This is a genomic window from Vibrio cyclitrophicus (genome assembly GCA_023206055.1).
In the GTDB taxonomy this organism is placed as follows: Bacteria; Pseudomonadota; Gammaproteobacteria; order Enterobacterales; family Vibrionaceae; genus Vibrio; species Vibrio cyclitrophicus_A.
Window position 1 is genome coordinate 1,730,143 of record CP065366.1, and the last position, 57,671, is coordinate 1,787,813.

Consider the following 57,671-nt stretch of genomic DNA (forward strand, 5'->3'; position numbering starts at 1 on the left):
TGGAATTTGATAGCCATAACGCTGGTGGAATTTGAATAAACGAAGTCGAGCTTCATTGTAATCGGCGTCACTCACTTCGATTTTTGATAACTGTAGTATCGATTTTACGCGGTTTGGGTCATGGTCAATCGCTCTGCTGAAGTAGTATTTTGCTTGGTCGGTATTACCAGCCTTAAATGCACAAAACGCCGCGTTTTCATAACTTGCTGAGACGAGATAGTAGTAGGGTTGGTCGATGGCGCGATTGAAGTACTTATCGGCTTGTTCGTATTCACCCTGTTTACACAAAAATGTACCGTAGTTGTTCAATACATTGCCGTTTCTAGAATCTAGACTCAATGCCTTTCGATAAGTAGATCTTGCTTCGTCTACTTCGCCCACTTGTTCGTAGTAATGCGCCATTGAAAGCCGAGCACGGTAGTAACTAGGTGCGTGTCTAATTGCGAGCTCAAGATTTTCACGCGCTCTGACCATATTGCCTTGTCCCATGTAGCCTAAGCCTAATTCAATTCGAGATTCAGACATCGCGATAGGATCACTTTCAATCTTTGGTGGACCTTCAGTGACAGAGACGCAACCGACTAATGAAAGCGAAGCGAGTAGTACCATACTTGATAACGAAAGGGGACGGGATAGCGAAAAGGGTTTAGATAATAACGGCTTGGCAGGCATGTGAAGCTCCTTATGAACACCAACCCATCATATGAAATCAAACCCATTGAAGTGGTAAATCTATTATGGAATGCGACTCACACACCATAAAAAAACCGCGTTCAATTCGTCATTTTATCAATAACCTATTGAACACGGCTTTATGTGTTTGTGAATCGGAAGTAAGAACCTAATCGTCTTTGGTAAAATTGTCTTCGCTGAAATGATCCAGATCGTAAGGTGTTTGTTGGTAAACGCAGTAGTTTAGCCAGTTAGAGAACAACAAGTGTCCGTGACTACGCCAGCTTGCAACGGGCTTGTTGTCTGGGTTGTTGTTCGGGTAGTAGTTGATTGGAATCACAGGCTCCATGCCTTCACCCAGATCACGAATGTATTCATTGTGAAGTGTATGGGAGTCGTACTCAGGGTGACCTGTTACAAACACGTTTCGCTTATCTTTGGTCGCCGCTAGGTATACGCCCGCAACATCAGACGTCGCAAGAACATCTAGATCTGTATGCTCCGCTAAGTACTCCTGAGAGAAGTCAGCATAGCGAGAGTGCGGTGCCAAGAATGTATCGTCGAAGCCACGTAAAATAGGGTGGTATGGGTTATGTATCTCGTGGTTATAAACACCAGACAACTTCTCTTTGCGAGTGCGTTTTGGTAAATCATACAGTAATTTCAAACCAGCCTGAGCTGCCCAACACACGTATAGAGTTGAAGTAACGTGCTTGTTTGCCCATTCCATGATGGTTTTCAGATGGTCCCAGTAGATTACATCTTCAAATTGAACCAAGCCAAGCGGTGCACCAGTAATGATCAATCCATCAAAGTTTCTGCCTTTGACCATTTCAAATTGGCGGTAGAAGTTATCAAGGTGTTCAGTCGGTGTGTTTTTACTTGGTCGGTCATCAATGCGCAGCAGCTCTACATCCACTTGCAATGGGCTGTTTGATAGTAGGCGTAAAAATTGAGTTTCAGTTTCAATCTTCTTCGGCATTAGGTTGAGGATCAAGACTCGAAGTGGACGAATTTCCTGTGTCGATGCTCTTGATAACGGCATAACGAAGATGTTTTCTTCACGAAGAACATCGGATGCTGGCAATTGGTCTGGAATGCGAATAGGCAAAGCTTTCTCCCTAAGCTAGATATGTAGACGTCTATACATCTAAATCTATAGTAGTTTGATACGCTTGTCGACATGCAAAATGGATAGATGTAAATAATTTGTGTTTTCTATCAGAAGCAAGACAAGGGCTTTGAGGGGAGTCTCATTGTATTCAGTGATTATCGGAGTCGTGTGTGAGGACTTAGTTTTCGTATACTGAGCAAAGGCAGTTATCAGAGAAAATCGTTACTATTTACGATAAACTCATGTTTTCGAATTAGCCTGTAAAGTGACAGATGAAGTTAATACTCATTCGAGGGTTGCCGGGTTCTGGCAAGTCAACAAAAGCAAAAACCTACGATGCATTGCATGTTGAAGCCGATATGTATTATGTGAATGAGCAAGGTGAGTACCATTTTGACCCTAGGCAGCTGCAACAAGCTCATGAGTGGTGTCAAAACACGGCTGAAAACGGCTTAAAGCAAGGGCTTGATGTGGTTGTTTCGAATACCTTTGTTAAGCATTGGGAAATGAAGGCCTACCGCCAACTTGCACGTAAATATAAAGCCGATTTGATCATTGAGGTTTGCCGAGAGCAATATGGCAGCATTCACGACATCGAACCGTCGGTGATTAAGCGTATGGCAAAAGACTGGCAAGAATAGCCTCGTGCTTATCCAGCTTGGCTGAATGGCAAATAGAATTAAATTAATAGAACAACTCCAAGGTAACGATTGAAATGGCAAAGCGCTCTGTTGTGGTCGACATGACTTCTTATGGTATCTATTCCACGTGGGATTCCAAATCTAAGGATCTTCCAAAAATCCAAGAGTTCACTACCACCGTTGATGCTGAAATCGACGTAGAATTTGGCTATATCTTGAATATCAAAAAAGCCAAAGGTGAGAAGATCCGTTATTGCATTTATCACCCGGACATCACTACAGACAAAGGTGAAGTGCTCGAACCGTTCGACGGCGAAGAGTATGTCGGTAACAATGATTGGGATTTCTACTTAGGTGACACTATCTGGGCGCCTGTCTCGAACAAGCTGGGCAAATGGCGCATGACGGTCGAGCTAAAAGGCAACATCATCGCCGACAAGACATTCGACCTAGTAGCAAAAGACGAAAGCCAGTTTTGGAAGCGTAGAGGTTTTTAGGCTTGAATCTCTGGCTAAATTCAGGCACAAAAAAGCCGAGTCACATGTGAACTCGGCTTTTTGATATTGGCTAAATGGCTTTCACCACCTAGTTACCAACTAAGATTATTGTGTTACGTAAGCCACTACAAACTCAGTGATTGCGACCATGTCTTTCACTGCAATGTATTCTTCAGTGGTGTGAACTTTCGCCATACCAGTAGAAAGGTTAACCGTTGTTAGGCCTTTCGCGTTGAAGTTGTTTGCATCGCTACCACCACCAGTGCGTTTAGTGTTCGCGGTTACGCCAAGCTTCTCAAACGCTGATTTGATAGAAAGAATATGCGGGTGATCGTCTGCAATCACGAATGCATCGTAAGCACGAGTAGATTCGATTTCTACTTCAGCGCCGAACTGCTTCGCACTCTCTTGGAATGTAGAGATCATGTGCTCAACTTGAGCCGTTAGCTTTTCGCCGTTTAGAGAACGCGCTTCAGCTACGACTTTAAGCTCTGGCATTACGATGTTAGTCGCTTGACCGCCTTCAACAATACCGACGTTTGCTGTCGTTTCTTCATCGATACGAAGTAGGTTCATCTTAGTGATTGCGTCTGCTGCCACTTGAATTGCGCTGATGCCTTCTTCTGGCGCTAAACCAGCGTGAGCAGGGCGACCTTTGATCTTCGCAACAATCTTCTGCTGGCCAGGTGCTGCATTTACGATGGTACCAATCGGGCCGCCTGTATCAAGTACGATAGCGTGCGCAGATTGGATGTAAGACATATCGAAGTTCAAAGAGCCGAATAGACCGCCTTCTTCGAATACAGTAAATGCAATCTCAATAGTTTTGTGTTCTTTGCCTTCCGCTTTAATTACGCGAACCGCTTCCATGATAGCTGCGATACCAGACTTGTCGTCACCGCCTAGAATCGTGTTGCCTTTTGAACGGATGATGCCGTCTTCGATGATTGGCTCAATGCCGATACCTGGTGTTACTGTATCCATGTGGCAGCTGAATACCGTGCTACCTGAAAGAGTGCCATCTAAACGTGCATAAATGTTGAAACCGTTTGACACTTCTTCTGGAACAGCCAGTTTATGTACGTCAAAGCCTAATTCGCCTAGCTGCTCAGCCAGCGCTTCAGCAATGGCTTTTTCGTTACGTGATTCACTATCGATTTTCACAAGATCGCAGAAATGGTCGACAAGGCGTTGTTCATTAATTTGGGTCATTGTTCATTCTCATTATGTTTCCGTTCTTTCCTTAGAAGTCACGGCTATAGGAACAGGAAAATCACTATAACGCCTTTTTGTAGGATGATTGTCTGAGTTAAATCAAGAAAGTCGCCTGATTATTCCAAATAATAAGAAAAACCTTACTCAGATCCACCAGTAAGCAGGATTTTAATCTGTATATCTGTCGGGTATAATGTTTAACCGCTTTTAAAAAATCTCGATGAAATTGGAATGCAATCAATAATGGCACTGATAAATGAATAGAAACAATGTGTTAGGTTCATTTCTTTTAGTCGTGCTGATGAGTGTTGTGCTTGGGCTGTATTTGCTTTATCCAACTTATGACGATGATTTAAAGCATATTCGCCCTGAAAACCCGAGTGTTTATAGTCCAGAGAAAGAGTTATTACTCTCTCAATATGGAACTGCGTTGATTGGTATTCTCGATGTATCCCGTGGTGACCCTAATTTAGCCTCTCATCAACTCGCCACTCTCCACGCCAATTTCCCAGACCAAGATAAAGCCATCTACCGTGCTTACGAATTGATGATTTTGTCGAACCTCGCACAACACAAGCTAGATACCGAAGCCGTTTCAGAATACGTCAGACAGATTAAAGCGCTCGCACAACACGAACATATGGCGTGGCTAAAAGCTCAATCTCTCGTTGAATTAGCAATTGAACATATCAGTAAGGGTGAGTTGGCGGAGTCTGAAATCCAAATCAGAGCCGCGATAGATATCGCAGAATCGCTCCACTATGAAGAGTTGTTGATTAAGGCTTATAACACGGCGGGTGTCATCAATAATATCCGTAATGACTTTCCGGAAGCTCAATACTTTTTCCATAAAGGCTTAGACCTTGGCAAGAAGTACCCTCAACACATCTACAACAGTAAGTTAGTGTCAAACATGGCACTGCTTTATATCTATTTAGAAGACTGGCCAAAAGCGCTCAAGCTGATTAAAAGAGCAAAAAAACTCTATTACAAGAGTGGGCTACTCGAAGCGTCTACCATCGGCGTGCTGCATGTGAATGAGTCTTTTGCTTATCTGCGCAGTGGTGATTTAGTCAAGGGTCGAGAGGCGTATCAAAGTGCGGCTAAGCTCAATGGCGACAACGTGAGTGAGCGATACAAAATCATCCTGTTAAAAGCAGAGAGTGATGTGTTGTTGGCGGAAAAGAGCTTTGAGTCAGCACGACAAATCGCAAACTTGTGTCTTAGGTACCCTGGCGTGGACAAATACACACTTCAGCTAGGTCAGTGTTATTTAAACAGAGCCTTAGCGAACATTGGTTTGAACCGAGATAATTTCGTCTTTGCTGATCTAAAGCGATCGTCTGCAATGTTCGATGTTGTGGGGACTCGAAGTTGGAAAGTCCTCGGTTTAAGAACACTTGCTGAATATTATGACTCGAGAGGCGACAGCGAGAACGCACTTCGCTACTTCAAGCTTTATTACAAAGGAAATAAAGCGCTGCTATTTGATAAGCGCCAGAGCGATATCTTTTTACTCGAGCAAGATTTCGCTACGGCATCATTAGCTCAAGAAAACGAACTGCTTAACGCAGAAAAAGAGTTGGGTGAGCTGACATTAGTTAAACAGCAGCTACGGAATCGAATCGTTGTCGCCTTGGGTATCATGGTGATGTTCAGCGCAGCGTTACTTTTAATTCGGTTACGTTCGATCCAGAAGACCAATAAAGAGTTACTTAAGCAATCAACAAGATGCGAACTCACAGGCTTACACAATAGACGTTACTTGGAGCAATTGTTAACTCAGCCGATGCCACATCATTTGTCATCGTTTGGATATACACTCGCTATTTTAGATTTAGACCGCTTCAAACAAGTTAATGACACTTATGGGCATGATGTCGGTGACCAAGTGCTGGTGGAGGTCGCTAAGCGTTTAGAGCAAACCTTATCAAAAAACGATGTAGTGGCAAGATGGGGTGGAGAAGAGTTCGTTTTATTGCTGGCTGGGAATCAAGATCCTAATAGAGAGCTTGAGCTGATAAGACAAGCGATCGCTGACCGACCGATTGAAACGCATTCTGGGCCATTAGAATTAACCACATCGATTGGTGCGACGACTCATCTAACGGAACAACAATTGAATAGCAGTACTTATAAGAAATACTTGAAATCAGCAGACGATGCTTTGTATCAAGCTAAGCAGTCAGGGCGCAATAAAGTGCTTATCGCTTGAACCCTCAAACATGCTAGATCCCCTGTAATCAAGAAACCTGAACTTCAATAACTAAGCGAATAAGAGTGCTTATCTTAACTAGTACAGCTATCTACTCTTATTCGTTTAATTCATATTTTGATTTGGCTTGGTGAACTATTTAGCGACACCTTGAAGCATTTCAACCAATTCGCCTTCCGTTGCTGGTTCGTTAGCGAGTTCAACCACCGCTGAAGCGCCGCCTTTTAACATGTAGGCTTGGGTACCGCAGTGGTCATAGTGGAACCATTTACCATCTACACATACGTCGGTATAACATCTTGGGTCTTGTTTAAGTTCCATATCAACTTCCTTATTAACATTTGCCTAACGTTTTTCAGACTAGTTGATCACAAGTCTGGGTAAATTGATCTAAATCAATCTAGAGTGTAATTGATGATTTGATCATCAAAATAGGAGAAGTGTGTCTATCGAAGGAGTGATCTCTCGCTGATTACAGCGACCAAAGGTCGTGATTCTAGTTGGTAACTCTTGCTCTTTTGCTTGCCAGGTGAAGCTTTTCTACATACGCTAGCCACTCTCTTAATCCCTATACAGACTTGATTGTGTTCGAAAATGACTAATATCTTTATCGTTGTAATTGTTCTGGTTGTGTTCTTTTACTTTATTCAAAAGTATGTGGTGAAACACGATGACACCAAAGACCATGCTTATCAGAAGAAAGGGGCGTTGATGTCAGCGCAACAGGCGACATTCTATAACGCGCTTAAATCCGCGGTGGGCAACCATGGGGAAGTGTTTGCCAAAGTCAGCATGTCGAACGTGCTGGTTCCTGCTAAGACGAACAACAAGAAGAATTGGTTTATCGCCAACAACAAGATCTCACGTAGCTATTTCGACTTTGTTGTTTGTGACCCGAGAACGTTAGAGCCCCGCGTAATCATCGAACTGGATAACGGTAAAGAACTCAATAAAGGGAAAGTCGACCGCGAAAAGCTACTGATTCACGTGTGTAAATCAGCAGGTTTACCATTGATTGGAGCTTCAATTAAGCACAGTTATCAAGTAAGCCGTTTGAAGAGGTTGTTGGCAGCGCACATCGATTTAATCGAACCATCCAAAGAAGTTCGATTTTGTAAGAATTGTGGTAGCCCGATGATCATCAAACTGGCAAGCCAAGGAGATTACAAAGGCCGACGCTTCTTCACATGTAGCCGCCAGCCTAACTGTACGTATACAGAGAACTACAACGTTGTATTCGATGTGGATGAAGATTCTAACTAATATCTTGAGTTAAAATGCTTTATCAAAGGGGTAAGACGCAAAACAGGCAGATGTATATAGCTGTTGAACTAGAGGCGAAATGTGATCTACTTCAAGCCATTGATCTGCTTTGTGTTTAAAATTTATTCTGATTGTTGTTTTTAAAAGCAAACGATCAGTTTTGTGCAAATTTATCCTTGCACGCTACCCATTCACTCGCTATTATCCATCTCGTTCTGAAGCGTTAGCCACTTAGTAAAGCGGTTAGTTATGTTTCAAAGCATTTGCCCGCTTAGCTCAGTTGGTTAGAGTACTTGCATGACATGCAAGGTGTCACTGGTTCGAGTCCAGTAGCGGGCACCAAATTATACGAAAGAGCCCACCTAGTGTGGGCTTTTTTGTGTCTGTAATTCCTCGTTTTATCAGACTCTTAGCTATTTCTTGGTCCCAAGAGGTCCCAAGAGGTGTTGCCTAACTATCGCCGATTGAGCTTAAGTACTTGGAGATGAGACGCATATCTTGGTCAGAATAATGCTCCATCGCGACCTCCATTGGAACAAACAGGCCATTCTTACGTTTCTTGTGTTTGTAATCACGCATTTGGTTGAACAAATACATCTCTGTCTGACCGCCGATCTTTGGATACATAGGCATAACGGGCTCATTGCCAGTTTCGCCATGACAAGTTGCACAGCCACCTTTCCCCGGTGCGATGTATAATTCTTTACCAAGCTCAATATCTGTTTTTGCGAAACAATTCAGAGAAATTGAAACCGTTAACAATATAAATAGGCGTTTCATCGTTAGTCCTCGTGATTGACTTTTGAAAGGCAGGTTAGCCACTCAGTAATTTCATTGACATCGTTGCGAATGTAGCCGACATATCCAAACTTCACTTGGCCGTCTGTCACAATCATAGTGGCAGGTAAACCTTGGAATCCCCAGTCATGCAAAAGGTTAAAGCTTGGTTCAATAGTTTTCGGTAAGTGTTCAATTCCAAGTTTGGCAAACTGTTGCTCAATAGCATCTGGGTTATGTCCAATATGAATTGTCTCAATCGCAAAACCTGGTTGGGTCGCAATGCTGTCGAGCATTGGTAATTCTTTTAGACAAGGTGGACACCATACCGCCCATAGGTTGACCAAAGTGATGGGTTCAGACGTTGGACGCGACCAAGTTAGACTCTCTTTGGCTTCTGTAAAGCCCTCGGGAGTAGGGCATTCATTCGCTTGCGTACTGGTAGCAAAGAAGAGTATTGAACAGAGCAAAGCGATGGACTTATTCATTGAGGTAACCCTTTAAACTCTCGCTGATCTTAAAGCCCCCTTCGCCATAACCAAATACATCAATCAATTCACGATCTGGGCCGTAAAAATAGAGGTAAGTCGAATGGAAAACCTCATACTGTTTTGGCAGAGGCGGGTAGATAGGTTTGCCTTCTAAGCTGTAACCGTAAGTTGCTTTCAGATTCTTCGCTGCGATTTTGATTTGTTCTTGAGTGCCCGTTAACCCTACCACTTTAGGATCAAAGTATTTCACGTAGAGATCCATGTTCTCCACGGTGTCACGATTGGGGTCAACTGAGACAAAGATCGGTACGACTTGCTCTGCTTGCTCGCCTAAATCATTAACGGCGGTGGCTAGATCGATCACAGTGGTAGGACATATATCAGGGCAACTGGTGTAGCCAATGCCAATTAATAGATGCTTACCTGGCCAGTTTTCAGCTGTGACTTTGCCAAGATTATATTCTTGGAGGTCAAATTGAAGTGGTTTAGCGGCGGCGCTAAAACTGAGCAGTGTGAGCGTTAAAGAAGCACTGCCTAGACATGAAATAAGTCGTTTCATCCTGAATTCCTATGATTAGTGACATACTGTGTTTGTGATGCCCATTGAAAGTAGCTTCGGCGCTGCTAGCTTGGTATCGATTTCGTTGAGAAGCTTCTTACTGCGAATGTCATAAACAAACAGCTTCGATGAGCCTTTCTGCGTAGCGAACAGGGTTTTTGAGTCTGAAACAACGACAACTTCCCCCAGTTCATAGTTCAGTGGTACTGAAGTGATAGGTTCGTCGGCCGCTAATTCAAAGATGTCTAGTGCCTCAGGTGATTCAATGATACCCATCTGCTCAATCCAACCTGTACGTATTGATTGAGGGGCCCCGTTGAGCTTAAATTCCTTAACGACTTCACCGCCCCAAGACTCAATGACTTTTGCTGTGCCGTTTTCACTGGCTAGAACAATATGTTCAGAGTCTGAGCTGACATAAGGACGCAACGGTGCAGAGTCAAACTGATAGCTCCCCATCTCTGCATCCATCATCAGATCCCAAACTACGACTGAGTTATCTTGATATTGGGAGGCTAATGCGAGTCGAGCGTTAGGGGATAGGGTAAGCTCCGAGACTCCCCCTTTTCCTACTGAAATGAACGATTTGTTTCCGTCGTGGTTGCGATAAATTAAAGTCTTACCTGTCATGCTCTCAGTGATGTATAAGTTGTAGCCACCATTGTCAAAATTCATGCTAAATGGAGATTGGATACCATCGATGGTTGTGACATGTTCACGAGTGAAGGGTTTGATAATCTCGATGCTATCTTTCATCGCAACGGCAAGCTGAGCTTCGTCAGAGTGAAAGGAAATCTCATTAGGGATGTCTTTAACTGCCATAATCCAGTGAGTCTTTTTCACTAAATCATAGACATAGACCTGCGGTGTTCTACCATCGATATACACCAATACATCTTGAACGTCGGACACCTCCAAGCGAGTGGGTGTTGCTTTGAGTTTAATTTCGTCTGCATAGGAAAAATTAAAGGTATCAACGACCGCGACCTTAGATGAGGTTTGGTCTGAAATAAAGGCCCATCGTGCACCATCATCATAGCGAGAGGTTTCACTGGCCGAAAGATTCGTGGAGGCAAGGAGGGCAAGGGTAGCAAAAAGTCGTTTTTTCATGGTCGTTCTCTAGAAAGAGGTGGGCAAGCTTGGCCGTAAATAGGCAAAAAACTGCCAAGCTCACCGCAACTGTTTTGTAAGCCATCAAGAGGTTGGTCAACAACCGTTACGATTTGGCTTACAGTCTATCTTTGTGCTGAAAAGACTAAGGGTTACGAATACAGCGTGTGTACATTTCGCGGTTTTCGTTTAGGCCATAGCCCGCACCTGTTGAGTAACCAACAGCCCAGCGTAATGAGCCCCCCGCTTTACCACGTAGGTCATACATGTTTGGATCTTGGTCATCTTTACGTGGTGGAAGAGGGCGGAAGTTCTGCTTCTCTGTTCCCACTTTGGCTGTGCTTGACCAGAACAAGTACTTGACTGGAGTATTAGGAAAGTACTCTTCATCAATCGACGGGTTAAATTTGTTGAAATCACCAATTGAGATCATCTCTTTGAAGTTTGGTAAGCGCCAATCTTTGTAGCCTGCATAATTAAGGTTTTCACAGTATTGCAGCGAGTCTTCCCACTTACGGCGGTTGTAGTCGATGTTTTGCTGCCACATACGCTGGGTTACGTTCTCGGTCACCGTACCGTCATTGTTATCGACCAGATCAAGGTTGTGGTATGCCGCATTGTTGTCTGCACGCACACAACGTACTAGCTTGGTTGAAGCTGTATGTTGACCCATAGTATGACCATCTGGGAAGCCGATATGCCATGCGTGATCTGGGTGGTTCGAGACAGGGAAAGTCCAAATACCTGAGCTTTGACGTGGCATGTTCAAGAATGCATGAGTATTGATTGCAGGGCGGAACTCGCCAAAGTCAGCAATGGTGTGCAGCTCTTTAATGAGCGGGTAGCGCCAGTCGGTTTTTCCATCTAGCTCCAGGTTTGCGCAGTATTCTTTACCTTCCCCTGCAGTCATCCAGATACGAGACGAATCACGTTCCCATGTTAGCTTGGTGTTTTCATCAAAAGTCGTTAAGCCAGACTCTGAAACTGTAAATCGAGGTTGAACACCTGGGTAATCGGAGTCTTCACCTTTTACATCGGTAAAGTTTTGGATCTGACCTGTATCGGGTAGGACAAAGCCTTCCGGTGCTGGCATGCCAATTCCAGTAATAAACTCCATACGTTCAATCTGTTTCAGCTCTTGCCCTGTCACGTAAGCGATGATGTCTTTGTAATCATCTTCAGAGAGCATTTTTGCGAAAGGTTGCATGATAGGCGCATCGCGGTTAGTACGGTTGCCGTCTCGGTACTCTTTCAACTGCTCGAAGATATAAGCTGGCATTTGCCCCTTGAACGATGGGTAGCGTTCGTTAGTGCTTACGGCTTGCTCTCCGTGACACATCTTACACGTCTTGTCGTAGGTCTCTTTGCCACGAGTCCAAGATTCGCCCCGAACGACTTCAGCGTTAGGGCTATATTTCATTTCACGTTCGCTCAGTACGATTGCCACATCCGCCATCACTTTAGGTGGAAGTAGATAAACGAATTCTTTCATCTGCACCGATAAGCCAGAACGACGCACGTCATCCATATCGGCCCATTGGTTGTAGATATATTGCGCAGGAAGCCCCGCCAATTTCGGACTCAGTGTCTCTGGCACTTCTTCTTTTGCAGGGCGGTGACAACCCATGTAACAACCAATCGTTGCACGGTTGGCTTGCTGGATTTCTTTTGGAGAGAGGTCGTCAATGGTGCGATTGATGGTGTAATCGGCTAGGCCATTGTCGACGTCTTTGTTGTTTGGTTGTGCACTTTTTTCAGCAACTGCGTGACCAGATAAAACAGCCGCACCGATCATCAGTGAAAGGGTAGAAATTGTCGTTTTCATTACAAGCCCTCTTGAGCAAGTAGGCGCAATTTGTCAGCTGCGCGCACACGCATGTTTTCTTTTAGGTTTGGATGTGCAATGTCGTAGTGACAACTTGAACACTTCCATTGTGGGTCGTTGTCTTTATTGGCAAACGCAAGGTTGTGTGTCCAGTCTGAGATCTTTCCGTCTTCGGTTGCAGCTGAAGCTCGGCGTTCTAAATCACGGTGACAGTTCACACAGCCAGAATCGTAGACATAATCAGTACGTTTTGGGTGAAGTGCTTCGTAGTCAAGCTCTTCCATACCCAGTACATATTCACCCCATAGGTGACGCATGCCAGAAGTGCCTTTTACGTAGAGCTCTTCAACAACATTAGATTTTGGCAGATGACAATCGACACACTCAGCCACAAATCCGTGAGAGTTGTTACCTCCGTGTATTGAGTTAGCAAAGGTTTCGACCATTGGTTCCATGGTGTGGCATGACGCGCAGAACTCATTTGAGCTAAGGCTATGGAGAACCTCGGTAGCAGGAAGCGCTGTCAGTAAGCCAATTCCTGTACCAATGACAAGTAGTGCCCCAATGACTTTGCGTTTAATGCCTTTTAAAAAATTCATCGTATGTCCTTAGTGCTTATGCTGCATTGACATGTTGGTTCGCTTCACCACTTTGGCCATACAAGAAGGCTCATCAGTATAGGTAGACCAAAGCGTGAGTTTGTACTCTTCACCGGCAACTGGACGCTTTTCGAAGTCACGGATCATCAGGTGTAAGCCGCCACGTTCAAACTTGATGGTGGTGTTCGGTTTCTTGATCTTGTATTGGGTCAACTGCTTCATTTTCATGATGCCATCAACCATCACAGTTTCATGTATTTCCGCTGTGGCTGATAGACCATCGATACTGGCGCCTTGGATGGACTCTGGACCAGGAATACGGAGTGCTTTGATTTCTTCAGTGATGTTGAATCGAATATCGAAGAAGATACCCGTAACGTTTGAGCCTGGTGCAGGCTCTGAGATAACACAGTTAGTTAGATCAAGTGCGGCTTGGCTGCTAAATGAAGTCATTAGACCTAGAGTGAGAAGAATCTTTTTCATCAGTTACTCCTAAGAATTAAAATTGAGCTGTGTGTACAGCCCAATTAGGATTAAAACTTAAATACCGCACCCAGTGCGACGTTATCGTTTTGAGTGTTTTCAGAGAAATCAGCGTATTCGGCATAAACACGTAAGTTTTTGCTTAGATTGAATGACACGTTCGCGAGGTACAGTGAGTCATCTAGCCATTTACCAACTTGATTATCGAATTCTGAGTTTTGGTAGCCTAACTTGAACGTTAGGGCGTCTGTTGCATGGTAAGTCCCTGCGACACCGTATAGGTGGCCATCACCAAACATGAAATGGTCGCTCGCGAATTCATAGGTCACGGCAATTGCAAATGTGTCGTTATGGTATTCCGCCATACCGATGTAGCGTTCAAACTCATGATCGCCACCTGGATCGTTCGGTGTGTTTGGGTCGCCTGGTTTCATTGCATCGGAGTCATTGCCGTTGGCATCAGAGCGTTGGAATTTAATCGAATAGTTTTCTGCGTTGTACATCAAGCGCAATGCAAAGTTATCTGCTTCTTTGTCGTTTTCGTCAAAAGCAGAGACCACGCCTGCTGTTGCTGTAAAGCCACCTAGGAAAGTAGGGGTTGTATAAGATAGGGTGTTAGTACCCAGTTGGCTTTGGTTAACAAATAGTGTTGATCCGCTTGAACGGTGTTGGTTGTTGGCATCAAATATATCAACTGGCTTGAACATGTGTACGTAAGCACCTTTATAGCCGTTACCTAACACTAGCTTGCCGTACTGTTTGTTCACAAACCAAAGGTTAGCTTGAGATACATAGATGTCTTGTGCGTTGTCTTGCTTCTCGTTATCCGCGTATTCAACGGCTAAGTTAACCAATGCATTACCGTATTCGGTTTCATGAATGCCAGTCATACCGACGCTAGCAAGTTGAATTTGAGTTTGGTAATCGTGATCATCAACCTTAAGCACATTGCCATTCACGCTGCCATAAACCTTTAGTTTTTTGAATACATCTTCAGGAATAACGTCTGCTGAAAATGCCGGGCTTGCCATAAATGCTGCTGAAGTAACCACTGCTAATTTGTTTAGTTCCACGAGGGACCTCTATTCTTATTGGTATTTTCTGGGGGATCATTGACTCAGATCTTGCACCGATATCACTACCCAAAAATGGGTAACTGTCTCTTCGCAGAAAATTATAACGAGTGGATTTGATTCGAATATCAGGGGCGCTGAATGGCTCTCATTCAAAAAATGAATACATATGTATGAGATCAATAAATGATTCGATTATGTGTAAATGAGGTGACAATTTTTTCATTATTAGATATTTACGCACTTAGCTTTTCATAATACGTAAGACAGTTAGAGTTGGGAGACGTTATGGATATCGAAGCAGTGAAGATGTTTGTCCTGTTAGCCGATAAGTTAAACTTCACAGAAACTTCGAGATTGTTGCAAGTAAGCCAGCCAACCTTGAGTCGAAAGATCAAAATGTTGGAAGAAAGCTTATCTGTTACGTTAGTCCACCGTCGTGGTGGGCATATTAGTTTAACTCCTCAAGGTGAAACTTTTCTCGTTCAAGCGAGGATGTTACTTGAACACATCGATAAAACAGTTGAACTAGTGCAGAGTGAACAGCAAGACGAATCTGGCGTCATTCGTATTGGCTGTTTGCATCCGATGGCAAAATTTATAACGGACAATCTTATTGTCGATTTTAGTAAAAAATACCCACATATTTCCCTGCAATTTAAAACCATGATCCCAAGAACGTTAGGCTCATTTGAAGAAGTGGATATTATGATCGCGCCGTTCTGGCCTGACGATGATTCCGTTGTGGCGAAAAAGCTTCCACCTAACCGCCGTTATTGTTTTGCATCGCCCAAATACCTAGCAGAATTTGGTACTCCGCAAGATATTAACGAGCTCTCTAATCACCAATGTGTCACTCAAACGAATATGGTTGTAAATCAAAAGTTTTGGGTGCTACAGAATGGACTTGGCCAACGAAAAGAAGTGATGGTTTCCGGCAGCATGGCTGCGGACTCTGCTGACATTACCATTGACTTGATAAAGAAAGATTTTGGTATCGGATTGATTGGAAAATATAAAGCAAAAGAAGGGATTGAAACAGGTGAGCTCGTACCCTTGTTCAATGAGGAGTGGTTCATCGAGGGCAATATGTACGTGATGTACAAGCAGAACCCTCATATTCCTCGCCGTTTTAAGATCTTTATTGAAGAGTTTATTGAAATCTATACGTCTATTGTAAGTAAGTTCGAAGGAACGCTTCCTCTCAATTAACGCCTAGATGTCATTAGTCTTATTAATTGCGTTCTTTATGAATAACCCAAAGCCCACTAAATGTGGGCTTTGATGTAGATGTTGTACCGTCTTCTAAACTAAGCTCGAATGATCATTTGCTCGCGCTCAGGTCCTACCGATACCATTACAATTGGTACGCCCATCAGCTCTTCGATACGAGTTACGTAATCTTGTGCGGCTTGAGGAAGGCTCTCAAACGTGCGGCAGCCAGTGATGTCTTCGTCCCAGCCCGCCATATCTTCATATACAGGTTTTAGCTCAGCCGTTTGTGGCCAAATCGGGTTCTCAGTATGTTCACCTGAGTAAGCCGTGCAGATTTTAAGTTCAGACAAGCCAGACAGGCAATCAATCTTAGTCAGTGCGATTTCAGTCGCGGCTTGCAGGTCAACACCGTTGCGAGTTGCCACCGCGTCGAAGTAACCCATATCACGTGGGCGACCGGTTGTTGCACCGTATTCGTTAGAGCTTTCTCGGAAGCTGTCTTGCTCTTCCATTGCAGTTACTAGCGTGCCGGTACCAACAGACGAGCTGAAAGATTTAGCAACTGCAATTACACGCTCAGGACGAAGGGCAGGTAGACCACTACCAATACCTGCGTAAGCGGCAGTAACATTGGAAGACGTCGTCCAAGGGTATTCACCGTAGACAAGGTCACGGCCTGCACCTAATTGAGCTTCAAACAGTAGGTTTGCGTCTTGTGATTGCAGTGCTTTAAGTGGCTCAGTCACGTTGCAGATGAATGGGCGCCACGCTTTAGTTACTTCAAGTAGCCATTCTGTCATTTCAGAAGCGGTCTGAGAGAAGTCACATTGAGGGTATAGCGCTTTGAGCTGAGGCATTTTCCAATCAAGCAGGAATTGAATACGCTGCTCTAAAATCTCAGGCTGATTTAACCAACCCACAAGAATGCCTTTCTTCATCACACGATCGCCGTACGCTGGCGCAATGCCTTGACGTGTCGAACCATAAGCGCCATCGCCTAAACGCTCTTCTTCAAGCGTATCTTCAAGAGCGTGCAGAGGCAGACACAGTGTCGCACGATCTGAAATCGCCATTTTCACTTTGATGTCAGCCGCTTGTACTTCTGCAATCTCTTCAGTTAGCGCAGCAGGGCTGATCACCATGCCAGGGCCTAGAACCGCAGTACAATCAGGATTAAAAATACCACTAGGTAGTTGGTGCAGTTTGAATGTACCGAAGTCATTTACCACAGTATGACCTGCATTGTTTCCGCCTTGGAAACGAATGCTAGCAGAAGCTTGGTCTGCTAAAAAATCGACGATGCGGCCTTTGCCTTCATCACCCCAGTTTGCGCCCACAACAACGATAGATGGCATAATTTTTCTCCTAACTGATTGAGAAATTATGTTAGGCCTACAAGGTGGATAAGAGAAATTAATTATCTTTATGATCTTGATAAGGATCCCATATTTTTTTTAAAGTCTTACCCCACAAGCGAGATTCCCTATCACGTTCGTCCCTCACCGTAGGGAATGACGCGGAACGGTTATTCCTTACAGGAGGAATTACGGTGTGGGGTCATCCCTCACTTTGGGGAGTAACGATAACTAGGATAGAAACTTTAGAATAGCCGTCATTCCAGAACCGAGGAACGAGGTATCAGGAATCTCAAATCATAAGCGAGATTCCCTATCACGTTCGTCCCTCACTGTAGGGAATGACGCGGAACGGTTATTCCTTACAGGAGGAATTACGGTGTGGGGTCATCCCTCACTTTGGGGAGTAACGATAACTAGGATAGAAACTTTAGAATAGCCGTCATTCCAGAACCGAGGAACGAGGTATCAGGAATCTCAAATCATAAGCGAGATTCCCTATCACGTTCGTCCCTCACTGTAGGGAATGACGCGGAACCGTCGTTCCTTACTGGAGAAATAACGGGGTGGGATCATCCCTCACTTTGTGGAGTAACGATAACTAGGATAGAAATTTTAGAATAGTCGTCATTCCAGAACCGAGGAACGAGGTATCAGGAATCTCAAATCATAAGCAAGATTCGCTATCACGTTCGTCCCTCACTGTAGGGAATGACGCGGAGCGGTCTTCCTTACTGGAGGAATGCCAGGGTGGGGCCATCCCTCACTTTGGGGAGTAACGATAACTAGGATAGAAACTTTAGAATAGCCGTCATTCCAGAACCGAGGAACGAGGTATCAGGAATCTCAAATCATAAGCAAGATTCCCTATCACGTTCGTACCTCACTGTAGGGAATGACGCGGAGCGGTCGTTCCTTACTGGAGGAATGCCAGGGTGGGGTCATCCCTCACTTTGGGGAGTAACGATAACTAGGATAGAAATTTTAGAATAGCCGTCATTCCAGAACCGAGGAACGAGGTATCAGGAATCTCAAATCATAAGCAAGATTCCCTATCACGTTCGTACCTCACTGTAAGGAATGACGGGGTGGGGTCGTCCTTCACTGTAGGGAGTGATGAGATCACTTCATTGCAAAACAAATAAATTCCATCATTGAGTTTGTTTCAACTAGCCCACCTCACGTGGGCTTTTTTGTGCCTGCAAAGCCTAGATTTTACTGCATGAATAAGATCTGAAACGACCTAGCGCTGACCATCAACTATTAGTTCCGCAAATCAGTGGTTCAAAATTCGTCATTGACAAAGTTTGATAATCAAACTAAATTTCAATTAATTACTTTGATTATCAAATTACTTGTAAATCAAAGGGCTTTTATTAACAACGATCATCTAACCACAAACACCAGTTAAGGACGCTATTTTGAGTTTTCCAACACGTCATCAACACAACTTTTCCTCACATAACAGCCAAGGTGAGAAACGCACGTTCTATGTTTTGTTATTGACCGTCGTTACCATGGTTGTCGAAATCGTTGCGGGTACTATTTATGGCTCCATGGCGTTGCTTGCTGATGGTTGGCACATGGGGACGCACGCTGCGGCGTTTGGCATCACCCTATTTGCATACCGTTATGCGAAGAAGCATTCCGAGAGCGAACGCTTCTCTTTTGGTACTGGTAAAGTCAGTGTGTTAGGGGGCTACACCAGCGCGATTGCATTGGGGATTGTGGCATTATTGATGCTGGTGGAATCGGTTCATCGTTTGTTTAACCCACAAGCAATTCAGTTCAACGAAGCGATCATCGTTGCCTGTATTGGTTTAACCGTGAATGTGGTGAGCATGTTTTTACTCGGCGATCACCATCATGATCACGGACACGAGCATGGCCACAATCATAGTAAGAATCACGGTCATTCACATAGTCATGATCACGACAACGACCATGGTCATACACATGTTGAGCACCACGGGCATCATCATGACCACAACTTACGTGCAGCCTACATGCATGTGTTGGCGGATACTCTAACTTCGCTGCTTGCGATCGTCGCACTGCTATTTGGTAAGTTTTACGGTTGGAACTGGTTAGATGCAGCAATGGGAATGGTTGGCGCATTCGTGATTGCTAAGTGGACGATGAACCTTATGAAACAGACAAGTCCAATCTTGCTGGATGAGAATATCGACCAACATTATCGCGACTCAGTGACTGAAACCTTAACGCCTTATGCGTCGGTCACGGATTTCCATATGTGGAAGGTGAGTGGGCATCACTATTCAGCAGCGATTACTCTTGAATCAAACAGTGATAAAACCGTCTCTGAATATAAACAAATGCTCGCCAAGTTTGATAAGATTAATCATCTTACTCTTGAAGTGCATTCAAACGACCATGCGAAATATAGAACAGCTTAACCAAATACTGACCGAGTTCTACGATAAAATGTCTTCGTGGGAGCAGTCTGTTGTCAAAGAAACAGGTTACTCTTTGGCTCAAGTACACACCATTGAAGTACTTGGTATGCATGGCGCGTTAAGAATGAAAGAGCTCGCTGAAAAGTTGGGTATCACCACGGGTACGCTTACCGTTCAAATCGAAAAGTTGGTTAAAGCTGAATTGATTGAGCGCCATGAACACCCAACGGACCGTCGTGCAATTGTGGTGGCATTGACTGATGAAGGTCAGAAGATCCACGTTCACCATAACCAACTCCACTTGAATTTGGTTAATGAGCTGACGCAAGACATCGAAGAAGACGAAAGAGCGGTGTTGTTGAAGTGCCTAACCAAGATGGTGAAAGCGTTTTAGTCAGCCTTAAGTTCAAACACTCGCTTATTCGCTATAAAGCGATTGACTAGAAATCTAAAAATGGACCTGACTCGAATTGAGTAGGTCCATTTTTATTGCCGCTTACGCTCGACTGTACAATCACCACTCGATGGGTTCACCGTTTGAAAATCAAGTCGAAATCTCCAATATTGCTCTTCGCTCGTGCTCCTCTGATGAGCCAAAAAAGTGTCACCTATAACTGGCAGGTCAATAATTGACCAAGGCGTTTTAATTCAGAGCCTTACATAGCAGTGCATTCAGGCCTTCACACTCCGTCAAATAGCTGTCTCTCACTTTTATCATTCAACTAATGTATATGTAACTAATTTGTGTTATTGATAAATTTAACTTTAGTGGGTAGTCTCATTCGTTGTTTAAATGCAATTGAGAACGTTATAGCTAGTGGGCTCAGAAGCCACAATTTTAGACGCTCATTATCGGTAAAAGCCATAACAATAATCAATTCGCACGAGTTGGATATCCATTCTTCGATGCGATTCATTTAGATACTCATAGTTAATTTAGTAAAGACGAGCCACGTATATGAACATAAAGAAAAAGCTCTATTCGCTGGGGGTGTTCTCCATCTTCGGCATGATTTCATTGCTGTTTACCACATCGCAATTTGCAGACACCACCGCTCAAATGAGTGAAGCCAAACAAATCACCAAAGAACTCGAAGTGCGATTGCTCAACCTTCGCCGTAACGAGAAAGACTTCTTACTGCGTAACGATATGAAATACCTAGACAAGTTCGACGTAAACTACAACAAATTCTTAGCGTCTGAATCTGAGCTAGATGCAGTGCTCAGTGATCTAGGTTTAGCCAACAGCACACATCTACGTGAAGACATCGAAACTTACCACACCAGTTTTGTTAACTTAGTTAAAGCGAGCGAAGTCTATGGGCTAGCGCGTGACAAAGGCTTGCTAGGCGAGTTTCATGTTTTGCTCGATAACATCAGTGCGACGGCCAGCGCTGAACAAAAAATCGAGCTTTACTTGTTTAATGACCTGATTGAAAAGGGCACATTCGACCCGAGTGTGCTTTCTATTACCTCGAGTGCGAGCAGTTCAAGTGCGCTTTTAGATGCTGCAAAGCAAGTCGTCGCGCAGAAACGTGTGATTGGCATGAAGCATAATGAAGGCCTGTTAGGGCAAGCTCGCTCAGGTTCTCATGCGATTGAAACTCAATTCAAAGAGTTCTCAGCCGTGCTAGAGCGAGAAACCCAACAAGAGATGGACAAACTGTCGCTGATCAACAACATCCTTTGCGTCACGTTACTTGTGTCGATCATTCTGTTCAGCTGGTTAATTGTCCGTTCTATTATCGGCAAGATAGAGTCGTTACTCTCGGTGATCCGCAATATCGTTGATTCAAACGATGTGTCTATTCGCTCACACCTCGATGGTAAAGACGAACTCAGCACGCTAGGTCAATATTTCAATCAATTGCTTGACCAACTGGAAGGGCTTATCGCAGCATCTCAGTCTAAATCACTGCAACTGACACAAAGCACATCGAACATGCATGACGAGTTAGAATCAGTAATCAAACAGTTTGAAGTGCAAGCTAACCATACCTCTACCATGACAACCTCAGTGCAAGAAATGGTACTCACGATTGGCGAGATTTCAGAAAGCACATCGGTTGCGGCTGAAGGTGTACATCAAGCGAAAGTGAATGCCGATAAAGGCCGTGAAGTGGTTGTCGACACCATCAGCAATATTACTCAGTTGTCTGAACGCCTTTCAAGCAGCCAAGATTCGATCAGCTCGTTAAACCATCATGTTGACCAAATTGGCGATGCCGTCAACATCATCCAAGGCATTGCGGAACAAACCAACTTATTGGCATTGAACGCAGCCATTGAAGCAGCGCGTGCGGGTGAACAAGGTCGTGGTTTTGCCGTTGTTGCCGATGAAGTAAGAGCACTGGCTAGCAGAACGCACCAATCAACCACTGAAATCACCAGCGTTGTGACAGCAATACAGAGTCAAATGAACGCTTCGATGACCGAGATTGGAGAATGTAACCAACAAGGCCAACTGACTCTGAAAGATTCTGAAGAGCTCGATGCGAGCTTGCAACTTATCTTGAGTGATATGGAAAGCATCCAAGGTAACTCAGAGCGTATCGCATCTGCGATTGAAGAGCAGGGTGCAGTAATGGCGCAAGTGAGCGACTCAATCACCGAGCTGAATACCATTTCAAACGACAACAATGTTTCGGCGCAGCACTGTTTGATTGAAGTGGATAAAGTCGCAGAACAAGCGAACGACATGGACCAAGCGGTCGCACAGTTTAAGACTTCGTAAACATTCAGAGCAAACTAAACCAAAGGCGTGGATCATCTGCGCCTTTTTTGTGGCTGAGATTCAACTAGTTAAATGACGAGAATAAAAAACGGCCCGATCTGGGGGAAGATCTGGGCCGTGATATTACACCTTAATAAGGATAATTACTTATTTCGGCCTTCCAGCACATCCAGTGCCAGTTCAACCGCTTTATCAATATTATCGCATCCCGCTAACTTACCTGAGCTGATAGGACCAAGCACATTAGCGTATAACGAGAGCTGCTTGTTAAATGGCAGGCTCAACTGCTCATATAAACGCTGGCGAATCTCGGCATGTTGCTCAGGAGCATGAGCAGCAAGGCTTTTCAAAGTGTCATAAACAAGAGTGGTGGTAGTGTTCATTGGTCTCTTTATCATTAAGTGGGATGCGCTTATTTTATAATCTTTTCATGTTCTTTTACTGTGATATATGTCATACAATATTATTAATGTTTTTATCTTTTGAATCTAATGAGAATAAGGCATTCCAAAATAGACTTAAGTATCTGTGAAATATAACTAAAATAATGACAGACTATCGAATAGACGAACGTATTGGCGCGTTTCTGGCAAACGGTTAAAGCTATAGGAAGAGGAACAACATGCACTACGACGTATTCAACGGAGACGCAGATGGCATAATCGCGTTGTTACAGCTGCGATTAAGTGAGCCAAAAGAGAGCGTGCTCATTACTGGCGTAAAGCGTGATATTAAGTTGATCTCTCAAGTTGTGACTCAAATTATGGAGCCGGGCACGCAAGGTGACGTTTCTTCAGTTACCGTTTTAGATGTGTCGATGGAGAAAAATCTAACAGCATTGCATTCACTGCTAGACGCCAACATCCATGTATTTTATTGCGATCATCACCGCACGGGAGATATTCCTCAATCTAAGTACCTTGATGCGCTGATTAACACAACTCCGGAATGTTGCACCAGTTTATTAATCAACCAAAAGCTAAAGGGTGAGTATGTTGCATGGGCAATTGTGGCGGCATTTGGTGATAACTTAAAAGCGGTAGCGACACGACTAGCAACAGCTAGTGACTTTGACCAATCCCAAACTGACTTTTTAGAAGAACTGGGTACGCTCATTAATTATAATGGCTATGGCTCGTCGTTGAGTGATTTACATTTCACGCCAACTGAGCTTTACCAAGATCTTTATCAATATTCGAACCCGTTTGATCTCTTGGATGATAAAGATTCCGTATTTTTTCAACTTCGTGCCGCTTATGAAACTGACAACCAACAATTATCAAACCTAACCCCAATCTACGAGAGTGACGTCGCACGAGTGTTTGAACTACCAGGGGAAACTTGGGCAAGGCGTATTAGTGGCGTTTTCGGAAATGAAATCGTTAATCAAGATCCAGGTCGAGCGCAAGCCGTATTAACCAAAAACCAAGATGGCGAATCTTATACTGTGAGTTTGCGAGCACCGCTATCCAATAGGACGGGCGCAGACGAAATTTGCTCAAGCTTTGCAACTGGCGGAGGAAGAAAAGCAGCGGCTGGAATTAATCAACTTAATGAACTTGATAAGGTGAATTTTATTTCACGATTGGATGCATATTATTCATCTGATGCTGAGGGTTAACTGAAAAAATTCCGAGGTATACATCCAAAATCCCACAAATTCTTACTCCTATATTCCGTTATGCGTGTGTATCGCTAGCACATGTGTGATGGCTATATCTAGGTGACTTTAGTGACATCACTCGCAATGATATCTGATCTCAGGTCAGTAATTATGGTGTGTTTAGGGTGATTTTCCCCGATTTAAAGTTCGATTTTCCCTATTGGTTGTTTTTTATAATTCTCGTTAATTATCAAAGTGAATTAAGTGTGCTTAATTCATTGTTTTAGTGAATGTTATGGGCGTGATTTACAGGTTTTTAGCATTTCAATTTGAATAAAAAGTCAAAATCATATTGATTCGGATATTCAATCCGTGACTTAAAATCACAAGTTAAATCAAAGGTCATCTTTTCCTATAAATTCCATTACTTATCTATAAATATTCATGATTACAATGAATTGGTTCGGTTGTGATTGGCACAGCTGTTAAGTAAGGAAGTGGGACTAATGTTGAAACGTAAAGCTCTACAATTAGCAGTATCGGTCGGCATGGCGGCTATGTCTGGCGCTGTTTATGCGAATGGTTCAGATATGACGAATCCAGACTCTGGCGTCGTGGTTGGTTATTGGCATAACTGGTGTGATGGAGCGGGCTATCAAGGTGGTAATGCGCCCTGTGTGACGCTGGATGAAGTGAACCCAATGTATAACATCGTGAATGTGTCATTCATGAAGGTTTACGATGTGGCTGATGGTCGAATCCCAACTTTTAAACTGGACCCAACCATTGGGCTTTCAGAAGAACAATTTATTGACCAAATTTCTGAACTTAACAAGCAAGGTCGCTCTGTACTCATAGCGCTGGGTGGTGCTGATGCACACGTAGAACTAGAAACCGGTGATGAAAGAGCCTTTGCTGATGAGATCATTCGCCTTACTGAGCGCTACGGTTTTGATGGTCTAGATATCGACCTTGAACAAGCCGCAGTGACAGCAGCCAACAACCAAACCGTGATTCCAGATGCGCTTAAGCTTGTCAAAGAGCACTATCGCGCAGAAGGTAAAAACTTCCTTATTACTATGGCGCCTGAATTCCCGTATCTAACGACAGGCGGCAAGTACGTTCCTTACATCGATAACTTGGAAGGTTATTACGACTGGATTAACCCACAATTCTACAACCAAGGTGGCGATGGAATCTGGGTGGAAGGTGTGGGTTGGATTGCTCAAAATAACGATGCGCTAAAAGAAGAATTCATCTACTACATATCTGATTCGCTTATCAACGGAACGCGTGGCTTCCACAAGATCCCACATGACAAGCTCGTATTTGGTATTCCTTCAAGTATTGATGCTGCAGCGACGGGCTTCGTGCAAGATCCTCAAGATTTATACGATGCGTTCGAAACTTTAACGACTCAAGGCCAACCTCTGCGCGGCGTGATGACATGGTCTATCAACTGGGATATGGGTACTAACAAAAACGGTCAACAATACAACGAGCAGTTTATTAAAGATTACGGCCCGTTTGTCCACGGTCAAGTGACGCCACCACCAGTAGAGGGTGAGCCAGTTCTTAAAGGTGTCGAAAATGCCCGTGTTCTTCACGGCACAACGTTTGACCCAATGGAAGGTGTTACTGCAACAGACAAAGAAGACGGCGATCTAACATCTTCTGTCGATGTTGAAGGCTACGTGGAAACCAGTGTGATTGGCACTTACGTTCTCACTTACCGAGTGAAAGACAGCGATAACAACGAAACCACTAAAGCGAGAACCGTAGAGGTTTACAGCCAGAAGCCAGTATTTAGTGGTGTGTCTGACACAACTGTTGTGTTGGGAACTGCATTTGATGCTATGTCAGGCGTAACGGCGAATGATGCTGAAGATGGCGACCTAACAAGTACCATCACACACACTGGCAGTGTTGATGTGAACGAAATCGGCAACTACACGCTTGTGTATAGCGTAACAGACAGCGCGAACCAAACTGTAACCGCGGACCGTAAAGTGTCTGTGACTGATGGTTCTAACTGTGCTGCAGCATGGGATACCGATACTGTTTATGTTGAAGGCGACCAAGTGTCTCATGACGGTTCAACGTGGGGAGCGGGTTGGTACACTCGTGGCGAAGAGCCAGGAACGACAGGTGAGTGGGGCGTTTGGAGAAAAGTTTCAGATTCTTCTTGTGGTGGTAACCCAGATCCGGGCGATGACTTAGAGCTTTCTGTTTCAGGCCTTCAGTCAGAATATGCACTAGACAACGGTAATGTGCGTTTAGATTTGACGCTAACATCAAATGAAGCGTTAGACGTTACCGCTATGGTGATCAACAGTGCAGGTACTGTAGTTGAGCAAACTAAGGTTAACCTAACGGACAGTCGTGCTATTACCATCGACTTGTACGATGTAGCGGAAGGTCAATATGCACTTGAAGTTGTTGGTAAAGCAACTGACGGTGAAATGGTGATGGTCAACGATTCGTTCACGGTGAAAGACGGTGGCGGTACAACACCTCCTCCAGGTGATTACCCTCCATATGAAGCGGGCAAAAACTACGCAGCAGGTGACATCGTAGTCGGCAGCGATAACGGCCTATACGAATGTAAACCTTGGCCATACACAGCATGGTGTGCAAGCCCAGCTTATGCGCCAGCCGATAGCCAATACTGGCAAGACGCTTGGACAAAGCTTTAAGCTTGTACGCCTTAGGTGATAGAAACAAGTTAAGCTAAAACTGTAGGCGATTAAAGAGAGGTTATTTGGCCTCTCTTTTTTTATGTTCAAAGCTTTCTCACTTAGACCTTCTAAATCGGGTTAACCTGAAATTCTGCTCTGCATGTTGCGATAGATCAAAACAAGAGTGATTATCAATTGTATTCCTTGTTAGGAAGTAGCACTATGCGCACATTGAATTTTATATACAATTAATATTTGCATAATGAATCTTGCTCAAGTCGACCTCAATCTACTCGTTATTCTTAAACACCTGCTTGAAGAGAAGCACGTTTCCAACACAGCATTGGCGCTGGATATGAGCCAACCTACGGTGAGCCGATCTCTGCAAAAACTACGTACCGTTTTCAATGATGATCTATTGGTGCGAGCGGCTTATGGCTATGAGTTAACGCCAAAAGCGGAGGCCATTAAACAAGACCTCAACTCGGTTCTTACACGTTTAGAAAAGTTGGTACACGGTGATGTATTCGAACCGCAAAGCAGTGGCAGTACGGTTCGCTTCTTTGGCTTAGTGCCTAATGTCGCGCACTTGCTACCGAAGGTAGTTGCGGAGATACGCCAACAAGCGCCGAACATGACTGTTGATATCGACTCGATCCCTAAACGCCACTTTGAGCCTCTGTTATCCGGTGATGCGCACTTTGTGTTGTCGACCCATGAGCCATTGAGCTCTGAGCAAAACTTGTATCGAATGTTCGTGATTAGCCGCGATTATCGCTTGTTGATGAGTAAAACCCATCCTCTGGCGGACAAAGAGATCACCGTTGATGATTTGTTGAATAGCCAACTTGGCCAAATCTCATTGCAAGGGGATAAGAAGCTCTCGATCGAAAGTCGATTTAAAGATCTTGGCTTAATTGATAAGCAGCGCCAGTTGTCCATTCCAATTCAGCTTTCTAATTTTAACGTTGCACCGGATATGGCTGAAGCAACCGACATCATTTTTCATTTACCAACCCCTTTTGCTCAACAAGCCGCTAAGCAGCGAGATCTTGTTTGTAAACGCGTGCCTAAAGCATTACGCCACCCATCTGAAGACGTCTACCTATACTGGCACAAGCGCTTTCATAACGACCCTATGTGTCGCTGGGTTCGCAATATATTCAAAGAGCTCTATACATAATTCATCTGCAAGGTGAATGAGATTTGCGAACGTCCAATGAAATGAATATAGATCTCTTTTGTTATTTGAATGGTGAATAGCGAGAATCGATTTTTGGTATGAAACTTTAATTGATAAGAATTGTAGTGGGTTGTTTAATGCAAACTATTATCATTACTAATCACATATAAGAATGAATATCATGTCTGAGAGATCTCTTTTGATTCGCAAACCCCTTTCGATCGCAGTCGCTGTTATTTGTACGTCACTTTCAGCTAATGTACTAGCGCAAGAAGAAGCGCAAGCAACAGACGAGCAAATGGTTGTGACAGCTACTCGTACCGAGATGGCGCTAAAACAAGCGCCAGCTTCAATGTCGGTTATCACCGCTCAAGATATCGAAGACAGCCCAGGTATTACCTTGGCTGACATCGTTGCAGAATCAACGAGTGTTGAGTCTGATTTTGATAGCACACGTGCTGGCCGTCAGATGATCTCTATTCGTGGTATGGATTCAGATTACACACTTATCATGGTGAATGGCCGTCGTTTAAGCTCGGCGAGTGCCATCATCCGTGGTAATGACTTCGACCTATCAACTATTCCTGCTGATTCAATTGAACGTGTTGAAATCATCCGTGGCCCAATGTCTGCACTTTACGGTTCAGATGGTATGGGCGGTACAATCAACATCATCACCAAAGCACCTGAGAACGATTGGAGTTCTACAGTGAGCATGGACAATTCTTCACCGATGGATGGCAACGGTGGTCAAGAGTATTCAGTCGGATTAACGACATCAGGTGCGTTGATTGAAGACGAATTGTTTGCTCGTGTATCGGTTAACCAAACGAGTCGTAACGCATGGCAACCATACTCTGGTACGCATAGCTCTGGTTATGACCGTGAAGATGTAACGGCACTTGAAAACCGTGACACACTTAGCCTATTAGCTAGCTTGTCTTGGCATGCAACAGACAACCAAACCATCGACTTTGATTTTGGTTACAGTGATGATGAACGTTCGTCAGCAGCTGAGAGCTCAAGTTCAGTGATTGAATCTGATACGCAGGTTGTTCGTCATAGTCAAGCTATCACACACAGCGGCTTCTGGAACTGGGGTGATACTCAGGTACGTTATTCTCGTGAGAATGTGACGGACAATGATGCAGCCGATCTAGGAAATAATTTCAGTAGCGACATCGAAGAGTTGACTCAAATTGTTGAAGCGTCTGCAACTACTTATCTTGGTGAAAGTCATACGCTGACATTTGGTATGGATTACCAACTGAGCGAGCTGACGAACAAAGAGAACCTAGTGAGTGGTTCATCTGAAGCCTATCAAGGTGCATTGTTTGTACAAGACCAATGGTTAATGACGGATCAACTAACGGCAACCATTGGTGGTCGTTTAGATAAGCATGAACAGTACGGTGAAGAGTTTAGTCCACGTGTGTATTTGGTTCACCAAACAACGAATGACCTGATCATCAAGGGTGGTGTGGGTAAAGCTTTCAAAGCGCCGACATTGACTCAGAACCAACCTGACTACCAAGTTTCAAGCTGTAAAGGCGGATGTGCTTTGGTGGGCAATGAAGACTTGAAACCTGAAACAAGCTTAAACTATGAGTTGGCAGCCGTTTACACACAACCACGTTGGAATGTAGAAGCTGCAATATTCCGCAACGAAATCAATGATCTTATCGATAGAACGGAAGGTTACTGCCCAGAAGGTGGTGATTGGAACGAAAGTGCTCGTCAGTGTGAAGACTCTAATGGTTCCCCTACAGGTCAACTAGGCGCTAAAACATACGAAAACGTAGCAGAAGCCGTCATTCAAGGTGTTGAATTTGCTGGTCAGTTCCAAATTTCTGACGATTGGGGCGTCTCAGGTAACTATACTTACTTAGACACTGAAGACAAGTCGACAGGTGAAGAGCTACTTGAGCGCTATAAGCATTCTGGTTTCGTTAAGCTAAGCTGGAATCCGACTTACGACTTAAGTACATTCCTAAGTGCGCGTTACCGTGGTGAGCGTCAGATCGAAAGCGACCTAACTCAAGACGCATACACAACATTGAACATCGGCACAGTGTACAACGTGAATGATTCAGTACGACTGCGTGCAGGTATTTCGAACCTAACGGACGAGTCAGTATCTGACGAGCTAGAATATTTAGGTTATGTTGAAGAGCCACGTACTTACTACGTAGGCATGACGGCGGACTTCTAATCTAGAGTTCGGTCACCGATGGTTCAGCAACCGATAGTTCAGCAACAGATAACTTGATACAAAAGAACCCACACTGGCTGATGCTCTAAAAGGAGAACGGCGAGTGTGGGTTCTTTTTTGATCTATAGCGTTGGCTTAACTTGCTATGTATTTATCTTACCTATTTAACTAGATTTTCACACACGTGATCAGCGCATTGCCGGACTGAGTATCCCAAGGAATCAGCTTGTCATAATCGTGCTCAAAGATATTCACCTCAAAGTAGGGCTTTAATATCTCGATTAACTCTTTAAACGTGAAGGCAACCATCGGGTGTTCATCATTCCACACTTGAGTTTCACCAGCGGTCGTCTTTTCGATACTCAGCTTTAGTGCTTGCTTATCGCCCTGGCCTGAGTAGTACCAACCAGATCGGAATGTGAAATCGTCTTTGTCTTGGTTTGTTGTATGTCTCACAAAAAGGTCGTTGTTGATCTTGTCTTTATCAACCACGTTAAAACAGAAAATACCTTCGGGCTTTAACGCGCGATGCACACTTTCGATACACTCTTTAAGCTTCTCAAGGCCATCGTTGTAATGGATGGAATACAAGAAACAAGTGATAAGATCGAGTGGTTCAGTAACCTCAAAGTTACTCATATTTTGTACTGAGAACTTGGCTTCTGGGCAGCGAACTTCTGCGATGTCTAACATCGGTTTGTTAAGATCTAGGCCACCACTTTGGTAACCGAAATCAATAAAATGACGAACGTGTGGGCCGGTGCCACAAGCTAAGTCGAGGTGTGTTTTTCCTTCATTTCCAAAGATTTGATGGAGTCTACGTACGCAGTTACTTTGCGCTTGGTAGTCAATATCTACACACATTAAATCATAGTAACCGGATAGGTCGGTATAGAGTGCGTTGGCGGACATATTTGCCTGCAGCATAAGCTGAAAAATTAGGGTGGCGCATCATATACCGAAATTTGGAAATCGCAATCAAATATTCGATCAATATAGACGCTTTAATTCTTGGTCGCTGTACTTTCATTATCTGTTGGCGGGCTTCAATTCGTGAGGTAACCGACTTATTTAACGCATGTTTGAATTACCTCAGGATCACGAAAGAGACTAGGGAGCTGTAGTTAAGCAGTTGCTTCGTGGCACACCACATCATCATTGATAGAGACTTGATTTTTCCCACTTGTTTTTGAACGATAAAGAGCATCATCCGTCACCCGAATTAGCGTGTTAATATTGTTGGGTGAGTGACACATGCATCGGTTGGTGATGCCAATACTGACGCTCGATGTAAATTGACGGCGATTGAACCCAACAAAAGTATGTTGATTAAAAGTACGGCAGATACGTTCGCCTATGACTTGGGTATGCTCAGGTTTCGCGTTGGGAATGAACACAATAAATTCCTCTCCGCCCCAACGTCCAACCACGCCATTGAGTAATTCAACGTGAGTTTTAATGGAATCGGCTAAGTGTTTAATGACAGCATCACCAACAGTATGACCAAATTGATCGTTTATTAATTTAAAGTCATCAATATCAATCAGCATACAAGACATTTCTATTTGCTGATTCACAGGCTTCTTCATCCAATCATAAATGGCGCGGCGATTGAGTACCTGCGTTAAGTCATCATGCATAGCGCGGTGCAGCAACTCTTTTTCCAACAAGACCTTGTCTGTGACTTCTTCAAGAATCACTTGAATGGCGTCTTCACCTTCCCAGTTGATTACATTGTCATAAATATTGAAGTATTTATAGCTGCCATCAAAGCAATGGTTGGATACTACAGAGCTGAAGTTGGGTGTATTGCCATTGAGAATGCTCTCGCATCGCTTGATGGCATTTGAATGCTGTTCTTCTGGAATGATTGAAATGATCGAGTCCATTGCAAGTACTTGCTCGATAGATTCGGCACCTTGTTGTTCAACCCAAGCTTGATTAACCATCAAAGGTTTGAAGTTTCGGTGGATCAAAATACCTTGTTTCGATGTACTGAGTAATTTTCGATACATGCGATCTGTTTCGTCGCGTTTGCGCTGAGCTTCGACTACGGGTGTGATATCGATGATAGTGACTTGGAGGGCGGGTTTACTATTGAGTTCAATAATGTGTGATAGGCAGAAGATAGATATGTTACGGCCATTGGCTGGAATATCGGTGTACAACTTTCCTTTTTTAAGTTTGCCTTTTATGGCCTCTAAGTAACGTTTCTTGGCTAGATTTTGGTAACTGCTAGGAACTAACGCATAAACCAATTCAACGTTCAATAACAGCTCTTCACGGGTTCGGTAACCAAAGATCTGAGCTATCTCGTTGTCGACATCAATAATTCGGTGATTTTGCAATGTCATGCGCCCTTGCGCGGAATCGAAATTCTGGCAGGGTGTCGTGGTGGTTAAATCTAATTGGATGCTCATATCGACCTGGCTACTTATTCGTTAAATTGAAACAGGTGTTGTTCCTCGGCGTAGTGACAACACAGGCATTGTGGAACACTTTTGTGACGAGACTAGATAGGAAAAATATGGTATCTAGGTAAACCAAGTGTGACATTTATCATTTTATGATTAATCGGTAATTTTACTGATTCAAACCGAGTTCTTGAAAAGGAAACCATTCAAGAGAGTAGGTCAGTAATTAAAGCCAAATAAGCGAGCTAAACAAGGAAAGTTAAGACAATGGAACCAGCACCAAACGTAAAGAACTCTATGGAAACCAGTACTTCAATAGAAATCAAGCTTGATGATTTATCGGGTGGGGAAGTTATTGAATTGCTTGAAGAGCACCTCGCTGATATGTACGCAACTTCGCCAGCCGAAAGCGTTCATGCTTTGGATCTCGATGGATTAAAGTCAGCAGAGATTACCTTTTTCAGCGCTTGGAAAGACAGCCAACTGCTTGGGTGTGTCGCCATTAAAGAGCTAAATACCCAACACGCTGAACTCAAATCAATGAGAACCTCGCAGTTTGCACGAAAGTCAGGTGTTGCTAGCCAACTTTTACAACATGTTTTAGATACCGCAGCCGTCCGTCAGTATAAAACCATCAGTTTAGAGACGGGCTCAGAAGACTACTTTAAGGCCGCGCGTAACCTGTATGAAAAGTTTGGCTTCGGATACTGCGATCCCTTTGCTGATTATGTGTTGGACCCACACAGCCAGTTCATGACTATTGAGTTGCGTTAAGGGGCTAGCCTTAGATGACGACTTACTTCGCAGGTTTCTCCCTTGGCCTTTCGCTGATTCTTGCGATTGGCTCTCAAAATGCGTTTGTTTTAAAGCAAGGGCTTAAGAACCAACACGTATTGGCAGTTTGCGCTGTGTGTGCCATTTCTGATGCCTTACTCATTAGTTTTGGCGTGACAGGCTTTGGCGCAATCGTTAAGCAGTTCCCACAAATTGAACAGTTCGCCCGTTATGGTGGGGCTATCTTTTTGGGTGTCTATTCATTCTTAAGCTTCCGTTCAGCATTTACTGAAAACCACGCATTAGAAGCCACTGCAGAAACTAAAGACTCGCTAACTAAAGCGATTGCGATGTGTTTGGCGTTTACTTGGCTTAATCCACATGTGTATTTGGATACAGTGGTATTGTTGGGTTCTATCTCAACTCAATATCAACCTAACCAAATGTTGTTTGGCGCTGGTGCCGTATCGGCGTCGTTCGTATTCTTCTTTTCACTTGGATATGGCGCTCGCTTCTTAGCTCCGATGTTTAAGAACCCGAAAGCGTGGAAGGTGTTGGAATTTGTCGTTGGCGTGATCATGGCATCCATTGCATTATCTTTGATCCTTTAGTCGCTCGTAGGGCAGAAAAGACAACAATACCTTCGAAAAAACTGTTCCTGCGAACTTTATTGAGAAGTTCAGCAGCTTCTATTTAACGAATAACTACTTAGCTAGCCTTTCTGAATCTCATTAATAATATGGATTAAATTGAAATATATTTTAATAGCAGGCCGTTCTAAATAAACGCCCTCCAAAAATAAAACTCATTCTTCTCTTTATATCTTTTATTGGAAAAAGAGATAAACAGGATGAGTTTTATATTTATGAGTGAAAATTCAGGTTGTTTTTGATAGTGGGTAAAAATTTAACTAGCACGCTAACAAATTGATTATCAAGATTTTAATCTTGATGATGCTCCGGTTTACTATCAACTTTATACGTATTTTATTACTCGTTACGCTGCAGAAAATACCTGTGTCTCATAAATAAGACTGGATTAAATATCTATGATTGTTCGTTTGATGACCTAAAAATCTTATGGTACTTTCTCATTCGCTCCGTAAATGAACAGTGTTTTATTATTCATTTAGAGCTGATTATTTAATTTATTTTAAACAGTAACGCAACAGCTAAAATAGTGTCGGAAACTATTGGCTGTTGGTCAACATTGCTGTAGGACAGACAAAAAAGGGTATTTTCATGCTTAAATCAACATTTCTATTAGGCCTAGTTGGCTTGGTTTCACTTCCTACATTTGCTGCTGGTATCGAGGGTGGTCCATACATTGGCGCAGGCCTTGGTGTGTATCAAGACTCAGACACTGACGGCGCAGGCAGTTTAGATGCTGAAAGCGTGGGGTACAGCCTTTATGGTGGTTATCAGTTTAACCGTATCGTAGGTATCGAGCTCGGTTACACAGACTATGCTGACTATGAATCATTTGGAACTAAGGTGCTTTCACCAACATCGCTTTCTGTTGCTGCAAACCTAGGTTACACGTTCGATAATTCTATTCGTCCTTTTGTACTGGCGGGCTTGAGCTATGTTGATCTCAACTCTAAGGGTTCTAGCATTGATGACGATTCTGGTGCTGGTTTCCATTTTGGTGTTGGTGTTGAATACACGCCAGTAGAAAACCTAACATTACGTTTAATCTCACAAGCAGACGCAGTAAATATCGAATTCTTCGGCGCTAATGGCAATAGACTGGCAAGCCGTGATGTCGCGTTTAGCTCGGTAACTCTGGGTGCTTCGTACAATTTCTAATGGCTTCTGTTGAATAACTCCAAGCTAAACCTATGGATACCTATAACCGCTCTAACGTTGAGCGGTTTTTTTATGTCAAAAATAACGATTGGTCACGCTATCGGCAGAGTTGGTCCAAAGCCTGAAATTAGTTGGTTTTCACAAGCTTATAAAAGGGAATTATGTCGACTATTTTGGTAGATTAAAGGTATTACAGACTTCCAGTGAGCAGCAATGAAGATTCTTCACACGTCCGATTGGCACCTTGGCCAAAACTTCTACAATAAAAGCCGTAAGAATGAACATGAACGGTTTTTACAATGGTTACTTGAGCAAGTTACTGAGCACAATATCGACGCGGTCATTGTTGCTGGCGACATTTTCGATACCAGCACACCGCCGAGTTACGCTCGAGAGATGTATAACAAGTTTGTGGTCGATTCGAACAAGATCGGCTGCCAATTGGTGCTGTTAGGTGGAAATCACGACTCAGTCTCTGTGCTTAAAGAGACACAGCAGCTGCTTAAATACATGGGGGCAGACGTGATTCCTAATACCAACGAAGATCATGCGACTCAGGTTGTTGAACTCAAAGGCAAGAACGGCGATGTAGAAGCGCTGGTTTGTGCCATTCCTTTTATTCGCCCTCGCGATGTGTTGACAAGTCAGGCGGGTGTCACAGGCGTTGAACGTCAGAAGCAACTCGGCGATGCAATCAAACAGCACTACCAAAGTGTTTATGATGCGGCGGTTGCTAAACGTGCGACGTTTGAAAACAGCGAACATATGCCAATTATCGCTACGGGTCATTTAACGGCGATGGGTGTTCAACAATCGGATTCGGTGCGTGATATCTATGTCGGCAATCTTGATGGTTTCGCCGCTGATGGCTTCCCAGACGCAGACTATATTGCTCTTGGTCATATTCACCGTCCACAAGTGGTGGCAAAGCGTGAATACATTCGTTACTGCGGATCACCAATCCCATTAAGCTTTGATGAACTTAAGTCTCAGAAACAAGTGTGTGTGGTTGAGTTTGTTGAGGGCGTACGCACCATTTCTCAATTGTCAGTTCCAATGTTCCAACCGCTTGCCGAAATCAAAGGCGACCTGAGCGAGATCGAATCTCAACTGAATCAATACATAGGTTTAGATAGCGAACAAAGCGTATGGTTATCGATAGAAGTGCAAGCGCAAGATTACTTATCTGATTTGCAAGAGCGTATGCGTTCATTGACTGACGGTTTGAATGTGGAAGTACTTCAACTGCGCCGAGCAAGAGAGCGTCGTAATCAAGCATTAGAGCAAGAGTCGGCAGAAACCTTATCTGAACTGAGCCCGATGGATGTGTTTAACAAGCGTATTGCCTTAGAAGAGTTTGAAACTGATTCTGAAAAAGCGCGTTTAGAGCGCATGACGGTCAAGTTTAAACAAGTGATGGTCGAAGTGTCTGAAAGCGCTCAAGCGCCAAACAAAGTAGAAGAGTAACCAGTATGAAGATTTTAAGCCTAGAATTTGAAAACCTGAACTCTTTGAAAGGACGTTGGAAGCTCGATTTTACCCAATCGCCGTTTGCAGAAAATGGTCTGTTTGCTATTACAGGCCCAACTGGGGCGGGTAAAACCACCATTCTTGATGCGATTTGTTTGGCATTGTTCCACCGCACGCCGCGCTTAAAGAGCATTGCTAAAGGCAATAATGAATTAATGACGCGTGGCACGGGTGAGTGTTTCGCTGAGCTGGAGTTTGAAGTACAGGGCAAAACGTACCGCTCTAATTTCCATCAAAAGCGAGCGCGTGGAAAACACGATGGCGCATTACAAACGCCAACCTGTGAATTTGCCGATGCTGACACCGACAAAGTCTTAGAAACCATGCTGACCAAGAAGACCAAGTTGGTCGAGCAGGTAACTGGGCTCGATTTCTCTCGTTTCACCAAATCCATCATGTTGTCTCAGGGTGAGTTTGCGGCGTTCTTAAATGCCAATGCGAACGACCGCGCAGAGCTACTTGAAGAGCTGACGGGAACAGAAGTTTATAGCCTGATTTCAGAGCGTATCTACGATCATTTCAAGTCGAGTGAAGAGTCGCTTAATCACCTTAAAGCGAAAGCCGAAGGGGTGAGTTTACTGTCTGAAGAGCAAATCCAAGCGCTGACCGCAGAGCGTGAAACGTTAGAAGCCGATCAGAAGCGTTTAGCGGAGCAATTAAAAGAGTGGCAAGCGCACCTAAGCTGGTGGAAAGACGTGACTAAAGCTGAGCAAACTATTGCGACCAGTGAGCACGATCTTAAAACCACTCAGGATGAACTAGACCGCAACCAACCTTCACTAGAGCGTTTGGCAAACAGTGATCCGGCTGAGAAACTGCGCCCAATGCACAAAGATTTAAAGCGTTGCGAACAAGAGGTAAACACCACTCAAGCTAACTTAGATAACAGCACCAAGTTACTTGCCGTTCGTGATGTAGAGAAGCAAGACGCGCAAACTAAACTGACTCAAAGCAGTGATGCTGTTCAGAAGATAAAAACCGAACAACAAGATCAAGAGAAGATCATTGAACAGGTTCGCCCTCTAGATAACCAAATTTCCGTACTCAAAGATAAGCAAACTGCGGCCTGTAATGCAGCGAATACACTAAACGAGCTACATACGCAGCAGCGCAATCAACAGGTCGTTTTGGTCCAAAAAATAGATGCACTAAAGCAACAAGATCAACTGAGCGCTGAGTACCTAAATACGCATCAAGCTGATCAGCATCTGGAAAAACACCTAGGTCAATGGCAAGCAAAGGTCGAGCAAGTTCGTACCCTAGAGCGCCAGCATTCAGAACAACTAAACTCAGCGAAGCAAGCTTTGTCTGCGGTTGATGCACAGCAAACGATCATCAAATCTGCGCAAGAAGCTAAAGCCACGCAAGATAAAACTTTAGCTGAATTGGTTGTGCTAGAGAGTAGTGCAAAGCAACAGTGGGAAGCATTGCAAGGCAACACCAGCGAACAAGTATTGAATGCGCAAAAAGATCTGTTGGAGTTCTGGAATCGCAATACGCATTCATTACTTGAGATCAATCGTGGTTTTCTAAATGCTCAACAGCAGCTGCACGTTAAAACACAAACGCATCAAAGTAACACTCAGTTGGTCGACAAGCTTTCGAAAGAACGTGAAGTGTTAGTTGAGCGATATAAAGAGAAAGAGACTTCGCTTGAGCGATTAACGCGTTTGATTGATCAAGAAGGCGAATTGGCGAAATACCGAGCAGCTTTAGAATCTGGATCTGAGTGCCCATTGTGTGGTTCAACTGACCATTCGATTGAACAGTCGCAAGACATTGCAAACTTGGTTGCTCAACAAGAGCGTGAAAAGCATGAGTTAGCGATCATCAAGAAAGACGGTCAAGAGCATCGTCAGCAGTTGGATTCTCTTGCTCCAATGATTACTGCACTCAACGATGATATTCAACGTGCACATGCCGATACTCAACAAGCTCAATTGAATTGGCAAGGCATTGTTGGCAAGCTTCAACAGGGCTTATCGGATTTCGTTGGTACGACTCCTGAACTGGCTCTACTTACGATTAACGATTTAGGTAATGAAGTTACGGTGACGACCTTTGTTCAGCAGTGTGAGCTTCAACTAAGTCAGAGATCGCAGCAACTCAAAGCGTTGGCTGATGCTAAAGCGCATTACGCCGAAGCTGAGAAACAACGCCTGTCTGTAAGTGTTATGGCTGACAAAGCGCAATCTAACCTTGATCTGGCCGAGCAACGCTTAGCGGATTTGAACAAGCAAAACCAAGTCACAAACGAACAAGTGACTCAGATAACTCAAGCGAAAGATCAACAATGGAGCTCTTTAAAAGAGAGCATTGTTCAAACGGCTATTGAAGCGCCTGAACTTGAGCATATTGATGATTGGTTTACTGCGAAATCGCAAGCATCAAGCACATGGCAGCAAACTAAACAGCAACAGGCCGACATTGAGAAGCAACTGATTACTCAAAATGCCGAATTGAAAACCTTAGATGACAAGCTAAGTAGCGCAGAGAAAGAGCTCGCGACACTGACGCAAGAGAGTGAGTCTCTAGTGTTAGAACTGACTCGTGTAACTGCTGAAAGAACAGAGTTATTTGGTGACAAAGACATTCAAGCCACCAGCAATGCGATGAAGCAAAAAGTCACTGAAGCGGTAAATGCATTTGATGCCGCGCAGTTAGTGCTTAACCGTTGCGAACTTGAATATCGAACCGAGCAAACCAAACACACTGGTTTCTCGGACGAGTTAGCCAGCAAGCAGTCAAGCCTCACACAAGCGACAAATGCTTGGCTAGAAGCGCTTAAAACTAGCCCATTCGAAGATGAGGCTAATTTTGAAGCAGCGTTGTTAGACGAAGAGGTTAGAACTCAACTGCAAAGCCTGAAGAAGTCTTTAGACGAAGCGATTGTCAGTGCGCAAGTAAGGTTGAGTACCGCCAAAGCGACGCAAGTGGAGCTACAAAACCACGCAAATGCTGAAACATGGCAAGAGCAAAATCAACAGCAAGTTGAAGAAGCGACTACTGAGTGTCAAAACGCACAACAAAGCCATGCGACAAAGATCGGCGCGATTTCTGCCAATCTAGAAACTGATAGCCAGAACCGCAGTAATCAGCAAGATCTGTTCAAACAGATCGACGAGCAGCAGGTCGAGTTTGATGATATATCACGTCTGAACTCACTTATCGGTTCTAAGAACGGCGATAAATTCCGTAAGTTTGCTCAAGGTCTCACACTGGAAAACTTAGTGTATTTGGCAAACAAGCAGCTACAGCGTTTACATGGGCGTTATGAGCTAAAACGTAAAGCTGATGATGGCCTGGAACTGCAAGTGCTCGACACATGGCAGGGCGATGTTATGCGTGACACTAAGACTTTGTCCGGTGGCGAAAGCTTCTTAGTGAGCTTGGCGTTGGCATTAGCGCTTTCTGATCTTGTTAGCTACAAAACCAGTATTGATTCTTTGTTCTTGGATGAAGGTTTCGGCACGTTAGATAGCGACACATTGGACATTGCACTTAACGCGCTCGATAACCTGAATGCGTCTGGCAAGATGATCGGTGTCATTAGTCACGTTGAAGCACTTAAAGAGCGAGTACCCGTTCAGCTTAAAGTGACGAAACACTCCGGACTTGGCGTGAGTGAAATGGAGAAGCAGTACAAGGTTGTTGCTTAGCTTTTAGTCGTATTCATTAGCGCAGAAATAGAGGCAGAGCTAGACCAAGCAGATCCCCGATTCAGTCGTCCCTCCTTCTCGGGGATGACGGATTCGGGAGCTGTCATAAGTCACTTCGCCGTCACTCCTTAAAGTCAGGAACGAACGTCATAGATAACTAGGCTTTGTTCGTATTGCCTTTGTCATTCCCTAAAGAGAGGAACGAGCGCAATAGGGAATCTCTAGTAAACGCAGGAAGTGGACTCTTCAAGAAGGAAACGGCCATGCACAAGAAACCCCATTTACCGACCAAGACATGTCCCGTTTGCCAAAAGCCTTTCGCATGGCGTAAAAAGTGGCAGCGCTGTTGGGACGACGTTATTTATTGTTCTGAACGTTGTCGTCGAAATAAATCTTAGTCGCCATACTCTTGAATAGATCAGGTCATTCGTCATGATTTAACTCCGCTAACTCTCAAATTTCCCTCCTTTGTCATCATTTTGATGATCCTTTAATCGTTTCGTCATTCATTTCTAAAGTTAATATTTCTATCTGTAAGATAAGTGATGTATAAAGACGGCATGAAGATACCTAAAAGAATACAGCCTTTAGTTGACGATGGTTTAGTCGACGAGGTGACAAGCCAACTCATGAGTGGCAAAGAAGCATCGGTGTACATTGTGCGCTGCGGCGATACGATCCGTTGTGCCAAGGTATATAAGGAAATTAGCCAACGCAGCTTCAAAAAAGCGACGGCGTATCGTGAAGGCCGAAAAGTCCGAAACAGCCGCCGTGCTAGAGCTATGGAAAAAGGCTCTGGATTTGGTCGTGAGCAACAAGAAAAGGTTTGGCAGAGTGCTGAAGTGGATGCCTTATATAAACTGGCAGAAGCGGGCGTTCGTGTGCCTGTCCCTTATGGTTGCTTTGATGGCGTATTGCTTATGGAGCTGGTTACAGACGATGATGGTTATGTTGCACCACGTTTGAACGATGTCGTGATGTCAGCTGAGCAAGCGATCGAAGATCACGCCGTAATGATGACTTACGTAGTTAAGATGCTGTGTGTTGGTTTGATCCATGGTGACTTGTCTGAGTTCAACGTATTGGTGGATGAGTACGGCCCAGTAATTATCGATTTACCGCAAGCAGTTGACGCTTCGGCGAACAACAACGCTGAGTGGATGTTGGCTCGTGATATTAATAACATCCGTGACTACTACGCTCAGTTTGCTCCTGAATTGGCGAAAACTGAGTATGCCAAGGAAATGTGGGCGCTGTATGAGAAAGGCGACTTAAAGCCAGACAGCAAGCTGACGGGTGAGTTTACTGAAACGGACGACTTGGCTGATATCGAAGCCATAATGCAAGAGATAGACGCTGCGCGAGTTGAAGAACAACACCGACGCGAGAGAGCTAAAGAAGAGAAAGAAGGTGTCGACGATAGCAAGTTCAATTGGGCTGAGTAATCGTGATGATCAGTTTTGATCTTTAGTTAAATGTCAGTCACAACGCCTTAAAAAATTGATGCGTCCTTTTAAAAACAACAACCCAATAGAGCCTCGGCTCTGTTGGGTTTTTTCTTTCCTGATACAGGTATTAACTACCAACTAAGTTGCTCACCATCATAAGCGTAGAAGTCCCCACTTTTGTCCGGGGTCGCAGTGCGAATGATATCGACTAATTGATGGGCGACATAGCTAGATTCAAATAACTTACCTTCAGGGACATTGGTCTGAAAAGGCTTCGACAGAGCTGTGTCTGTTGTGCCTGGGTGCAGCGCTAACACGGTGCCTTTCTTAAGAGTACGCTGCCATTCAATCGACATGGTTTTGATGAACATGTTAAGGGCTGCTTTCGAAGCACGATAGCTATACCAGCCGCCCAATCTGTTGTCTGAAATACTTCCTACCTTTGCAGATACCACTGCAAATTTTGGATTGTCGCTTGCTTTAAGAATCGGCGTGAAGTGTTTTGCCAGCAATAAGCTGGGCAGGGTATTCACAGATATGTTTTTGAGGAAAAATTCAGGGTCAATGGAAGACAAGTTTTTCTCTGGACCAAGTTCCGGTGTATGAAGTATACCCACGCAGTTGATCAACCAATCAAGTTGGTCAAACTCAGAACTCAAGCGTTTGATGTCCGATTCATTGGTTGCGTCGACTTTGTGCCAGTTTAAGCGGCTGTTTTCTAGTTCCGGTTGTTGAGAGTGGTAAGTCGCGTTTACATGCACATCCAGAAAATCGAACCGAGAGAGCTCAGATAATAGGTGTTTAACCACAGCGAAACCAATACCGCCACTTCCACCGACCACCAATATATGTAATCTGAGTTGCTCCACCATTATAAGTTCTCCAAGTTTGTGATTCGTTGTTCAGCGGTATCGAGAATCGCTTGTTGTGATTGCTCATCCATGTTGTCCCAAGTGCGATATAACATGCCCATGCGTGGGTTGCGGTTTAACGCATCGCGGTGCTGGTTCATAAAGCGCCAATACAAGCTATTGAAAGGGCAAGATTGCTCACCGCTGCGTTCTTTTATCTTGTAGTGACAGCCTTTGCAGTAGTCACTCATGCGGTTGATATAGGAACCGCTGGCAGAGTATGGTTTGGTTCCGACGATCCCGCCATCCGCAAACAGTGCCATACCTCGCGTATTTGGCATTTCAACCCACTCAATCGCGTCGACGTAAATACCAAGGTACCAACTATCGACTTGGTCAGGGTCTATGCCTGTGATTAAACAGAAGTTGCCAGTGATCATTAATCTTTGGATGTGGTGCGCGTAAGCAAACTCAAGAGACTGGTCAATCGCATGCTTCATGCAGTTCATCTTGGTTTGTCCGTCCCAAAAGTAATGGGGTAGGTTGTTGTTTGCGGAATAATGGTTTTTGTTGGCGTATGCAGGCATATTCGCCCAATAAACGGCGCGGATGTATTCTCTCCACCCCAGTATTTGGCGTACAAACCCCTCAACTTGTGCAATGTCGATACTTGGTTTATCTGGAGAACTGTCTCGATGAATGGAAGCTTGGTATGCCGACAGTGCTGCATCAATTACTTCTTTAGGGCTCAACAGTTTGCTGTTCAGCGAGAACGAAATGCGACTGTGATACAAGCTCCATTTCGAGTCGTGCTCTGTAGTCATCGCATCCTGAAACTGCCCAAATAACGGTAAACAAACTTGGCAGAAATGAGCGAGCAGAGACAAGCTTTGTGCGCGGTTAACTGGCCACAATAACTGGTTACCGACTTGACCAGTGGTTTGTACTTGGTGGCGTTCGATACGCTGCAAAATGTCTGTTATGTCATTGGTAAACATTAACGGTTGAGGCAGCTTTTCAATGTCTTGCTTCTTGAGTTTCTTTCGATTGCTCGCGTCGTAATTCCATTTGCCGCCAACTGGTTTTCCGTCTTCTAGCAAAATGTCGAAACGCTTTCTCATTCGGCGATAGAAGTGTTCCATCATGATGTGTTTGTCTTTCGGAAACTGTTGTTCGATCTCCTCGAACGGAAAGAGGAAGTGTTCTGTATCACTACAACCTTTGGTGGCATTGGTGAGTTTGAGCTTGTTCAGTTGTTCTAATAGGCGATATTCATCTGGCCTTTGATATTCGAATTTCTCTACACCGAATTCGTGTACATAGTGCTTTAGAAGTGCATCTAGGTTTTCAAATTGCCTGGTATCGTCCAAGGTCAAATGAAGGACTTGGTGGCCTTGCTGTTTCAATTCTTCAGCGAAGTAACCCATCGCGCAGAAAAACGAGGCAACCTTTTGAATATGAGATGCAACATAATCCGTTTCTTGTTTGAGCTCAGCGATGATGTAAATAACATCATCGTCAACCTGTCGAAACCATGAATGCTGAATGTTGAGTTGGTCACCTAATACAAGTCGTACCGTTTTAAAGTTCATAATGCGTCCTGGTTTGTGAGGCTTTTTGTGTCTGAGTGACCGCCTGCCCATTGATCGATGAAAGCATGGTTTGGGTCGTACATTTCAGTCTGCTTAGCTAAATCAAAATGGCGTGATTTAAGTTGCGTTTGATTGGCACTGTCTTGCTTATTGGCCTGACTTTTTGCTTGAGAGTTGAGCGCCCCGGCAATATACGCCCAGTTACCCCAGTTAGATGCCACGTCATAGTCGACAAGTTGGCTTTCGAAATAGGCTGCGCCCTGTCTCCAGTCGACTCCCAACTCGTAAATCAAACAACTTGCGGCTAACTGCCTTCCACGATTGGACATGTAGCCTGTCGCGTTTAATTGACGCATACAGGCATCGACAATCGGATAGTTGGTGTTACCACTCTTCCATTTGGCAAAATTAAGGCTTCCAGATTGAGTGTTATTTACTGCAGTCACGGGGTTTGTGGATGATCTTGTAAACAGCGATGACTTCAGCGACATGCTTTTCCAATAAAAATACTCACGCCACAACAGCTCGAAATAGATCCAATATGTAGAGTCATTTGTCCCATGTTCAGATTCAAAGTGTTTGAGGTGTCGGCAGATTGTTTTCGGTGAAACACAGCCTAACGCTAACCACGGTGAAAATTTGGTCGAGTTCTCAATGCCATCCAATGCATTTCTTGTCTGTTTATAGTGGCCCGCGTAATCGTGTGAAAAGTAGTGTTCGAGATGGGCTAATCCCGAGCTTTCACCGCCTTTGAAGGTTTGCTCGTTCGCCAAATTTCTAATCTTAAAAAGGTCACCATTTGAGTGATAGTGTGACACTGTTGTGAGGTCTGGTACTGCTACTGGTGTTGGTGCTAACGTCGTTATGGTCAAACTTTGTGTATCGACAGCCAAGTGTTCAATGAGTTTTCTGAATTGGGTAAACGAGCGGGGTAACTTGTCTAACGTAAAAGGGAAGTCATCGAGCTGAAACAGTGTCGAGTTATGAGATTGAATCGCAGTTATGTTCGGGCAGTCAGTCAGCGTTGATTGCACTAGTTGTTGCTCGTCGTAGCCACAATGATCATTTGCAAAAAAGTGAGTGACGTTAAGAGCAGAGATAATTTCTTTGAGCGAGTTTTTAACGCCATCGCCTTTATATTGGTCTTGTGTAAGGACGATGAGTGGTTGTTCTAGGTCGCGCAGGCTAGCCTTAAGGTCGCTAATCGATTGTGAAATGAAAGCTATGCGGTGAGCGCCATAATTCTGTTCTTGAGCGAACAGTGAAGAGTAGTGAGATAGATTCGGTTCGACAACGACACAAACGAGCTCATCGACGAATTGGCTTGCTTGATAAAGTAGCGTGTTGTCGTTGATTCTTAAGTCGTTTGTAAAAAGATAGAGACCAATCTTTTTCATTACCTACACTCGGCGATTTGTTAATTATTAGACGCTTACGAGTTGATAAGCTGACAAGATCACAAATGACTACTCTGAATGGGTAAAAGCAGATTTCGGTCAGGATGAAGATGTTGAAGAGGGTATCAAGCCAACCAATAATAGCGATAGAGGTTGGCACGACAGAATGTTTCTAGGAGTTTCGTTAAAGCCTCTACTCCATAGGAACGACCAGAATATCGATAGGAGAGATGTCGATGATCTGTTTCGAATGGGAAATAAGCTTATGCCAAAAATCATGGTGATGCCCGCAGAGTAATAGGTCAACGCCATTTGCTTCGATGACATTTTTGAGCTTATCGCTTAAATCGCCCGTTCCCACGAAAATGTGCTTGATAGTGTGCTTGGCATAGGTCTCAAACTCTTTCAGGTGGTTAATTGTATCTTCGTTGATGGGTAAATTACCTTCATTCCCTTGAATATCAAAGATTTCCGGGTAAATTTCTCCATGCGTACCGTCGATATAAACAAACGAAATACCCGCATCGAGTTTTTCGGCGAAGAAAGCCGCTCTATCAATCAGTACTTTGGTGTCGTCAGACAGTTCGACGGCGACTAGAATATGTCGGTATTCCATAATTTAAGCCTTTTGTTGTGGGTTCTATATCAAGCATAGTTTTTGTTGGCGCAAATGATATCGAAGAGGTCTCATATTGCGTAAAATCGTCATTCAATGTTCTTCTAAGCACTATCGTATTTATATCGCTTTGATTGATAAGAAATTTACAAAAGGTTGATATAGTGGTTGAAGCGCTCGCTTATGCTATTGGATAGGCTTGACAGTTCAATGCGCCAATAACTAAGAGGCATCAATGACAGCACTACTAACCATTCCCACTCGAACACTAGGATTCGACTACGATATTGAGATCCGAGATTGGTCGCAAAAGCTCGTGGGCTTTCATGTGTTTGAAGATGGCAGACGCCCGCTCGATGGTGGTATTGGGTTAAGTCTCAATCTTGTTGAACAGTTTGATGTTAATGGTCTTTGGTTAGAATCGTTGCCTGCTCGTTATCGTGAAATCACCGATGACTTTCCAGAATATCAATATCAAATGCTATGGCTTGCAGCGAACACTTATGAAGCGGCGCAACTGCTTGAATTAAGGCCCGTTATCTTGGCGTTGATTTGCATGAAATACAGTGTCGATAATCAGAAAGCATTGGAACTAAGTCGCTTAGGGCAAAAGAAGATTCTTGCCAAACTCGGCTTAGACAGCAGTAAAGCGACACTAAAATTCATCGACAAGTTAGAATTACATTACAACGTTGGCGATGAGCTGGACCACATTGTTCGTATTCTCGAGCCATTACAAAGACGCGTTCTTAAGTTTAAGCACTACTCAAAAGTCGGATACACAGCGCTGCGTTTGGACCAAGTTCATCCATTTTTAACTGGTAGCCGACTCGGGATTGCGATGGTGGAAGAGGGGAGGCTTAATGCACCGTCTAAGATGGCGATGTTCCAAGATGCGATATTACTAGGGCAAGATTTGGAGATGGATGATCCGTTGCGCGCTATTACCAGTCAGAACTCATTCGTGATGTTTGAGCAACTGCATGACCGTTGGACGGAGCAACGCCAATTGCGTCGTTTAGAGGGTAATCGCCCAATGGATAAAGACATCCCTTATCCAGTTCCTTTGCTTGGCAATGACGACATTCATCCTCTTACTGATTATTACGATCTTGAACACGAAGGCATAGAGCAGAAGCATTGCATTGGCGTGTATCACAACCGAATTATGAGCGATCGTTATGTGGTGTTTCGCATGCTCAAACCTCAGCGTTTAACCATAGGTTTACGCCGTGTTCCGAGCAAAGCATTTCCGTTTGAGATCGACCAAATCTGTGGAAAACGAAATGCACCGCCATCAGAATCTGCTCGGCGAGTGATTCACGACTGGTTAGAAGCGAGTAAGCAAAAGTATCCTAAGCAATAGCCATGAAGGAAAGGGGATTACTCATATGTATCAACAAGGTGATTTATGTCCGCATTGTGGTTTGATTATTGTCATGCCTACGGAGCTACAAGGTGAATGCCTAGGATGTGGCGAAGAAATTAATCAAGACCCAGCAGACGACTACGACGAAGAAGAGTAGCTTTATCTACACTTAGATTAAGTAAGACTAGGATGGTCGAACGACTCCCTTTCAAAGGACGGAAAAATGCAGAAAGTAATCTTTAGAAATTGCGATGAAAGCTCACCTTATTTGAATGAGTTAGAAGGCTTATTTCAAAGCGAATGGTCTGATTTCAAGTTTAAGTTGGCCTATCCAGAACAATCAAACCGAGACAATATTCAATTACCACCGGTACTCGTAGTGCTTCGTGATAATGTTGTGATTGGCGGTTTGGCGTATTCCTATTTTCAAGAACCTCATCAAGTAAGAGATGTGGTTTGGATCAATGCCGTTTATGTGGATTCCCAGTGGCGTGGTCAAGGTATTGCGAGTGAATTGATCAAGCGTGCAGTCGCGCAAATGCCAGATTATTATCGGTCTCAATCTCAACCCTCGAAGGATTCGACGTCTAATCTTTACGCTTACACCAACATTCCAGCTTTGTACCTTTCTCTCGGTTGGTCAATCGTCGATATAGAAACTGACCCCGATCATCATGTGATGAGTATTTCTATTTAAGTGAATTATTGAGAATAACCGCTAGTTATCGAGTTGGTAATAACACACGGTTAAGTACGATTGCTTTTGTTCTAAGTACTTGTATTGGCAGGTTACTGTCCTCAAATAACTTCCTGTCACACTGTCACGTATGGTGTCGTGATTTTGCAAAATGACTTGTGGTGATATCTCAAACTTAACAGTGTCTTTATCTATCGCATTCAGTGTCGCTGAGCCAAAATCCAAACCGTTAATCACAAATCGAGCCAATGCTTTATAGATGGCTTCCTTAGCCGAGAATAGCAATGTCACAGCTTCTGAACGAGTCATTCCAAACATCTCCACAAGCTCTATCTCATTAACGTTCGCCACCATGTCTTTGATATCACGGCAAACGTCATTCGTTATTAAGTGTTGAATATCAACCCCAATGCTTTCTCTGTTTGAATTAGGAGAGGGCAAAACGGCAATACAAGCCAAGTCTTGACTGTGGGAGATCGAACCTATAACGCCTGAAGGCAACCTTGGGCTTCGATCTATGTTTGGCTCAAGCATTTGATGTGCAAAGCCCAGTTGTTGTAACTGCCTTGCGACCAAATAACGACCGGCAAAGTATTCGGCTTTCCTTTTGTTGACCGAGTGAGTGATCGCAATAGGGCAATGCACGTTAGTAACACCAAATAGCTTGTCGTTGAAGTGCCGCTTATCAAACTGCGCGATAGGGATATCAACCTCTTTACCTTTGAAGTCCAAGTCTGTTTTAAAACTGAATTCATCGATCACAAACGGATGATCTAGTGGTAGTGGGTGAAAGTTACTGTTCTTCATTACCTTAACCATTTTGCAACAAGGTGAATAATCAACAATAAGCATCCATTATTCATAGTGTGGTCTCTAACCCTCTAAAAAATAGGGAAAAAGGTCGTATGGCATATAGTTTAATCTAAATGAAAATCGTTTGCATTTGAATTTTTGCAAGTGTATAAAAGCGTGTCTGTTAATGATTTTATGAATATGTTCGTATTTCATTAATTTTTTAGTGAATGATGTGTTTTAAGGTTGAAGATATGCTCGAAGCAAAGGGACTCGGTTTTAGCGTAGGAGATAAGCAATTGCTCAAGACATTCGATGTGTCGTTCGAGCAAGGGAAAATCTACGCTTTGGTTGGGCATAACGGCTCGGGGAAATCGACCTTATTAAAGTTGTTAGCGAAACAGCAACGCGCTACGTCAGGCGATATTTTCCTGAAAGATAAAGCGGTCGCTAAATGGTCTGATAAGGACTTCGCACAGCAAATTGCTTACTTACCTCAACATTTACCGGCAACCGACAGTTTATCCGGCAAAGATCTCGTGAGCTTTGGTCGCTACCCTTGGCACGGCTTATTAGGTCGGCTTTCAAGTAAAGATAAGCAATACGTTGAAGAGGCGATGCAACTGACCGACACAATGCAATACGCTGATCGTCTGGTGGATACTTTATCGGGTGGTGAACGCCAGCGTGTGTGGCTTGCGATGTTGTTAGCTCAACGCACCAAATACCTTTTGCTTGATGAACCGTTAGCAGCGCTTGATATCGGCCATCAGATTGAAATGCTGACATTGATTAAGCGACTGAGTGAAACATTGGAAATTGGGGTGATCATTGTCATTCACGACATCAACATGGCTGCGCGTTTCTGCGACCATATCATTGCCCTGCATAGTGGGGAGCTATTAGTCGAAGGTGAGGTTGATGAGGTGTTCAAAGAGTCGATATTGAAGGATATCTATGGTGTGCCTATGCACATTACTCAACATTCTGCGGGTTACCCAGTCGCGATGCCTGGTGATTTGGAGCCAGCATGATGCTTAGCCGTTATCTTCAACCTAGCTTTCGTCGTATGAATATCGGGCACTCTGTTATTTCTAGTCTTGTTTGTGCGAGCTTATTGGCAGTTACTCCTGTTTCCGCTGCTCAAAAGGACATGCTTGATGTTAGTGCTGATCCAAGTCCGCGCTTAGTCTCGATTGATTGGACTCATACTGAAACGCTTTTGGCACTAGGTGTAAAGCCAGTCGCCGTCGCTCAAATACCCGATTATAACTCGTGGGTAAGGTCTCCTCAAATCCCCCCAACTGTTGCTGATGTTGGCTTACGAACGCAACCAAACCTTGAACGTATTCATGAGCTCAAACCCGACAAAATATTACTCTCTCCAATGTTTTCAACGTTGGAGACTCAACTTAGCAAAATTGCGCCTGTCACGACCATTGGTTTGTACCGAAGTGGTGATGTCGATTGGTCAGCGTTAGAAACGGTTACTCGAAAGCTAGCAGAGGTCTCTGAGAAACAACCTCAAGCTGAAGTTTTGATTGAGGAAGCGAATGCTGAAATGGATCGTTTAGGATCTCAGCTACCCAAAAATGCGCCTGCAATGTTGATGGTGCAATTCATGGACACCAATCACGTTCGTGTCTTTGGGGATAACAGCCTATACAAAGCTTCAGTAAACAAGATTGGCCTTGAGTCCGCATGGAAAGGGCAAACCAACGCTTGGGGTTACAGTTTGGTTGGTGTCGATCAGCTTATTGGCGTTAAAGGGCAAATCGTGATTATTTCTCCAATGCCAGCGGGGACTGAAGAGAGCCTTAAAGCAAATCAGTTTTGGCAATACATTGTGAAAGAGTCGGGCTATCCCGCGCTACAAGTTCCAGCGGTGTGGAGCTTCGGTGCGATACCTTCTGCAACACGCTTTGCAAGATTCATTGTTTCTGAATTGAACCAAGGAGACCTGCTATGAGAGCTCTCTCGTTTGGTGTTTTAACACTATTAATGGTTTCTACATTGGCGCTAATTGGCCAACACTTATCTGTGTCTCAGTTCGGGCTGAGCCGACTTTCTAGTTTGTGGAGCGTTGATTTTACTTCTCCAGATACAGTGAAGCTGCATTTGGCTTGGTGGCCGAGGTTATTCACCACACTGTTATCTGGCGCAGCGCTCGCAGTGGCGGGAGTTTTGATGCAACAGGTGCTAAGAAACCCTTTAGCTTCGCCGTCTACCTTAGGTGTTGCGAGTGGTTCGAGCTTTGCACTTATGTTAGCGACGCTTTACGCCCCTTGGCTTTTAGAGTGGTCTTATTCGTTGGTGGCACTTGTTGGTGGCGTCACTACGATTGGTTTGGTATTCGTATTGTCTTGGCGACGTGCGTTGTCTCCAACCGTCGTGATTGTGTCTGGCTTGGTTGTGAACCTCTATTTTGGCGCTGTGAGTACTGTCTTGTTAATGATGAATCAAGACAAACTGAATGGTCTAATGATTTGGGGCGCAGGTTCATTGGTTCAAACCGGATGGGAAGATGTTCAGTACTTGGCTCCACGCTTAGCGATCGCGACTCTGATGGCGTTTCTGTTCGTAAAACCACTGAGTTTGCTTCAATTATCAGAGCAGGGCGCTAAGAGTTTAGGTGTTTCATTACCTAAGTTAAGAGTCGCTTGCCTCGGATTAGCAGTATTGCTAACGGCTTGGGTTGTTAGTGCTGTGGGTGTTATCGGGTTTGTCGGTTTAGCCGCGCCAGCGCTAGCGCGTTTAATGGGTGTACACCGTTTAGTACCTAAGTTATTGGTTTCGATGGTACTTGGTGGTCTGTTATTGAGCCTTACTGACCTTCTTATACAACAACTGCCGGGCATTATGTCGATGTTTATCCCAACAGGTGCGGCAACCGCAGCCTTGGGCGCGCCATTGTTGTTGTGGTTATTGCCAAAGTTATCAATGAAAAGCCAATCACAAACCCAGACCGTCCTAACGCGCCACAAGGAAGTAGCAACGCGTTTAAACAAACATGCCGTGGTGTTGGCGAGCCTAGCTATTGTGCTGTCGCTGGTCGTGTTTAGTTTGTTCTCTATACAAACTGAAGGTTGGCGTTGGTTATTTCAAACTCAAGACTGGGCAATGCTTGAATGGCGTTTACCTCGATTAACGGCAGCGGCATTGGCGGGCGGCATGTTGGCGGTCGCTGGCACCATCGTTCAGCGTTTGAGTGGTAATCCAATGGCGAGTCCTGAAGTTATTGGTATCAGTTCTGGTACGGCGTTAGGTTTGATCATCGCGATCTTTGCCGGGTTTGGAAGTAGCGTTATTGGCTTATATGTTGGTGGGTTCATTGGTGCGGTATGTACTTTGGGCATCATTGTACTGCTCAATCAGAAGTCTGGCTTTCAACCTGAAAGAGTGTTGCTAACAGGTGTCGCAATAACAGCCTTAATGAATGCAGTACAGAGCTTTGTGTTAGCGGGTGGCGATCCAAGAAGTTATCAAGTTCTCGCTTGGTTGGCAGGTTCAACGTATTACGTCACCGAAGCAACGCTTGTTCCGTTATTGATATCTTCGGTTGTATTTATCTCGTTAGGTTTCCTTTGTGCGCGATGGTTGGATGTGCTGCCACTAGGGCAGGCGAGCGCCCAATCTCTTGGTCTCAATGTATCAAGATCTCGAATTCTACTGTTGGTGCTGGTGGCATGTTTAACCGTGAGCGCCACACTGGTGGTAGGCCCGTTAAGCTTTATTGGTTTGATGGCTCCACATATGGCGAGACTATTTGGTTATAGCCGTGCTAAAGAGCATCTGATCTGTTCATCGTTGATCGGTATGGCACTGATGTTGTTTTCTGATTGGCTCGGTAGACAATGGCTTTATCCGCAAGAAATCCCGGCAGGGCTGGTGGCTTCGATTATCGGTGGCATGTACCTGATGTGGGGCTTAAGAAGGCTATAGCTCAGGCGCTGTTATAGTTACTCATAGCGTTTACTAACGCTTGTAGACGGGTGTCTGTTGAATGAACGGGTGAGCTTCTAGAGGCCAGGACTAAACAACAAGATTATTGAACTTGGTTTATACGGGATTATCTTTTCATTTGTTGATAATGATAATCACAATAATAATTAATTGAATGGTGTGTATGAAATGGGCTTGATCCTATTGCTGGCTGAAAAACAGAAAAAATCACTGTTGTTCGTGATCTTATTGAGTATTGCGAGTGCGTTCTTGAGCGTCGCCGTGATTGCGTTTATTCAGCATAAGTTACTTGAAAGCAGTGGCCCACTTTCCAATACCCTAATTCAGTTTACTTTGTTGCTGATTGGTTTGTTGGTGACAGCTACCGTTGCTCAAGTCGCTCTCCATAAACTGGGTCATAAATTTGTTTTTAACAAACGTTGTGAACTGGTCTCTCAACTATTGAATACCGATATTGAACAAGTCGAAAAGGTTGGAAGTGCAGGGGTGCTTGCTTCACTGAATACCGATATTCGAAATATCACTATCGCATTCGTACATCTACCAGAGTTGATTTATGGCTTAGTGCTAACAGCGGTGGCTTTGGCTTACTTGGCTTTTTTGTCTATGCCATTGTTTGGTATCAGCGTTTTAATGCTGTCTTTAACCGGTGTCATTGGCTATCTGCTTGTTACGCGCATCACTAAACACGTTAAACAGGTTCGTGAGTACGACGACAAGTTGTATCACGACTACCAATCCTTGATTGATGGACGTAAAGAGCTGTCTTTAAACCCATTCAGAGCTAAGCGTTACTTTGATGAAACTTTTTCAGTCAATGCTGAAGGTTACAGAAATGAAGTGACACAAGCCGATATCCTAAATGGTTTTGCAGCCAACATGGCGAACACCGTGGTATTGGCGCTGATTGGTTTGAACTTTTACCTAGCGACTGGCTTAGGTTGGGCGACGTTAGAAGTTGCGTCTACATTTGCTTTGGTCGTTTTGTTCATGAGAACGCCATTGATGTCAGCAGTCGGCTCAATTCCAACATTGATCACCGCCAACATTTCGATGAAGAAATTGTCGTCGTTAGACTTGAGCACCGAACTAAGCATCAATCCGAAGTTAGCGCAAACCAAAGTCTTCAATTCACTTGAACTCGTAGGTGCCAGCTATCGATATCGTTCAGATTCTGATGGTGACTCTTTTGGTGTCGGTCCGATTGACTTCAAGATCGAACGTGGTGAACACATCTTTATTATTGGTGGGAATGGTAGTGGAAAATCGACCTTTGCTCGCCTTCTAACAGGGCTTTACCGACCGCATTCTGGCCAGGTTTATGTCGATGGTAACGAAGTAACTCAAGCACATTGGCAAGACTATCGCCATCAATTCTCAGCAGTGTTCAGTGACTTTCATCTGTTTCATCAAATCGTCGATGGTGAAGGCCAAGACATCGAAAACCAAGATATTGATGAGTGGATGATACGACTTGAAATGGCACACAAGGTCGAACATCAGCAAGGTAAGTTGAGCGACGTGAGATATTCGCAAGGTCAGCGGAAACGACTGGCATTGATGATGTCAGTACTCGAAAAGCGTGGATGCATTCTACTTGATGAATGGGCGGCTGATCAGGACCCAAGATTCAGAAAACTCTTTTACCGCCAGTTACTTCCGCTACTTAAACAGCGTGGTGTGACTGTTATCGCGATTACTCATGATGACGCCTATTTTGATGCCGCAGACCGAATTTTCAAAATGGATACCGGCAACCTCATTGAGTTGAGTAAAGGGAATTTAGCTCAAGCGCATCAAGCACTAGAAAGTGTTGTCGCTTGAGTTTTTAAGAGCCAAGTTAGGTTCAAAACTAAAATAAAACAAAGTTAGTTGAGGAAAGAATGAGTATTGATAGCCCGAATACAGAATTTACCGTTGTTATAAATGCGCAAGAACAATACAGCATTTGGCCAACTTATCACTTAGTGCCAAACGGTTGGACTGAGGTTGGAGTAAAAGGCAACAAAGAACATTGTCTTGAACACATCCGTGAAGTTTGGACCGATATGCGCCCGAAAAGTTTACGCGACGCGATAGCTGCCCTAGAAAACTAAACCCATTTAGCTTTAAGCCAATACTTGTACTTTTCGCCTGTCGTGGGCGAAGAGAGGGCTTCTGCAAACAAATTTCATGCTTAGGTAATAAAATGTCAGTGGATGATGAACAAATTTTGGATTCCGTAACCGCTTGGAACCCGCTCTCATACTCTCAACAACGTTTGTGGTTATTCCAACAATTACAACCGATGAGCTTAGCCTATAACCTGGGTGGCTTACTTTGGTTTGAAGGTAACGGTGTTACTGTTGAGAAAATCCAACACTCATTAAATGAAATGGTCTCGGCATTTCCTTCGTTACGTAGTCAGTTTGCTGAAGTTGAGGGAAAAGCCGTTCAACGAGTGATGCCTTTTAGTCCTGTTGAACATGATTATATCGACATGCGGGGTGATTCGAATACCGTCGAGTTTATCAATCAGGATGCTCGACAACGTTGGCTACAACCGTTCAATTTATTGGAAGGTAATCTTGCTCGCTGTTGTATTTATCAAGTCAGTGAGCATCGCTTCGCTGTGTTGCTTTCGACTCACCACATCGTCACTGATGCTTGGTCATTTCAAATCAAAATTAAGATGCTGGTTAATTCGGTTGCAGGCAAAACCTACAATGGGAAAGAGGTTCAAAGTTATCTTGATTACGCAGCAGAGCAGGCCAGTGCAGAAACGTCTGATCTCTATAAACAACAGAAAGCGGCGTGGGTAGAGAATCAGTTTATCGGTGAAGAGTCGCTCTCGATATCAAATCTTAACGACCAATCGCAAGATACTTATGGTGCGAGGCATGAGCTTGTTAGCTTGTCTAACGAAACCAATGAATCAATCAAAAAGTTAAGCAGTGAGTTAGGCGCGACCAAATTTGAGATTTTGGCATCGGCAATGATGTTAACGCTGCGCCAGTACTATTCTAATGTTCATCCTTCAATTTGTGTTCCCGCCCTAAACCGAAATGCCAAGAATCGCAGAACGGTCGGTTTTTATGTGAATAGTGCGGTGATGGGTTACCGCATTGACGCAGAAATGACGTTGTCTCAGTTAGTCAATACCACTCATGCTTCAATGAAAGCGTCGTTAGCCTACGAAAGTACACCATTAGAAGCGCTAGTCGGCGACTTACCACTTCCTACAACGGCACTGAACTTCCGGAATCATGGCGGTAAATTCTCACTTAACACCAACGGAGTTTCGGCCGAGTTTGAAGAATTCCCAGTATTAGAAACACCGTTTGAATTGGTGTTGGACGTTATTAATAAAGGCGATACACCGTTAAGGTTTGTCTATGCAAAAGAGAAGTTCACTCGTCCGTTTATCACCAAATTCATCGATAGCTTTAAAGTAAACTTAACGACTATTGCTCAATCACCAGATGCAGCTGTAGCGTCGGTAAATGCAATCTCAAGCAAGGACATGAGGTTAATAGACCAACATGGTTCGGGTGAGCATGAATGGCATTATCGACCGTTTACTGATTTGGTGACGGAGCAAGCCGTTAAGTGTCCGAACAGCATTGCGTTAAAACACCAAAACGAGTCAATGAGCTATCTAGAGTTGGAGACTCGTTCAAACCAGTTGGCGCATTCGATTTTGTCTCAAAAGACCACTTCAAAATCACCGATTGGTGTGATGATGGAGCGTGGCGTCGACATGATCGTTTCAATGATTGCCGTTCTGAAAGCGGGTGCGCCTTTCTTACCCTTAGACCCAGATTACCCAACCGAACGATTGAATTTTATGTTGGAAGACAGTGGTGCTGAGCTACTCCTGACTCATTCTAAATCTAGGTCTAGATGCACTGATGTATTAAATGGTAGTGATGGTATTACTCAGTTCTGTGTTGAGAGTACAGAGCTTTCAGGTTTACCTTCAGATAATTCTTTTAAACGTCCGTTGGCCGAAGAACTGGCCTATATCATCTATACCTCTGGTTCAACGGGAAAGCCAAAAGGCGTCACCATATCTCATGAAGGTTTGAGCATGCATGTTCAGACGATTGGTCAGCGATATGGGATGAGTGAAGATGACGTTGAACTGCACTTTGCATCGATTAGTTTTGATGGTGCGGTTGAACGTTGGACTGTGCCATTAGCCTTTGGCTCTCGCTTGGTAATTCGTGATCAAGAGTTATGGACTGCGGAAAAGACCTGCGATGTACTGCAACAAGAAAAAGTGACCATCGCTTGTTTTCCTCCAAGCTATGTCGGCCCTTTACTCGACTGGATTGAAGCGACAAAACCGACATTGGCACTGCGATCCATTACCTTGGGTGGTGAAGCGTTCACACGTGAGACCTTTGAACGAATCCAAGACGTGTTAGCGCCACCAAGAGTCATTAACGGTTATGGTCCAACAGAAACGGTAATCACGCCGATGATTTGGGAAGCGTATGCACAAGATTCAATGGAGAGCGCATACGCGCCGATTGGAACTCCAGTCGGTGACAGAAAGCTGTATGTACTTGATTCTGAGTTAAGCCAAGTGCCATTTGGCTGCAGTGGTGAGTTGTACATTGGTTCTGAAGTGGGTTTAGCTGAAGGTTATTTGAAACAGCCTAATTTAACTGCTGAACGTTTTGTTCCTGATCCATTTTCTAATAATGGCGAAAGGATGTATCGAACGGGTGACCTCGTTCAGTGGCGCGATGATGGCATCATGGAGTACCTAGGTCGGGTAGACCAACAGGTAAAAATTCGTGGGTTCCGTGTCGAACTAGGGGAGATCGAATCCCAACTTCAGGC

General features: G+C 44.1%; 48 protein-coding genes and 1 tRNA gene (2 of these 49 only partly in view). 28 read left to right on the plus strand and 21 right to left on the minus strand.

Annotation, left to right across the window (positions count from 1 at the left end):
• Window positions 1-672, minus strand: the 5' portion of a protein-coding gene (gene pilW, locus ITG09_07790; GenBank protein ID UPR53512.1) for a type IV pilus biogenesis/stability protein PilW. 96 nt of this gene lie to the left of the window's left edge; only the first 672 of its 768 coding nucleotides appear in the window; the start codon lies at window positions 670-672; its stop codon lies beyond the left edge, outside the window.
• A 169-nt stretch (window positions 673-841) separates the two neighbouring features.
• A complete protein-coding gene (metA, locus tag ITG09_07795) occupies window positions 842-1,783 on the minus strand; it encodes a homoserine O-succinyltransferase (GenBank protein ID UPR53513.1) in 942 nt (313 codons plus the stop codon).
• Between the two features lie 275 nt (window positions 1,784-2,058).
• Between metA and ITG09_07800 the strand changes: the two genes are divergently transcribed.
• The gene (locus ITG09_07800; GenBank protein UPR53514.1) at window positions 2,059-2,427 is read left to right on the plus strand and encodes an ATP-binding protein; all 369 of its coding nucleotides are present in this window, start codon (window positions 2,059-2,061) and stop codon (window positions 2,425-2,427) included.
• A 74-nt stretch (window positions 2,428-2,501) separates the two neighbouring features.
• Complete coding sequence (locus ITG09_07805) at window positions 2,502-2,924, plus strand: DUF3859 domain-containing protein (protein ID UPR53515.1); 423 nt, start codon at window positions 2,502-2,504, stop codon at window positions 2,922-2,924.
• Between the two features lie 105 nt (window positions 2,925-3,029).
• Here ITG09_07805 and ITG09_07810 read toward each other — a convergent pair whose 3' ends face one another.
• Window positions 3,030-4,136: a M20/M25/M40 family metallo-hydrolase gene (locus ITG09_07810; protein ID UPR53516.1), complete on the minus strand. Its 1,107-nt coding sequence runs from the start codon at window positions 4,134-4,136 to the stop codon at window positions 3,030-3,032.
• A gap of 259 nt (window positions 4,137-4,395) precedes the next feature.
• Here ITG09_07810 and ITG09_07815 point away from each other — a divergent pair, with 259 nt between their 5' ends.
• Window positions 4,396-6,354, plus strand: coding sequence for a GGDEF domain-containing protein (locus ITG09_07815; protein ID UPR53517.1), 1,959 nt, complete (start codon window positions 4,396-4,398; stop codon window positions 6,352-6,354).
• Window positions 6,355-6,489: 135 nt separating this feature from the next.
• On the opposite strand, the gene ITG09_07820 is transcribed toward ITG09_07815, so the two are convergent.
• Window positions 6,490-6,675, minus strand: a complete 186-nt coding sequence (locus tag ITG09_07820; GenBank protein UPR53518.1) for a hypothetical protein — start codon at window positions 6,673-6,675, stop codon at window positions 6,490-6,492.
• 273 nt (window positions 6,676-6,948) lie between these two features.
• On the opposite strand from ITG09_07820, the gene ITG09_07825 reads away from it, so the two are divergent.
• Together ITG09_07825 and ITG09_07830 are read left to right on the plus strand one after the other, a co-directional pair.
• Window positions 6,949-7,617, plus strand: a complete 669-nt coding sequence (locus ITG09_07825) for a DUF2726 domain-containing protein (protein UPR53519.1) — start codon at window positions 6,949-6,951, stop codon at window positions 7,615-7,617.
• A gap of 265 nt (window positions 7,618-7,882) precedes the next feature.
• Window positions 7,883-7,959: transfer RNA gene (locus ITG09_07830), tRNA-Val, on the plus strand.
• A gap of 108 nt (window positions 7,960-8,067) precedes the next feature.
• On the opposite strand, the gene ITG09_07835 is transcribed toward ITG09_07830, so the two are convergent.
• The 8 genes from ITG09_07835 to ITG09_07870 form a co-directional block, all read right to left on the minus strand.
• Entirely contained in the window at window positions 8,068-8,397 is a 330-nt protein-coding gene (locus ITG09_07835; GenBank protein ID UPR53520.1) for a cytochrome c, read from the minus strand.
• A 2-nt stretch (window positions 8,398-8,399) separates the two neighbouring features.
• A complete protein-coding gene (locus tag ITG09_07840; GenBank protein ID UPR53521.1) occupies window positions 8,400-8,882 on the minus strand; it encodes a TlpA family protein disulfide reductase in 483 nt (160 codons plus the stop codon).
• Entirely contained in the window at window positions 8,875-9,444 is a 570-nt protein-coding gene (locus tag ITG09_07845; GenBank protein UPR53522.1) for an SCO family protein, read from the minus strand. The genes ITG09_07840 and ITG09_07845 overlap by 8 nt, the downstream gene beginning before the upstream one ends.
• Window positions 9,445-9,459: 15 nt before the next feature.
• A complete protein-coding gene (locus ITG09_07850) occupies window positions 9,460-10,554 on the minus strand; it encodes a WD40 repeat domain-containing protein (protein ID UPR53523.1) in 1,095 nt (364 codons plus the stop codon).
• A 145-nt stretch (window positions 10,555-10,699) separates the two neighbouring features.
• Complete coding sequence (locus tag ITG09_07855) at window positions 10,700-12,379, minus strand: DUF1566 domain-containing protein (GenBank protein UPR53524.1); 1,680 nt, start codon at window positions 12,377-12,379, stop codon at window positions 10,700-10,702.
• Window positions 12,379-12,978: a NapC/NirT family cytochrome c gene (locus ITG09_07860; GenBank protein ID UPR53525.1), complete on the minus strand. Its 600-nt coding sequence runs from the start codon at window positions 12,976-12,978 to the stop codon at window positions 12,379-12,381. Before ITG09_07860 ends, ITG09_07855 begins: the two co-directional genes overlap by 1 nt.
• A 9-nt stretch (window positions 12,979-12,987) precedes the next feature.
• Window positions 12,988-13,461, minus strand: a complete 474-nt coding sequence (locus ITG09_07865) for a copper chaperone PCu(A)C (protein UPR53526.1) — start codon at window positions 13,459-13,461, stop codon at window positions 12,988-12,990.
• A gap of 50 nt (window positions 13,462-13,511) precedes the next feature.
• The gene (locus ITG09_07870; protein UPR53527.1) at window positions 13,512-14,534 is read right to left on the minus strand and encodes a porin; all 1,023 of its coding nucleotides are present in this window, start codon (window positions 14,532-14,534) and stop codon (window positions 13,512-13,514) included.
• Between the two features lie 288 nt (window positions 14,535-14,822).
• Here ITG09_07870 and ITG09_07875 point away from each other — a divergent pair, with 288 nt between their 5' ends.
• Window positions 14,823-15,746: a LysR family transcriptional regulator gene (locus tag ITG09_07875; GenBank protein UPR53528.1), complete on the plus strand. Its 924-nt coding sequence runs from the start codon at window positions 14,823-14,825 to the stop codon at window positions 15,744-15,746.
• 98 nt (window positions 15,747-15,844) lie between these two features.
• On the opposite strand, the gene ITG09_07880 is transcribed toward ITG09_07875, so the two are convergent.
• A complete protein-coding gene (locus ITG09_07880; protein ID UPR53529.1) occupies window positions 15,845-17,104 on the minus strand; it encodes an adenylosuccinate synthase in 1,260 nt (419 codons plus the stop codon).
• A 1,421-nt stretch (window positions 17,105-18,525) separates the two neighbouring features.
• Here ITG09_07880 and dmeF point away from each other — a divergent pair.
• The 3 genes from dmeF (at window position 18,526) to ITG09_07895 (ending at window position 22,255) form a co-directional block, all read left to right on the plus strand.
• Window positions 18,526-19,521: a CDF family Co(II)/Ni(II) efflux transporter DmeF gene (gene dmeF, locus ITG09_07885; protein UPR53530.1), complete on the plus strand. Its 996-nt coding sequence runs from the start codon at window positions 18,526-18,528 to the stop codon at window positions 19,519-19,521.
• Window positions 19,499-19,915, plus strand: coding sequence for a MarR family transcriptional regulator (locus ITG09_07890; GenBank protein UPR53531.1), 417 nt, complete (start codon window positions 19,499-19,501; stop codon window positions 19,913-19,915). Before dmeF ends, ITG09_07890 begins: the two co-directional genes overlap by 23 nt.
• A 615-nt stretch (window positions 19,916-20,530) precedes the next feature.
• The gene (locus ITG09_07895; protein UPR53608.1) at window positions 20,531-22,255 is read left to right on the plus strand and encodes a methyl-accepting chemotaxis protein; all 1,725 of its coding nucleotides are present in this window, start codon (window positions 20,531-20,533) and stop codon (window positions 22,253-22,255) included.
• 143 nt (window positions 22,256-22,398) lie between these two features.
• Here ITG09_07895 and ITG09_07900 read toward each other — a convergent pair whose 3' ends face one another.
• Window positions 22,399-22,638 carry a secretion protein gene (locus tag ITG09_07900; protein UPR53532.1) on the minus strand — a complete coding sequence of 80 codons (240 nt, stop codon included), beginning with the start codon at window positions 22,636-22,638 and terminating at the stop codon, window positions 22,399-22,401.
• A gap of 239 nt (window positions 22,639-22,877) precedes the next feature.
• Here ITG09_07900 and ITG09_07905 point away from each other — a divergent pair, with 239 nt between their 5' ends.
• The 4 genes from ITG09_07905 (at window position 22,878) to ITG09_07920 (ending at window position 29,931) form a co-directional block, all read left to right on the plus strand.
• Window positions 22,878-23,876, plus strand: a complete 999-nt coding sequence (locus ITG09_07905; protein UPR53533.1) for a DHH family phosphoesterase — start codon at window positions 22,878-22,880, stop codon at window positions 23,874-23,876.
• 488 nt (window positions 23,877-24,364) lie between these two features.
• Window positions 24,365-26,554, plus strand: coding sequence for a DUF5011 domain-containing protein (locus tag ITG09_07910; protein ID UPR53534.1), 2,190 nt, complete (start codon window positions 24,365-24,367; stop codon window positions 26,552-26,554).
• A 244-nt stretch (window positions 26,555-26,798) separates the two neighbouring features.
• Window positions 26,799-27,719, plus strand: coding sequence for a LysR family transcriptional regulator (locus ITG09_07915; GenBank protein ID UPR53535.1), 921 nt, complete (start codon window positions 26,799-26,801; stop codon window positions 27,717-27,719).
• A 181-nt stretch (window positions 27,720-27,900) separates the two neighbouring features.
• Complete coding sequence (locus ITG09_07920; GenBank protein ID UPR53536.1) at window positions 27,901-29,931, plus strand: TonB-dependent receptor; 2,031 nt, start codon at window positions 27,901-27,903, stop codon at window positions 29,929-29,931.
• Window positions 29,932-30,099: 168 nt separating this feature from the next.
• Here ITG09_07920 and ITG09_07925 read toward each other — a convergent pair whose 3' ends face one another.
• Both ITG09_07925 and ITG09_07930 read right to left on the minus strand, forming a co-directional pair.
• Window positions 30,100-30,843: a class I SAM-dependent methyltransferase gene (locus tag ITG09_07925; GenBank protein ID UPR53537.1), complete on the minus strand. Its 744-nt coding sequence runs from the start codon at window positions 30,841-30,843 to the stop codon at window positions 30,100-30,102.
• Window positions 30,844-31,055: 212 nt separating this feature from the next.
• Window positions 31,056-32,351, minus strand: coding sequence for a GGDEF domain-containing protein (locus ITG09_07930; GenBank protein ID UPR53538.1), 1,296 nt, complete (start codon window positions 32,349-32,351; stop codon window positions 31,056-31,058).
• Between the two features lie 261 nt (window positions 32,352-32,612).
• Between ITG09_07930 and ITG09_07935 the strand changes: the two genes are divergently transcribed.
• The 7 genes from ITG09_07935 (at window position 32,613) to ITG09_07965 (ending at window position 41,561) form a co-directional block, all read left to right on the plus strand.
• Entirely contained in the window at window positions 32,613-33,119 is a 507-nt protein-coding gene (locus tag ITG09_07935; protein ID UPR53539.1) for a GNAT family N-acetyltransferase, read from the plus strand.
• 14 nt (window positions 33,120-33,133) lie between these two features.
• Complete coding sequence (locus ITG09_07940) at window positions 33,134-33,730, plus strand: amino acid transporter (protein ID UPR53540.1); 597 nt, start codon at window positions 33,134-33,136, stop codon at window positions 33,728-33,730.
• A 630-nt stretch (window positions 33,731-34,360) separates the two neighbouring features.
• Entirely contained in the window at window positions 34,361-34,927 is a 567-nt protein-coding gene (locus ITG09_07945) for a porin family protein (GenBank protein ID UPR53541.1), read from the plus strand.
• A 213-nt stretch (window positions 34,928-35,140) separates the two neighbouring features.
• On the plus strand, window positions 35,141-36,394 hold the full coding sequence (gene sbcD, locus ITG09_07950) for an exonuclease subunit SbcD (protein ID UPR53542.1): 1,254 nt from the start codon (window positions 35,141-35,143) through the stop codon (window positions 36,392-36,394).
• Window positions 36,395-36,399: 5 nt separating this feature from the next.
• Entirely contained in the window at window positions 36,400-40,116 is a 3,717-nt protein-coding gene (locus ITG09_07955; protein UPR53543.1) for an AAA family ATPase, read from the plus strand.
• A gap of 263 nt (window positions 40,117-40,379) precedes the next feature.
• Window positions 40,380-40,514, plus strand: a complete 135-nt coding sequence (locus ITG09_07960) for a DUF2256 domain-containing protein (protein UPR53544.1) — start codon at window positions 40,380-40,382, stop codon at window positions 40,512-40,514.
• Between the two features lie 147 nt (window positions 40,515-40,661).
• A complete protein-coding gene (locus ITG09_07965) occupies window positions 40,662-41,561 on the plus strand; it encodes a serine protein kinase RIO (protein UPR53545.1) in 900 nt (299 codons plus the stop codon).
• Window positions 41,562-41,695: 134 nt separating this feature from the next.
• Here the strand turns inward: ITG09_07965 and ITG09_07970 are convergent, their stop codons facing one another.
• The 4 genes from ITG09_07970 to ITG09_07985 all read right to left on the minus strand — a co-directional run bounded on the left by ITG09_07970 (window position 41,696) and on the right by ITG09_07985 (window position 46,020).
• Window positions 41,696-42,436, minus strand: coding sequence for an SDR family oxidoreductase (locus ITG09_07970; protein ID UPR53546.1), 741 nt, complete (start codon window positions 42,434-42,436; stop codon window positions 41,696-41,698).
• Complete coding sequence (locus tag ITG09_07975; GenBank protein UPR53547.1) at window positions 42,436-44,007, minus strand: cryptochrome/photolyase family protein; 1,572 nt, start codon at window positions 44,005-44,007, stop codon at window positions 42,436-42,438. The genes ITG09_07970 and ITG09_07975 overlap by 1 nt, the downstream gene beginning before the upstream one ends.
• The gene (locus ITG09_07980; protein UPR53548.1) at window positions 44,004-45,404 is read right to left on the minus strand and encodes a DASH family cryptochrome; all 1,401 of its coding nucleotides are present in this window, start codon (window positions 45,402-45,404) and stop codon (window positions 44,004-44,006) included. The genes ITG09_07975 and ITG09_07980 overlap by 4 nt, the downstream gene beginning before the upstream one ends.
• Before the next feature lie 193 nt (window positions 45,405-45,597).
• On the minus strand, window positions 45,598-46,020 hold the full coding sequence (locus tag ITG09_07985) for a universal stress protein (GenBank protein ID UPR53549.1): 423 nt from the start codon (window positions 46,018-46,020) through the stop codon (window positions 45,598-45,600).
• A 235-nt stretch (window positions 46,021-46,255) separates the two neighbouring features.
• Between ITG09_07985 and ITG09_07990 the strand changes: the two genes are divergently transcribed.
• Both ITG09_07990 and ITG09_07995 read left to right on the plus strand, forming a co-directional pair.
• A complete protein-coding gene (locus tag ITG09_07990; GenBank protein UPR53550.1) occupies window positions 46,256-47,386 on the plus strand; it encodes a PcfJ domain-containing protein in 1,131 nt (376 codons plus the stop codon).
• A 226-nt stretch (window positions 47,387-47,612) separates the two neighbouring features.
• A complete protein-coding gene (locus ITG09_07995) occupies window positions 47,613-48,086 on the plus strand; it encodes a GNAT family N-acetyltransferase (GenBank protein UPR53551.1) in 474 nt (157 codons plus the stop codon).
• A gap of 21 nt (window positions 48,087-48,107) precedes the next feature.
• Here ITG09_07995 and ITG09_08000 read toward each other — a convergent pair whose 3' ends face one another.
• A complete protein-coding gene (locus ITG09_08000) occupies window positions 48,108-48,905 on the minus strand; it encodes a 4'-phosphopantetheinyl transferase superfamily protein (protein UPR53609.1) in 798 nt (265 codons plus the stop codon).
• Between the two features lie 227 nt (window positions 48,906-49,132).
• On the opposite strand from ITG09_08000, the gene ITG09_08005 reads away from it, so the two are divergent.
• The 6 genes from ITG09_08005 to ITG09_08030 all read left to right on the plus strand — a co-directional run.
• Window positions 49,133-49,912: an ABC transporter ATP-binding protein gene (locus tag ITG09_08005; protein ID UPR53552.1), complete on the plus strand. Its 780-nt coding sequence runs from the start codon at window positions 49,133-49,135 to the stop codon at window positions 49,910-49,912.
• Window positions 49,909-50,847, plus strand: a complete 939-nt coding sequence (locus ITG09_08010; GenBank protein ID UPR53553.1) for an ABC transporter substrate-binding protein — start codon at window positions 49,909-49,911, stop codon at window positions 50,845-50,847. Before ITG09_08005 ends, ITG09_08010 begins: the two co-directional genes overlap by 4 nt.
• The gene (gene fhuB, locus ITG09_08015; protein ID UPR53554.1) at window positions 50,844-52,820 is read left to right on the plus strand and encodes a Fe(3+)-hydroxamate ABC transporter permease FhuB; all 1,977 of its coding nucleotides are present in this window, start codon (window positions 50,844-50,846) and stop codon (window positions 52,818-52,820) included. The genes ITG09_08010 and fhuB overlap by 4 nt, the downstream gene beginning before the upstream one ends.
• Window positions 52,821-53,009: 189 nt before the next feature.
• A complete protein-coding gene (locus ITG09_08020; protein UPR53555.1) occupies window positions 53,010-54,665 on the plus strand; it encodes a multidrug ABC transporter permease/ATP-binding protein in 1,656 nt (551 codons plus the stop codon).
• Window positions 54,666-54,724: 59 nt separating this feature from the next.
• Window positions 54,725-54,937 carry an MbtH family NRPS accessory protein gene (locus tag ITG09_08025; protein UPR53556.1) on the plus strand — a complete coding sequence of 71 codons (213 nt, stop codon included), beginning with the start codon at window positions 54,725-54,727 and terminating at the stop codon, window positions 54,935-54,937.
• A gap of 92 nt (window positions 54,938-55,029) precedes the next feature.
• Window positions 55,030-57,671 carry the start of an amino acid adenylation domain-containing protein gene (locus ITG09_08030; protein ID UPR53557.1) on the plus strand. It continues 8,338 nt past the right edge of the window, so 2,642 of the gene's 10,980 nt are visible here — the first part of the coding sequence; its start codon is at window positions 55,030-55,032; its stop codon lies off the right edge, out of view.

Bases quoted from the DNA above. Each gene is read 5' to 3' on its own strand.
- ITG09_07880 (UPR53529.1), bottom strand. From the start codon at position 17,104: ATGCCATCTATCGTTGTTGTGGGCGCAAACTGGGGTGATGAAGGCAAA.
- ITG09_07960 (UPR53544.1), top strand. From the start codon at position 40,380: ATGCACAAGAAACCCCATTTACCGACCAAGACATGTCCCGTTTGCCAA.
- ITG09_07875 (UPR53528.1), top strand. From the start codon at position 14,823: ATGGATATCGAAGCAGTGAAGATGTTTGTCCTGTTAGCCGATAAGTTA.
- ITG09_07890 (UPR53531.1), top strand. From the start codon at position 19,499: ATGCGAAATATAGAACAGCTTAACCAAATACTGACCGAGTTCTACGAT.
- ITG09_07845 (UPR53522.1), bottom strand. From the start codon at position 9,444: ATGAAACGACTTATTTCATGTCTAGGCAGTGCTTCTTTAACGCTCACA.
- ITG09_07940 (UPR53540.1), top strand. From the start codon at position 33,134: ATGACGACTTACTTCGCAGGTTTCTCCCTTGGCCTTTCGCTGATTCTT.
- ITG09_07815 (UPR53517.1), top strand. From the start codon at position 4,396: ATGAATAGAAACAATGTGTTAGGTTCATTTCTTTTAGTCGTGCTGATG.
- ITG09_07965 (UPR53545.1), top strand. From the start codon at position 40,662: ATGTATAAAGACGGCATGAAGATACCTAAAAGAATACAGCCTTTAGTT.
- ITG09_07820 (UPR53518.1), bottom strand. From the start codon at position 6,675: ATGGAACTTAAACAAGACCCAAGATGTTATACCGACGTATGTGTAGAT.
- ITG09_07825 (UPR53519.1), top strand. From the start codon at position 6,949: ATGACTAATATCTTTATCGTTGTAATTGTTCTGGTTGTGTTCTTTTAC.
- ITG09_07855 (UPR53524.1), bottom strand. From the start codon at position 12,379: ATGAAAACGACAATTTCTACCCTTTCACTGATGATCGGTGCGGCTGTT.
- ITG09_07915 (UPR53535.1), top strand. From the start codon at position 26,799: ATGAATCTTGCTCAAGTCGACCTCAATCTACTCGTTATTCTTAAACAC.
- ITG09_08000 (UPR53609.1), bottom strand. From the start codon at position 48,905: ATGGTTAAGGTAATGAAGAACAGTAACTTTCACCCACTACCACTAGAT.
- ITG09_07995 (UPR53551.1), top strand. From the start codon at position 47,613: ATGCAGAAAGTAATCTTTAGAAATTGCGATGAAAGCTCACCTTATTTG.
- ITG09_07955 (UPR53543.1), top strand. From the start codon at position 36,400: ATGAAGATTTTAAGCCTAGAATTTGAAAACCTGAACTCTTTGAAAGGA.
- ITG09_07925 (UPR53537.1), bottom strand. From the start codon at position 30,843: ATGTCCGCCAACGCACTCTATACCGACCTATCCGGTTACTATGATTTA.
- ITG09_07945 (UPR53541.1), top strand. From the start codon at position 34,361: ATGCTTAAATCAACATTTCTATTAGGCCTAGTTGGCTTGGTTTCACTT.
- ITG09_07840 (UPR53521.1), bottom strand. From the start codon at position 8,882: ATGAATAAGTCCATCGCTTTGCTCTGTTCAATACTCTTCTTTGCTACC.
- ITG09_08005 (UPR53552.1), top strand. From the start codon at position 49,133: ATGCTCGAAGCAAAGGGACTCGGTTTTAGCGTAGGAGATAAGCAATTG.
- ITG09_07850 (UPR53523.1), bottom strand. From the start codon at position 10,554: ATGAAAAAACGACTTTTTGCTACCCTTGCCCTCCTTGCCTCCACGAAT.
- ITG09_07805 (UPR53515.1), top strand. From the start codon at position 2,502: ATGGCAAAGCGCTCTGTTGTGGTCGACATGACTTCTTATGGTATCTAT.
- ITG09_08020 (UPR53555.1), top strand. From the start codon at position 53,010: ATGGGCTTGATCCTATTGCTGGCTGAAAAACAGAAAAAATCACTGTTG.
- ITG09_07970 (UPR53546.1), bottom strand. From the start codon at position 42,436: ATGGTGGAGCAACTCAGATTACATATATTGGTGGTCGGTGGAAGTGGC.
- ITG09_07985 (UPR53549.1), bottom strand. From the start codon at position 46,020: ATGGAATACCGACATATTCTAGTCGCCGTCGAACTGTCTGACGACACC.
- ITG09_07935 (UPR53539.1), top strand. From the start codon at position 32,613: ATGGAACCAGCACCAAACGTAAAGAACTCTATGGAAACCAGTACTTCA.
- ITG09_07900 (UPR53532.1), bottom strand. From the start codon at position 22,638: ATGAACACTACCACCACTCTTGTTTATGACACTTTGAAAAGCCTTGCT.
- ITG09_07810 (UPR53516.1), bottom strand. From the start codon at position 4,136: ATGACCCAAATTAATGAACAACGCCTTGTCGACCATTTCTGCGATCTT.
- ITG09_07860 (UPR53525.1), bottom strand. From the start codon at position 12,978: ATGAATTTTTTAAAAGGCATTAAACGCAAAGTCATTGGGGCACTACTT.
- ITG09_08010 (UPR53553.1), top strand. From the start codon at position 49,909: ATGATGCTTAGCCGTTATCTTCAACCTAGCTTTCGTCGTATGAATATC.
- ITG09_07920 (UPR53536.1), top strand. From the start codon at position 27,901: ATGTCTGAGAGATCTCTTTTGATTCGCAAACCCCTTTCGATCGCAGTC.
- fhuB (UPR53554.1), top strand. From the start codon at position 50,844: ATGAGAGCTCTCTCGTTTGGTGTTTTAACACTATTAATGGTTTCTACA.
- ITG09_07980 (UPR53548.1), bottom strand. From the start codon at position 45,404: ATGAAAAAGATTGGTCTCTATCTTTTTACAAACGACTTAAGAATCAAC.
- ITG09_07905 (UPR53533.1), top strand. From the start codon at position 22,878: ATGCACTACGACGTATTCAACGGAGACGCAGATGGCATAATCGCGTTG.
- ITG09_07930 (UPR53538.1), bottom strand. From the start codon at position 32,351: ATGAGCATCCAATTAGATTTAACCACCACGACACCCTGCCAGAATTTC.
- sbcD (UPR53542.1), top strand. From the start codon at position 35,141: ATGAAGATTCTTCACACGTCCGATTGGCACCTTGGCCAAAACTTCTAC.
- ITG09_07990 (UPR53550.1), top strand. From the start codon at position 46,256: ATGACAGCACTACTAACCATTCCCACTCGAACACTAGGATTCGACTAC.
- ITG09_07975 (UPR53547.1), bottom strand. From the start codon at position 44,007: ATGAACTTTAAAACGGTACGACTTGTATTAGGTGACCAACTCAACATT.
- ITG09_07835 (UPR53520.1), bottom strand. From the start codon at position 8,397: ATGAAACGCCTATTTATATTGTTAACGGTTTCAATTTCTCTGAATTGT.
- ITG09_07865 (UPR53526.1), bottom strand. From the start codon at position 13,461: ATGAAAAAGATTCTTCTCACTCTAGGTCTAATGACTTCATTTAGCAGC.
- ITG09_07800 (UPR53514.1), top strand. From the start codon at position 2,059: ATGAAGTTAATACTCATTCGAGGGTTGCCGGGTTCTGGCAAGTCAACA.
- ITG09_07895 (UPR53608.1), top strand. From the start codon at position 20,531: ATGATTTCATTGCTGTTTACCACATCGCAATTTGCAGACACCACCGCT.
- ITG09_08025 (UPR53556.1), top strand. From the start codon at position 54,725: ATGAGTATTGATAGCCCGAATACAGAATTTACCGTTGTTATAAATGCG.
- ITG09_07910 (UPR53534.1), top strand. From the start codon at position 24,365: ATGTTGAAACGTAAAGCTCTACAATTAGCAGTATCGGTCGGCATGGCG.